The organism is Bacillus mycoides, assembly GCF_001757995.1.
Lineage (GTDB): Bacteria > Bacillota > Bacilli > Bacillales > Bacillaceae_G > Bacillus_A > Bacillus_A mycoides_B.
Window position 1 is genome coordinate 1 of record NZ_LXLV01000032.1, and the last position, 57,671, is coordinate 57,671.

Consider the following 57,671-nt stretch of genomic DNA (forward strand, 5'->3'; position numbering starts at 1 on the left):
CGTCGTTCCTGTTGCTACTCCTGTCGCTCCTGTTGCTCCTGTTGCTCCTGTTGCTCCTATTGCTCCTGTTGCTCCTGTTGCTCCTGTTGCTCCTGTTGCTCCTGTTCCTGGAGTAACACTAATTAGTGTCGTTAATAGGTCTAATAAGAGTTGTAAAGTTGATGGAGCAAAACAAGTCTTTATAGAGAAGAAGAAATCTGCAAGAGCGCTGTAAAATTGTTGTAATAGTACAGACAATTGCCCCAAGTCTGGATTAGGAGATTGTAATTCATTTAAAATACTTTGAACTAACTTTTTTAAATAATCTCCTTCTGTAGTAGGTAGTAATAAATTTAGTAAATCTAAGAGTTGGTTAAACAAGTTGATTAGTATCAATTTATTTGCAGCATTTGGAGTAGCAAAAAACGTTGGTATAGCTATTATTAAAGCATTTAGTAAACTAATCAATTCATTTAATTGTGAATTGCTAGGACAAACTACCTTCGGCTCACAACAACCACCTGTAATAATAATTGAATCACAGTGATTATTATCAGAACAATCATTATGTTTCATATTTTTCCTCCTTACTTATTTATTTTCTGAGTACCTTTCTATTCTAAGAGTTATTGAATATATAGTTATATTTTATTAGCTTTGAGTAATAATTTCCTCTTAGAAAAGAAAGCGCTACTAATAATTAAACAATAAAAAACGCTGTTTTAATTATCTTCACGACTCTCATATTAATTATATGTCCCTAAAAACTTAATGCTTAGATTATATACCTAAACTCAGTAACACATTTCAAAATTCCACGTTTCTATTTTTAATACATAATCTTATTCTCAAAAATAATCAATTCAAATGAGGCGTAATAAATACAAAAAATCATATTGGTTATATAGGTATGTAGCCGCGTCTCTTATAAAAAAAAATCATAAAATAAAACATGGGACAAGCTTCATCTTAACTAGCCCCATAAATTCAAAATAGAGGTGAAATATTACATGCCCATCATTCAACCTTTTATGGCATCAAGAAGATTCACGTCCACTTTAGGTGCTGGTACTGGTACTGGCGTAGCTTTTTCAATCGCTGCTACAGCATGCTTAAACGACTCTGGTACTACTGCAACAGCATTTCCCACTTACACATACTACAATCTTTATGTCAATGGAGTACTTCAACCTAGTGTAAACTCAACTGTCACTACGGGACCTACTGGTGCAATTACCATTCCAGGTGGAGATGCATTAGATCCTGGAATTCCAATTACAGTTGAATTTATCATCACTTAATATCTATTTTTTCAGTCAGACAGATTACTCAAATATGAGAATCTGTCTTTTTTAGTTAATAGTAATAAACTGCAAAATAATTGAAGATCCTTGTAAAGGTGGCTCAGAATCTAATAATGTCAACTGACCAGCAGAAACCTCATAAAAAGGCTGTGGCTGAAGAATCCCATTTATAAACAAATTAATATATGAAACCTCATCTGGAGAGAGAATTTGTGTTGTACCATATTCAGGTACTCCATCAGCATTTGTATAAATAAGCTTTTCTCCATCTGAAAAAGTAAAATATAGTATATTTGATGTTTGTATATTACCAATAGGACCAGTTTCTCCGGTTGCTCCTGTTGCTCCCGTTTCTCCCGTTGTTCCAGTTGTTCCGGTTATTCCGATTGCTCCGGTTGCTCCGGTTACACCTGTTGCTCCCGTTTCTCCCGTTGTTCCGGTTTCTCCCGTTGTTCCGGTTACACCTGTTGCACCGGTTGTTCCTGTTATTCCGGTTGCTCCGGTTGCTCCTGTTGGAATTCGAATAACTGGAAGTGGTGGAAATGTAGGTCCAATATTTTCAAAAATTGATGTTTCATTATATTTCTTCAATTTACCCCCCCCTTTCACTTAATAATTATTAAATGTATATTTCTTTTAAATGTTAAAAAACGCATTTTCATTTACAATTCCTGTTAATGAACGTTATTATATTTCTTATCAAATTAATATAACAACTCCATAACTTACAGGATCAACATTAATCTAAATTTGCAGGAAATTCCCCCTAGCTATTCCATCACAATACGTAAGGTAATCATTTTCCAATCCTATATGCAATACTGCTTTGACACTCAACTGTGTGTCTTTTTTATACGAAAAAAGCTATCTAATTATAGATAGCTTTTTCATAATATATTAAGAAACAGGATAATAAATTGTCATACTCACTCTTGTTAATGTTTCTCCTAAATTGTAATAAACATGTGTTCTATCCGCCTTAAATCTAATGGAATCACCACTTTTTAAATTATATTTACACCCATTTACTTCAATTGTTAATTCTCCATCAAACACTGTTATAAATTCTTCCGTTCCTTCTTTATGAGCTTCCGCGCTCAAACTTCCCTTTTCTTCAATTTCAATCATATAAATTTCAAACTGTCTATTTTCTTGGAACGAAAATGAAGGAAATACTCTATACCTCCCATTATCCTCAGACAATATTTGGATATCATTCCGTAAAACTATAGTCGTATCTGGTTGTGGATTATTTATTAAAGAAGTAAAGGAAACCTTTAGTCCATTAGCGATTTTCCAAATTGTTGTAATCGTAGGACTAGATTCCCCTCTTTCAATTTGTCCAATCATTGTTTTACTCACACCTGTTAATTGTGAAACCTTTTCCAAACTCAGTTTTTCTTTCTTACGAATAGCTTTTAAATTTTTTGCAAGGATAATTTGAATTTCCTCCATAAAAAACACTCCTATACCATATACAATATAACGACCATTATGTATAATAAAAAGCGCCCGTTATATTGTTCTTTTCGGTCATTATAACACACGAATAAGAGGGGGTTTTTGAAATGCCTATATTTTCTTTTTTATTATTTGTCTTTGTTAGTAGCTTCACACCAGGCCCTAACAATTTTTTAGCTATGACATACGCCAAGCAATATGGATTAAAAAGAAGCATTACATTTTGCCTAGGTGTGGCTTTCGGTTTTTTTATTATCACTTCATTATGTAGTTTCTTTAATATTGTACTTATAAATATTCTGCCATTAATTGAATTCCCTTTAAAAATTTTAGGTGTAGCTTATATGCTGTATTTAGCTTTTAAAATACTCACTAGTAAAGGCAATACAGATACAAATGAAAAAAGTAATAAAAACTTATTTTTAGTAGGAATTATGCTTCAATTTGTTAACCCGAAGGGAATTTTATTCGGACTGACTGTAGTATCAACTTTTATTCTCCCTTACTACCATTCATATTCTAGTTACCTTTTCTTTTCATTGTTTTTAGGCATAGTCGGTTTAATGAGTACGTTTAGTTGGTGTCTATTCGGATCGATGTTTCAAAAACTTTTATTAAAACACAACCGAATATTTAACATTATTATGGCAGTCTTATTAGTGTTTAGCGCTATTTCAATTGTTATTAATTAGTTCTAATTCTTAATTTTAGATTTCACCAAATTGGCTTTTACGGAAAGTTCATCTCCCACCTAACTTCTTCCGCTTCAGCCGGATTTTTGGGTGGGAGTCTTCTAGCAATAAGATTAGCTATCCAATTCTTATATTTTGTTTAACTGAATCAAACGCTACAGTACGTATATCTTAAGTTTTTTCTCTTATTCTCCTAAATAGAACTTTTTTCTACCTTGTACAAACATTTCTTACTTTCATTAAATACAATATATTGACAAATAAAAGATAGGAGATTAAAGAATGGCTGATTATTTTTATAAACATGGTAAAAAGTATTATAAAAACTATTCATATTCTCTCAATACAAAAGAGAACTGTTTCATTAAAACAACTAACATCCGATAATTTATGTATTTACTTATCTATCATTTCTCGTTACTTAATAAAATAACATTTTTGTTTATAAATTTTACACATTTAAACTAGACAAGCATATGTTATTATATGGAGATCCCCTCCACTTATAAGATTCTTACCTTTCTAAGAGTACGTTTATAGGCGTGCTCTTTTGATTTTTTATTCAATAACGATTTTTACATCCACACGCTTCTTACTAAGCTTCATTGCTAAATAAGGCTGGATATATTTTTTCTATTTTTGAATGTATAATCCAAAACTTATTACTAGAAACCGTACAAATACTAATAGCTCTTCAAAAAAAGAAGCAGCTGCTTCTTTGGCGAAAGACAATTCGGATAGTAATGTTTGCAAATACAAAAAAGCGGTTTCTCTTTCCACGAGAAACCGCATCACATCAATATTTCCGTTAAATTTTAAACTGACTCGTATACAAGTCAAAGTTGTAGACTTGCATTTTAAAATAGTTTAATTTTGTGCTATTTTATTGGGATATCACGTTTTTAACAAGGATATATCAGCGATATTTTATATCTATTTCGTATAGGTGTTAGCAAGTTCGTTTGCAAACTGCAGCTTTCTAATCGTCGCAAGTATCGCCATCTGACGGTTGATTTTCATGTGACTCTGGATGTTCATGTTTTTCCACCTCATATTCTTTTAGATGTTCCCACATGACCTTGTCATTGATATACGGCACTTGCAGTACGGTAAAATTTCCCTTCCTAAAATAGATGATAGATGTTCTAATCCAGACTGATCAATTACAACTTCTGATGCGGTACGAGTCGGTAAACGGAAACCAAGTTTGGCATTCGCCATCTGTTTTACTACCCTTGGTAATGTATCTCCTGTAGGATACTGCGCACAGAAGACAATACGAAACCCAAGTACCCCTCCAACACGCGCAATGTAACTAAGCATGTATTGGCACTCTTCCAACATTTTATTATGAGCCCTCGGTAACCCTTTTGCAGGTGTGAGCACAGCCCCTGCATGCCATTCCATAACCTAATATCGTTATTACGAAAATCATAATTGTTGAATCTATTTTTATATTTTCCATATTTGAGCCTTCTCTGTAATTGATTATTATTATATTAAAATATTTCAATATTGAATTATAAATAATATTATATAATCCCTAAAAAAGATATCCGACGCTGATCGTTATCAAGTGCATATTTTAATTTCCGTTCAATTTGTTTAAAACGTATCTCATGATTTTTATCGTCACCTTTCATTTTAGGAAAAAGAACGACGCCCCCCCCCGCTTAAGCCTGTTCTTCTTGATTTTTCATCCAGACGCACAATGCTTTGTAGTTTTTAAGCACCTTCACCACACGTCTTCGCATCTCCTTTTCATCGATATCTTCAAAAAATGACAATTGATTCATACGATACGGTTCCCCTCCGTTCGATCTTCTTACTTATGAATGGATTATTTTATTGGGTTTTCCTCTTCACTTGAATAAAACCCAATATTCCGTTAATACTTTAAATACTAAACTTCGGATCCCCCTTGGAGATGAGCAGTTAGCTTGCGCTAACTGCTTTTTACAAATACTCATTAATTTACCCAAGCACATTTTGAAAAATTCCGTATGATATGGTGTATTCCTTTCTTTTGAGTGAATGATCTCGTCATGAGAGCACTTTATTAAGTGCTCTTTTCGTATTTCAAATACATACAAATACATACAAAATGAAATTTTTATATTAATCTTAATTACACATTTAATTGAATATTAATTCGTCAGACACGAATCATTTCTTATAAGGACGCTCTATATTTACGCCCTTATTTAAATACTCAAATTTATTCCCCCGCATATTTTTATAAATTGTATACAGTGCCATATGGGATTGTTGAAAAAGAAATTCCGTATGGCGTAATATGATGCATTTGTTGCATTTGCTGCTGTGCTTGTAACGCTTGTTGAACAGCTTGAATTGTACTTTGTGCTCCGCTATACGTAATACCCGCCGTACCATACGGACGCATTCTATCTCGGGTATCAAAATATGAATAAAACATTATTATTCAACTCACTTCCATATAAGTTATTACAAAGTATGTTATGATTCTTGATTTCAGTGAGTGTTAAAAACTAGTCCACCAGCTTTTATTCAAATAGCGTTTTTGTTCAACTGCCTTCTTTTAATCCCCACGCCTTATCAAAATATAATCTTATATATCTTTCAACTTATTATGATGCAAGTGTCTACACTAAATTGTTAGACAAGCATAAAATAAATTGAGTCTAATAATAAAGGAGAAATAAATATGCAAAACCGTTACATGCTTACAGTCAAACTCACCTCATTTAACGGGACAACGCTGACTGGCATTACTATAGAAGGTATCACGTTGACAGCGAACGTCACGTTAAGAACAATCTACCATCAAGCAATTCTCAATCGATTCCCCCCTCAGGACCCAGTTCGTCCCCTAGTCGTGAACTATAACGCAGCCGTCAAATCTGGCAGAAGATCTGCTATCTTGAATGCAGTGACGCAGCTCGCGAATGCTGGGGCAAGCGCGCAGGTCCGTCTGGACTCCTGCAACAATACCGTGGCATCCTTCCGTCCCGTTCCCTCAATAATATAAGTCAGATACCCGTCACAATAGGGTACCGACTGTGACGGGTACGAAGCTGTTCGAGTGAATAGTCCTCAAATGTATGATTGTAAACCTAACATATGCGGTTGACTAACGCCAACTCGTATACTTATTTCTTGTTGTGATTTATTTTGCGAGTACATATCCCACACAATCATTTCTCGATCTGGTAACGTCTGCACAAAGGAATTAACCAACATTTTATCCTCAACTTCTTTTGTTTTATCCACTGAACATTCATCAACCAGCATTTGTTCTATAGTTAAATCATCATCGCCATTCCCTGATGAATGAGCCACCTCATTTAATGATTTTGTTATTTGTTGATACTGCAAAGCCTCTTCAACTGCTTGTATGGATACATCTAGCTTCTTACTAATTTCTTCTAGTTTCTCTTCCGTAAGTCCCTGTCTCATGATTTTCCCTTTTAAGTAATACACATCACGTGGCACCTTTACCTTTTGAGCGTCCCTAATGTTCACTGCAATTATGCCGAATATCTTTGAAATAGCATAGGTAGAAAATTCACATCCATACGTAAGATCAAAACCCTTTCTCGCTTTCAGTAAACCGATCATGCCGTATTGAATTAAATCATCTAGTTCTAATCCCGTGTTACTTTTTATCACTTCCGCATTTGAACTGTATTTTCCCCAAACGAAATTATAAAATAGATTTTTGTATTTCTTCACAAACTCATCATCCGACATCCCTTTCACATCAACAACCTCAGGCATTCTCCCCACTCCTTTTGATTTCTCTCATATCAGTCGGACCCGTCCATTCCCCTTCTTTTTCCCACTTCTTCTTGAGCTTCCCGACATACGTAAAGCTACGATCATACATAATACTGATATCCTTATCTGGAATTCCTTGTTGATTCAAATTCCTGAAGGTTTCAGGTGTTAACTCAATCGGTCATTTCACTCTTGGTCCACCGTTCCTTTCGGGTTGTGTATCAAGGTATCTACCCAACTGGCGTAATTCTTGACCAGTCGGGCAGTTTTTACAAACACTAATAGTAAAACAAGCATTATCTGAACGATTGTAATAACAACGTCTGCATTTCTATTCGATGATATCGCCAATTTCGTATGTGATTTGGATGCGTTCTACTTTCGTTTCACTCATTAACCGAATTATTTCACATACACTATTCACTATCGATTCCATTCTCCTCTTCACCCCTTGAATAATTTTTTAAAATCAATACATACTACTTCCAAGCCGCTTAATCCACGGCTAGTACTTCTTTCTTTTGTTACAGTAATAAGCAGGTAGGTTCTTCACCTATCTGCTTTCTCTGTATATTTTTTAAGATATCGAAAACACTACCTACAAGCTGTTTGAACTAGCAGCTTCACTCTTCTTGTAATGGGACAGCGATTTATCACAATTAGCTAACTCATTCGACTCACTGGCAGACAACCGAAATTATTGTCTGCTTTTTGTATGAGAATTTTCATTTTACATATACTACTTTTGAGCCTGTTTACCAATGCAAGCCATTTTGGTGTTTTGAATTCCGACTAAGCTTCCTTGTTGCATGGATTATTACATCTTTGACAACATTGGATATAAGCGCGTTTTCTGGCTATTCGTAGTTCTAATCCAGAATAATTTTCCTCCTATAAAGGACAGCAGGTACGACTGCTTGTCCTTTTTTACTTATATTGCATATTTTCCTTTTTGGTAACCTCGAACATTGTTGTTCACACTACACCCCTTTTCCAATTCCGCAAACCTTTGTAACCAAGCTTCCCAACGCTCTGCATACGAAGCTTCTTGCTGTTTAGCCACCTCACAATGTCTATTAGTCAAACTTTAAACCCGGATAATATATTGATACTAGATACAAAAACTTCTAGCTCTAGACGATTAATCTCAATTGATGAAAAGACAATTGAAGCATTACAAAAACATAAAGTAAAAATAAACACTGATAAATTAAGACTTGGTCAAGCATATATAGATTGCGATATAGTTGTTAGTACCAAGCAACGCTTCTTTTAAAACAAGGAGTACATCCAAATATTGTAAGTGAACGATTGGGCCATAAGGACATTTTCATAACTTTAAATCGCTATTCACATGTTTTACCGGGAATGCAAGAGGATACTGTTAAAACATTTAGTGAAAGATTATTCAGATAGCAATGTTTGCAAAATGTTTGCAAATACAAAAAATACGGTTTCTCTTCCCACGAGAAACCGTATTACATCAATATTTCCGTTAAATTTTAAACTGACTCGTATACAGATCAAAGTAAAACCCTCTATCTTCCATGAGAGTTTCATGATTTCCTCTCTCTAAAATACTTCCATCTTTTATTACAAGTATTTGATCTGCTTTTTCAATCGTTTTCAGCCGATGAGCAATTACAAAGCTCGTTCGCCCTCTCATTAAATTGTTTAATCCGGCTTGAATTTGTAATTCTGTTCTCGTATCAATATTAGATGTAGCTTCATCGAGAATTAATATATCTGCATCTGCTAAAATTGCTCGTGCAATCGCAAGAAGTTGTTTTTGTCCCTGACTTAAATTCGAACCTTCTGAAGCGATTTCTGTTTCATATTGATTCGGTAAATGCTTAATAAAAGAATGTGCTGATGCAGCTTTAGCAGCGGCCATTACTTCTTCATCACTTGCATCCAAACGCCCATACCGAATATTATCCATAATCGTCCCAGCAAATAAATACGTATCCTGTAAAACAACCCCTATTTTACTCCGTAAAGAATTAATATCATAATCCTTTATATCTTTTTCATCAATGTTAATTTGCCCTTTTTGAATGTCATAAAAGCGAGTTAACAAATTAATAATTGTTGTTTTTCCTGATCCAGTTGGACCGACTAAAGCGATGGTCTCCCCAGGATTTGCCTCGAGACTCACATCTTTTAAAATCATGTTGTCCTGTGCGTATCCAAATGAAACTTTCTCAAGCCTAACATGTCCTTGTAAATTTTGTACAAGTACTGCATCTTTTTTATTTTGAATTTCTGGTACTTCATCCATAATTTCAAAAACACGTTCTCCTCCAGCAACTGCCGCTTGAATCGTATTCATTAAAGTTGCAAATTGACTAAGTGGTCTTGAAAATTGTCGAGAATAATTAATAAAAGCTGCAATGACACCTACCGTTGTCATTCCGTTTAATACCATTACCGATCCAGTTCCAATTACAAGCCCCATTCCTAAGTTATTAATAAAGTTCATACTTGGAAAAATAAATGCTGAAAACGTTTCAGCCTTCGTTGCTGAAATTCTTAGCTGTTCGTTAATTTCATTAAAGTTATGTACGGTTTCTTTTTCTTTTCCGTATAACGTAGTTACGTCTGCACCTGTAATAGCTTCCTCGATAAATCCATTTAATTCCCCTAAATCCTTTTGACGCTTCGCAAAGTTTTTACCACTATAAGCAACTAGTTTTTTTGTAACGAAAAACATAATAGGTACTGTAATTAAAGTTACAATCGCTAAAATCCAATCTAATGAAAACATCGCAATTGTTACACCTATAAATGTTAACGCTGAGGAAATAATTTGTACAACACTTTGTGTCAAAGCTTGATTTAAGTTATCAATATCATTTGTCACACGGCTCATTAAATCACCTTGAGAACGTACATCAAAGAATCTTAGAGAAAGTGTTTGGATTTTCTCAAAAATATCTTGTCTTATTTTTTGTATAGTCTTTAATGCAACATTAATCATTACAAATGTTTGTAACCATGTTAACAATACGGTTATCCCATATATTGCAATGAGCAGCATGCACATTCTCGCTGTCCCGCTTAAATCCTTCGGTACAATGTATTCATCAATGATGACCCCCATATAATATGGCCCAAGTAAACCTAGTAATGTCGTAATAAATACAAGAATAATAACAAACATAAGAGATGCTTTTTGATACCCCATGTAGTTCCATACTCGCATTATAGTTCCTTTAGTATTCTTTGTTTTTCCCGTTTTCGGATCGTTACGTCCACCCTTATTTCCAAATTGTCCTTGAAAATTACGCACGCTCTTCCCCTCCTTCTTGCTGCAGGCTACCACCTTGGGAAAGATAAATTTCCTGATACACTTCACAAGTTGCCAATAAAGCCTCATGCGTACCATTTCCAACTAATTCACCGTTATTCAAAACGAGGATTTTATCAGCATCTATAATAGAAGATATTTTTGATGCAATTAAAAATGTCGTTGTGCCACTATATCTCGCCCTTAACGCTTCTTGTATTACAGCTTCTGACTTCGCATCAACTGCCGATGTAGAATCGTCTAATATAAGAATAGATGGCTTTCTCACTAGGGCTCTTGCAATAGATATACGTTGTTTTTGGCCGCCAGATAGATTCGTTGCACCTTGTGTTAAGTTATATTGATAAGAGTCGTCCAGCTTATTGATAAACTCAGTCGCACAAGCAGATGAAGATGCTAATTCCAATTCATCATAAGTGGCATCTTCTTTGCCATAACGTAAATTCTCTTCTATACTGCCTGAAAAGAGAAGTGCCTTTTGTGGAACGAAGCCAATTGAGGCACGAAGTTTTTGCAAATCGTATGCTTTCACATTAACATCATCTATACATATTTCACCTTGATCAACATCGTAAAGTCGTGGCAATAGTTTCGCCAATGTAGATTTACCACTTCCAGTAGATCCAATAATTCCTATTTTTTCACCTTTACGTACTGTAAATGAAATATCTTTTAAAACATATTCATTATTTTTCGTATAACTATAGCTAACATTTTTAAACTCTACATTACCACCAACTTGTTTTGGTTCATATACGTCGCCTTTAGTTGTAATATCAACTTCAGTATGTAAGACTTGTTGTACACGATTAGCTGATGGAAAAGCACGGGCAATTTGAATAAATACCATACTAATAGACATAAGTGACATTAAAATGATATTTAAATAGTTAATAAAAGCTAAAATGGCCCCTACTTGGAGTGTACCGTTAAAAACTTTCTCGCCACCAATCCATAAAGTTGCTACAATCCCGCCATTTACAACTAGCATAATAATTGGCATCATCAATGAAATAATTTGTATTGCACGAATATTTATTTCAGTTAAACTTGTATTAACTTTCTCAAACTGTGCGATTTCATATTTTTGTCTTACATATGCTTTTATAACACGTACACCGGATAAATTTTCTTGTAGCTTTGTGTTTACTTTATCTAATGCTTCTTGTACTCGTTTAAATGAACCGCTCGCTTGACCTGCAATCCATACAATTGCAACTAATAAAACGGGTACGACAACAAGTAAAATTGGAAATAGGTCTCTCGCTGTTACAAAGACTATAATGATACTTCCAATAAATAATAACGGTCCACGGACAAGTACACGTAACGTCATCGTCATTGCCGATTGAATAGATGAAATATCATTTGTAACGATTGTTAATAATTTACCTGTTCCAAATGAATCACGATTTTTGCTAGAAAATGTTTCTATTTTCGCAAACACATCTTTTCGTATGTCTGTAGCGAAATTAACAGCAGCTTTTGTAGAATACATCATACAACCAAGTCCTCCAACTAAACCGATCGCTGCTGCCCCTATCATAAGAAACCCCATTTTCATTACATAATTCAAATCCCGATTTGCAATTCCAACATCAATAATATGTTGCATTATTGTCGGTTGAATTAAGTCCATCGCAACCTCAAGTACCATAAATAGCGGCCCAATAATAGCGAAGAACATGTATGGTTTTAAATACTGTAACAACTTGCGAAATGATTTCATACATAATCTCCTTTTTTTATGAAATTACCATTGAATAATTCATATCCCTCCTTACTTAAGCGATTTAGTCTAGAATTTCTTCATTACTTCTAATATATTATGTAAATTAATATTTAACATTATTAAATGATAAGCATTAATGACTTTCCGGTCAATAAATGTGCTTTATCTTACGTAAATACAAAAACCGCATTCTTAATAGAAAGAATACGGTTTTTCATCTATATTTGTTCAGTTGTAAAATTCAGTCTCGAATCCATTATTTCCAGATGGGTTTCACATGTAAAAATCTATTTTAATAAGACTTTTACCTATATCCTCCATCAAAAGCGTCTATTTGAACATTTAAAACTCCGTTAATACCGGGAATTTATAACCTTTAAAATCTATCTCTTTATTACTTCGAACCATTAAATACTTATTAGACTGTAATTCTGTAAACTGTACATCCTCAATCCCTAATTGATCTGGAGAAAAATAAAATTCAATTTCTGTAAAGCTTTCCGTGATTTCCGCACATATTTCATCTAACACTGGAAGTACCGGTGCAAATACTCCAAATACTTTCAACTTTTCATTGTCCACTTCATAAACGATCAGAGCATCTAGTTTCTCTGAATAATACAGTTTCTCATTCCATTCCGTGTCATACATATTTAAATAAAATGAAGACTGGAAGTTTAATGTTGAAAATTTATTTGATAGCCTTTGGCTACTATCGATCGTTTCATGTATTATCTGTCTATTTTCTTCATTATAGTAATCTAATTTTCTAAGTAGAGAATCTTTATTATTATTTTTATCGTATGGTATAGTCATCAAATATTCCTGCACAATTTTAAATCCAAATGATGTATATAGTTCAGGAGTTTCAGTAAACAATAACGTACATTCACACTGCTTATCGATTTCTTCTATCATTTTACTCGTTAATTGAGTCATGAGTCCTTGTCTACGAAAATTAGGATGTGTCATTACTGATTGAATACCCACTGCATTAATTTTTTCACCATTGATTAGCAATGGTAGTGAAAATGCTGCAACATTTGCAATCACTTTATCTTCTTGTAAAAATGATAAAGCTTTATATGTATAATCCCAATATCCTTTCTCCGAAAAATCTTTCAATGTTTGACTTGTAATCCCAAACACTTCTTCAAATAAAGGAAATAACTGCTCTCTTTTCGGTTCTTCTATTAGAAAATTTACAATTTTTTCAACATTCCCCATGTTGTCCCTCCATACGTCAATTCCATTAAATTAGATATACTTATATGACCTACTCTTAAAATAATAGGCCTTACAAATCAATATACTATCATAAAACTTAAAAGAATAGTCTAATTTATTTTATGTTTTGACTTTCAGAAAATAAGTCAAATAAACTAATATTAGAATTTCTGAATATTAATAAGTTTATTATATAAAAATAGTGCTTTCTAATTAGCTTTTACTAATAGAAATGCACCATTTATAAAAAAAAATTTTATTCTTTCGTTCCTTCAAGCCTCTCCTTCGTATTAATTTCTTCTCCGCTCATACGCTTTCCAAATGTCTTTCTCCAACTAGTAGAAAGTGCATTTACTTCTAAAATTCTTTTTAACCCTTCAATATTTAGTTTTTCCTTATGCATGATACGATTAGCAAACGCTACTGTAACACCTTTCGAATCAGGCTCCAGCCGTTTTAACGTATCGACTGGTGATACCCACCCTTCTTTTAATACACGAAAATAAAACCCTGTATATCCTGTTTCTTGAAAATATAGTGGTAACTTGGGAATATTGTATTTCTTAGCTAGTTTAAAACAAGGCTGTCTTGGCTGCGTCACTTGTACTATCGCTTCTCCAAGTTGAAACGTATCACCAATACAAACATCCTCTTCGTGCATACCGCTAACTGTTATATTTTCTCCGAAGGCTCCATATACAAGGTCTTGACTCAATTCTTTCTCCCAATATCCATAATGTTCTCCCGAATACACACAAACTGCTTTATCCACTCCACCATGATGAACTAAATCCGCTTGGCCATCACCTTTAAATTTTGCAAACGTTAAATATATAGGCTCCTTTGTTTCAACTTTATTTATGCCTGTTTGAATTAACTTTCCTCCATATATAACCTCTTTTGGCAATCCTATGTTTAGAGATAGTATCTCATATTCTTTATTCATCCTTATCGCTCCTCTTGCTTATTTTACATATAAAGGCGTTAAATGATATATTCCTATCGGTAAACCGCCTCATACCTTTTTTGAAGTACTTGTGAATAATTTCCTTTTAATACGTTCGATTTCAACAATTCTGCTTCACCTCATCTAATTTTTATAATCAATCTATTTCTGATAAAGTGATTATAAATCTCATAAAACCATTGTTCAATTCAATTATTTATATAATAATGATAGGTATATCCTATGATTGAATTTGAGGTGATTCCAATCGAATTACGACAACTAGAATATTTTTTAGCTGTTTCGAAAGAGTTACATTTTACAAAAGCAGCTGAGAAATTAAACATTTCACAACCTTCACTAAGTCAACAAATACGTGCATTAGAACATGAAGTAGGAATGCCGCTTTTCGATCGAATTGGTAAAAAAATATCTTTAACTAAAGCAGGAAGAATTTTATTATCACACGGTAAAACAATTTTTCATGAAGTCGAACAAGCTCGTTCTGCCATTCAAGATTTAAACGGACTACAGCACGGCTCCTTAACAATAGGATCTTTGTTAACCGTAATAAATTATTTACTACCACCAGCTATATTAGATTTCAATAAGCAATATCCAAATATCGAACTTTCTGTGTTGGGACTTCGTACAGGAGAAATTCTTGAAAAATTATTACAAAACGAACTAGATATTGGCATTACATTTCTCCCGGTGCAAGATAAAGAGATTATTTCTACCCCTCTATACAAAAGTGAACTTACATTAGTCGTGCCAACCGGTCATCGATTAACTGAACGTGATCATGTATCTATTGCTGAATTACAGAACTACCCTTTAATTCTTTCACCTAAAAATTTCTTTTTAACCGAACTAATTACATCTCATTGTCAAAAATTCAACTTTACACCAAAACCAATTTTAGAAATTAGTACGATGGAATCTTTAATTCAAATGGTCGCACAAGGTATGGGGATTACCGTGTTACCAAAACCGTATATAGAATTTTTGCAAAGTGAGCACATACAAGCTATTAAAATTGAAAACCCCACTCCAACAATAGATATAGGACTTATTTATAGAAAAGATAAGTATATGTGCGCTGCTACCCGGAAATTTATTGAGCAACTAAAAATAACAGTACATTCTTTACAAAACTAAATGAACAAAAGAGATTGTCCTATGAAGTCATATCACAACGACCTAGTAGAATAATCTCTTTTCATAATGAAATAAAACATTACATTTTGTGGTTTTTTTATAATATATAAGTGCTTAATTATTATCGTTTTATCAAGCGACATATCAGCGATAATTTATGTCTATCTCTGCACTTATCGCATCTATATATCTTTTTTGTTCTAAAGACTTAAGATTTTTTTGTCCTAATTCTTCTGTAATTTTAAGACTTTTTTTGAGTTATGATATGTGATAGCGCCAGTTATTCCTACACCAATGATTCATCAGTTTTATTATAAACATATTTGACTTCTCCAAAAAGATCACCAGTATCCCATTCGCAATCATAATGGGCACATCCTAAAGGATCGCCTTCGTCTCGACCTCTTGAAGGTTTACCTTTATCTATATCTGGGTGTTCTTTTTTAATGTATGTATCCAATTTAATAGCTATTGCACTGAGTTTTTCTATTTTTCATTTTTCTTTTAATCGTATTAGTTATTGATTTTAATTGAGGAATGTTAACCTTTCTTTCGATTATTTTCATAAATGCTTCTTGAAATTCATGGGCCTCATCAATGATGATAACTCCTATATCAGTCTTTAATGTTGACTCATGTGCTGTATCGGAGTCTAAGTCATTTAATAGGGATTGAATTAGTTGTCTATGATTAGTTATTACTAATTGGACGAACATGAGGTTTGATATAAATAATTGGATCATTCACTTTATATTTACTATTTCTATTAAAATACAAATCTATTATCATTGCTCTTATCTACGGATACGTATCGATTAATAAATTAAAAGCACCTAAAAAATTTTCCTTTGCAATATGAGCCATCGAAAAAAATTACCATCGGAAAAGATTCCCTACGGTAATTTTTTAATTTATTATAAGGGATTAGAGCTCTATAGCCCATTATCATTTCAAATTCGTCCTTTTATAAACAGCTTTTTCCAAATCTATAGATGTGCCTCCTGCCAAATCCAAATTGCAGTTCTATATTTGATATATTTATTTCACTCTTCCTTTATTGCAATCAGAAGTATCACATCCTAACTCTTCTAATGATACAAGGAAGATTTATCCTCTATAAACCTAATTCTTCTCCCCAAATTGAAACTTTTTCTAGATGATATGTTAATAATTCGCAACCAGAACGGTTATTGAATATTCTTCGTAACTGAGTATGCAGTCCCTTTTCTAATGTTCTCTGTAAATACGCCATTTTATAAAGATCAATTGGAGCTGTTTTAAATTCAATCCCATACTTCTGCATTTGCTTTGTATATAAATTCACACAATGTGTGCGAATCTCTTCTGCATTGCTCTGCCAATCTTTTCTAAAGCCTATTAATATTTCAACTAAAACAACCATATCAAACCAGACGGGTCCGTATTTAATAGACTCCCAATCGATAAACTGAATATTCCATGGAGCATCTAGTGTCACATTATTACTACATATATTTTGCATATGAAGGTCTCCATGTGTTATAGATGAACCGTTTTCAAATAGTTCTGGAAAAAAATCCGGTCCCTTCTGACACAGTTTTATTAGCGATTTATGATAGGGTTTAATGGTCTCACTTAACCTATCGTCTTTCACCGCATCATCGAGGAAAGTAATCGTTCTTCCAATGTATTTAGATCGACCACTTCTCATTTTGCTTGATTCATAAATGGGGAGCCATTCATTCCAAATATTTTTATATTTTTTCAAATTGTCTTCAAATGTGTGTGCGTGAAGTTTGGCAACAGTGGGGATAATATGTTCTAAATGTTTTGGGGAGAAAGTAATCTGGCCGCGTACTTGCTGGACAAACTCCATGAATATCCAGGTCTCAGTTCCTTTTTTTTCAACATAATATATTTGAGGAAGAAACTCTTTCAATATAGGATACGCTCTTTGATATACTTGAATCTCTACTTCATTTCTGTAGCTTGTTGAATTATATACTTTTAAAATAATGGGATATTTTTTCATTTTTCTTTGAAGAAATAATTTGTAGATACTAGTTCTTGTTGTTGATTTCAGGCATTCAATGTTAGCAAAATCTATTGATACCCTTTGACCCATTGAATAAGAGATTTTCTCTGAAATTCTAGACTTCTTTAAATAATAGGATAATTCTTTTGCTTCATACAATGATTTCATTCCTTTCATTTTCGTTTCCATGCATTCCTCAAATGAGACCATGCGCTTCTAATAAATGGCATCGGATCGTCCCACGCAAAAAGAGCGAACTCTTTTTTTCCTCGCAAGCCTTCATAAAAATCTTGCCATGTCATTTCAGCTCTTTTTTTCTTGTCACGGAACGTTAAATAATACCGCACAAGATAAATCCATTTGATACCGTCTCTTTGTTTAAGTCTTGGCGCTGGGTTTTGCTTGGTTAAATATAAATAATACATATAAACAAAATCGATGCCTGCAGATTCTGTTAAGCTATGGGTTAACCAAAAACGGGGGTTGATTTCAATAAACTTATAAACATTATCTCGCGGGTCCTTTTTAAACTCTGCCATGCCAATACCTTTAAGTTGTATTTTTTTAAAAAGAGGTAAACATACATCCACTAGTTCTGGAATCTGTTTACTAACAATATGAGCTCCTGTTCCAAAGTCAGCTGGAAATTGATGGTTCTTTTGCAAAGAAAATAATGCTAATAGCTCCATATTGTCGTCATAAAAAGTAGCCACTTTATAAAAATGCTGATTGTCTCCAGGAATGATTTCCTGAGCGATGAGCTTTCCATGCTGTCGGTACAATTCATACTCATTTCTTAGTTGATCTGGATTTTTTATAAATATAGCCTTTTTATTTATTTTTTTTCGAAACTTATGGCCCAAAGTCGGCTTTAATATACATGGAAAACCGAGGTTCAAAATTGCTTCTTCTAACTGTCCTTTATGTTCAATCACATATGTTTTCGGGCATGGAATATTATGCTTCACAGCCAGTTCATACATTTTATGTTTATCTAGTATTGTTTCAATTAATGAATGCTCAGGAAACAAAAATAAATAGTAGTTAGACAGCTCCGCTCGATATTTTGAAATAAATACCACATAATCATCCGCACCTGTATACAAAACTGGTTTCAATTTTAATTCTTTAGCCAAGTGGATTAAAAAAGTTAATAATTCCTTTTCTTCCGATAAAGGACTTGGACATACTCCGCATGAAGCAAGGCGTGATCTCCCTATCTTATAAGGCCCCTCTACATCAAACGCATAAACTTTAATTCCTTTTCTCGCTAAACTTCTAATAATTCCAACTCCATTGGCACTTAAGTCCAGTACAACTGCACTGTGTTCATGATACATAGAATCCTTCCTCACTTAAATATCTTTGTAGATTTTTTCGATATGAGCTACCATTGTCTCTCTAGTTAAATATTTTTTAGCGAAGTTTCTTGCATTTTCACCTAACTGCTCCCGATATTGCTGGTTTTCAATAACAAGCTTTAATGCGTGTTTTAGTTTATTTACATCTCCTACATCTACTAGAATACCTGTTTCCTCGTGATGCACTAATTCAGGTATTCCTCCCGATGTTGTCGAAATGACACAAGCTCCACTATGCATGGCCTCAATAATAGAAATAGGCAGACTATCATTTAGAGTTGGAAGTACAAAAATATCGGTTTTACTTAAAATGTTTGGTACATCATCTCTTTCCCCTAAAAACTCCACCATGGAAAGATTCAAAGAAGCAACTTGCTTTTCTAACGCATCTCTCATCTCGCCATCTCCGGCAATAAGCACCTTAATGTTTTCAGTATATTTCCTTTCCATCTGTGAAAGTGCATCAAATAATAATTTATGACCTTTTCTTGGTCCTAATCTTGCTACACATGTAATAACGATTTTTTTCTGTGCCAATGTATTTTTTACATCATACTTCTCAGGATAATCAATACCCGTAAGCACAGTTGTCATTTTCTCTTGCTTTGCCCCCAGTTGCATTAACGGTTGACGAAATGAATCACTGAGAATAATAAGATGATCGGCACATTCAATAGCTTTACTTTCTATTGTTTTATAATAGGCTTCTTCTAGTGAATCTTTTTCAAATATACCAAATTTCACCCGGTTAAAAGTAAACATCCCATGGGGTGTAAATAGCAAAGGTTTCCTATAAAGTCGATTGATTCTTCCCAATATATTGGCTGTAAACAAATCTTGCGCATGAAAAACATCATATTTTTTTAATTTGATATTTTTAAGCAGCATCATTTCGTAGATATACATATGTCTGCAATTTCTCACAATCGTGGTATTATAGCTTCCATAACGTGCATAAAAGAAATTTCTCAATTCTGGAACAACCTTTTTACGCATGTTTTTTACTTCGCTCGTAAGAAATTGATTAGGAGATATAATATCGACTTTATGGCCCAATTTTTTTAAACCTTCACTAAGTGCTGTAATATAATTAGATAACCCCCCCGTATGAGGATAATCCCAAAACGTAGCAATTAATATAGAAAGTCTTCTTTTCTTTGAAGTCACCTTTGGCTTTGCACTTACATATCGTTCTCTCGTTTCATTTTTGTTTTTGGATGATGAAGGTGAATGCATTCCAAAATATTTATCTATCGCTTCGATTAAATAGGAATACGGAAACATACTCTCCTTTCTCATTGCCAAATCCTCCTTATCACTTCGAACGCTTCAGCGTATGGTACGCCAATCGTCATGCCCCTAACCCTTCCTAAATGCTGAACGCCTTCATACGAACGAGGATGAGGAAAATCTCTCATTTCTACATCATAATGTTTGAGCGCCGCAATCTTTGAATCCATTTGATCTGTAATATTAACAAAATAATTAGGTTTGAAAACTTTATCATTTGTATAGACATTCCACTCACTAGAGGAAACCGTTTCAAACGTAATTAATTCTATCGGTTTTCGTTTAGGTAGAGGTCGCGTTGCGGTCAAAACCGCTTGAAAGGTAATTAGATGATCAATGTTGACATCTCCATAATGGTGGGTGAAAATTTTACTTGGTTTATAGTTCTGTATTAATTTTTCTAATTCTTTCGTTAATTGATGCAACGGAATTAATTCCAATTCTAAATTAGCATGATTGAGGAATATCACTTCTTCAATACCAATTTCGTTATTTGCTTGCCTGCTTAGTTGATGTATCCGATCCGCTTCCTCCTTTCTTCCTGAAGCAATAATTATTGAAATAACTCGATGGCCATTTTCCACTAATCTTTTTAAAGTCCCTCCAGATCCTAATAACTCATCATCGGGGTGAGCACCAATAACTAAAACACACTCTCTCATAACTCTTATCCCTCCCTATACGAACTAATGTATGAATGGTGCGACAAAAAGAAACTGGCATTAGCGGATATACCGCTTCATTGTTTGCCATCTTTTCATACCCTTGCCAGTCTATCTCCGCCCTAACTTCTTTACTCCCCCAACACTTTTATGATATAAGGGGTACTACCCCATGCCCATCAAGCTAACCGAGTAAATTACTAGATATGAAACGATCCTTGTTTTAACACTAGTAATTGATAGAAAAGTAGGCATGCTAAAGAAGCCTATTAAAACGTGATTTTTTCGCTAGGCAGCTTGTCTATGCTTCACCGTCGTTTTGGACACAATCCCTAGAATATCAAAGACGGTCATCTTCTTATACCGATGACATTTACGACCATTCTTTTTGAGCAGCAGATAAAGACGATGCAGAATTTTTAAAAGTTCTTCTGTGCCAGCGGCTATCGCTTGAAACAGTAAAGGAAAGTAATCTTTAATCATATAAATCGCTTTGTATTCACTCAGTTCCTGCTTTTTCTTTTCAAGCAGAAACTGTCGCATTTGAAACATCGTAGAAGAACAGAGGAAAATGCCGATGAGTTGTCCATATAAATGCCACTCTAGGCGTTCTCTTTTAATATTTTTACATTCATCAATTTCAAAAAATGACTTCCACGTTTTAAACAAAATTTCAATCTTCTATTCTTATTTTTCTACTTTACTTATGTAATGGTTTAGACTAATGAATAGTTTTTATTTAGAAAAAGCAAATGTACCTACTGTTAAAATAAAGAGGAGAAAACTTAATAAACCGTAGCGTTCATGTAATCTCTAGGAGTGTAAACCATGAAGTTTTTCAAAAAAATAATCATTTTTCTTAATAAACTAAAGAACAAATGGAAAGAAGATGATTATGAAGGCATATCTGATTATGAGAGGGAACTTATAGAAAAAATTCCAACCCAAAATCCATATGGACTAATAGGGATGGTTATGGGTGGAGTTTCATTTATATTCGGTTACGCATTTGTAATCATCCCCATATTCACAATTATTTTTTGTATAGTAACTTTCTTTACTTTTGACAAGGAAAAAGAAGATAATCCTATGACTTTCGTTGTGGGTATTATGTTGTCACTGTTGAGTATATGTATGTATGTATATTCAGGGAGACTCTCACCAAATAGAACCATAAATAGCTGATAACAATGAATATATTAATGTGTCCCTTCAGAAGTACCGGAGGGGCTTTTCAGTTTATATGTGCCAATCTATTGAAAATGTTATCAAAAATGTAAGCGAAAAGTTATAAAATCCGACTAATGGCTATTCCTAAAATAAGAAACCACTTATACAATTTAAATCCCTTTCACTTTACGTAAAATTCGCTCAACTACTCGGGATATACCAAATGAATTTTGTAAATAATAAGATTGTTAAACAAGAAATTGAGGAGGACTTGTATGCTGAATCATAACAAAGCTAAAGAAAATTCGGGTTCTATTTTGAAACCTGATTTTGTTGGAACTGATGCAAACAAAGTAAAACAAGAAATTCAAAAAGATGTAAGTGAAGGACAAGGGGCAATGACTTCCCGAGAGGCAGGAGCAATGCGAGATTAAGAAAACACCTTGAGTGGTTCTTTTATTCTTCTGCTTCAAAATTTCAATTTGTAATTAAGTTTAAGACAAAAAGGAATTGAGTGGTTCAGACTCAATTCCTTTAGTAAAGCCTTTTGTAAACGAATACATTTGTAAGAGAATCCGGCTTTGTGTAGGGTTCTTTTACTTTGCTTGCAACATGAAATATAGAACCTTATATGCCATTTTCCTTGTTTTGGGAGTATTTGCCTTTATTAGCTTGATGACGATAGGGGTACTGCCCGCAAAAAGAGAGAGAAAATAAGCTTGTATTAAGATTTACATGTATATTTATTCATTTTTATAATGAATTTTAGAAGGGAATAATTAAGAAGCCAAATGAAAGTTTCAATATAAAAACGTTATACACAGGATAATCTGTTTTTTATCGATGTTCCGCCCATCTATTATAAACAGAAGAACGTATATTTTTCACATAGTTCAGAAAATCTTGTGATAGTCCAAATTTCTTAAACCCTTTTAACAACTTCGTAGGAACCTCACTATTTGAAGTAAAAGCTCTTTTATGGTCAATGACTTTTAACTGGCCTTCTTCATTTATTAACACATGTCTTACTTCCGTGTCCCACCTAGTAAATCCAATCTTTTTTAATTCATCCAACATTATTAATATCCTTTCAGTTAGTTCTTCTGTAATTTGTTTTTCTTTTTTCAAGTGACGTGCAAGTGAAATTCCTTGTATATACTCCATGATAATATAATTTTCTCCATATCCATAAAGTCTTGGAATAATAGGTGATGATTGCCCAATTACTAGAGCTCTCAACTCTTTTTTTTGAGTTTCTTCCAGGAAAAATATTTTTACGCATTTATCATGGCTTAATTGGTATACTTCTCCATCTTTTCCGTCTCCAATGAGCTTATATTCCACTAAATCTCTTCTACTTATTTTTCTTTTATTAAAGTATTTGTTCATTTTATAGCTCCTTCATAAGTTTTTCTTGATTTTGCAGTAGTCTCATCTCACATTCTATGATTCATCACTTACATATGTAACCTAGACCAGTATGTATTTTTATTTGAATAACTATTTTTGTAATGTTTTTTGTATCGAGATTTTTAAAAACAATTTCATATCAAGATGTTACTTTCTCTTTAAAGATAATATTTTGCTTTTGATTTCAGACCACTAGGATTTCTTTTATATTTTTTAAATTTTATCTGAACCCCTTCGCTAATCTCATGTTTCGAAAAACTATAATTATTACCTTTCTGTATAATGTGAACTCGTCACTTTCACTATGATTAGGTATAGGGTGTGATCTCAATTGATATTCATTTTCGTATTTTAATATAATGAATTAGAGATTTTTAATAAAATGCTCATTCATTGGAAACGTACATATAATAATCATAGTCACCTCAGTATTAGTTGTTGAGTACCTTTTAAAGTACTCTTTATTTTTTCAAAGGTACTCAACATTTTCATAAAACAAACATATATTTACAGAGACAAGGCATAGGTTTTATATAGACATGTACAATTTTTGTACATTTTTTTTCATTTCAATATTAAATAAGGATTTTGTTGGTCAGCCTCTCCATTACCAATATTTACATGAATACATCCTTATAGTTTTTTGATATTTTACAAATAAATCCTTAGTATAGCTGTTGTACCAACTCCCTAAATCTATAAAGTTAGAGAGTATGATATTTGCTTCATAATTATTTTTTCTTCTTACCCTTCATATGAAAGTACATATATTAACATGAGCTGAATACATGTGTTCCTTCTATTTATTAATAAATAACGATTTTATTGATTTCCTTGAACTTTTAAACGCGACAAGCATATAATGTTCTATCACGCTTATAGATTTCCTTTTTCAAGAGTACATATTAAATATGTACTCTTTTTCTTTTGTTATTGGGACAAAGCTATTCCATGCATTTATTAGCTAAAAAATCCTTCTTTGAATGATTAACTGTAAAATTTCCCATTCACATAACCCTAAAATTGGAAATCGTACTATGATAACAAAAGAGGAATTCTATGTTTTGAAGTACATTTACAAGGAGGAATATTACATGACTGTAATCACTAAACTTAAACAAACTATTGCTGGATTAAAGAGTGCTCAAGCATGCCTAGAAGGATTTGTTCTTGATACTGATAACAAGCAAGCAAAACAATTATATATAGGTGCAGCACAACAAACTCAAGAAATTATTGAATCTTTAAATCCTCGACTTCAGCAAATTGAACAGGAAGAGCCTCAGTATAAGTAAAAACATAATACCTTTCACATAAAATATCGTTCACATGGAAGAGTGCTGAGATTAGATAACAATTATCAAAATGATGATTATAATTAATAGGCCTCACCACATCACTATTAAGATAAGAGAAATAAGTGTCCCAAAACGAAAAAATGCTTAAGTTGATAGATGTGGTGTACAAACACATCGCTATCAACTTAAGCTCATACAATGTCAATTATAGTAGAGATTGTTTCTTTTTTTAAAGGCTATGTGTAGAGAAATTAAAGATTTGTATGTGAAATAAAACATTACATATAAACTCGTATAAATTTTAGTGTACCTTTTTGGATATTGGAAAATATTTTGTAAAATATGCCCCAACTAGCAATAATACGATTGAAAATAGCCAAGTAATAATACCGCCAAAATGAAGCCAATATGCAAACAAATTTAAGGTTGCAATTAAAAAACAACAAATAGAAGTTAATGAACTTTTCAATCCTTTTATCCCTGCTCTTTTTCTCTTTTTATAAGTAACATAAATTGAGATAACCAGAGCAAGAATAATAACAATTGGTAATATAACTTCAAACAATGACATCCCCTCCAATATATTTCCACTCCACTTTATGTTACCATCTTATTCCTACGTACCTTTTTACCTTTTAGGAATCAAATCATTTTTCTCTTCTCTCCAAAAGTTAGTATAAGTTTTATTTTTAAAGTCCACATTCATCTCAGAAAACGGAAGACTTTCTCCAACTTTCAATGAATACCAATCGTTTAAAAGTGGCGATCCAAAACAAATATTCATTGTACAATCATGTAAATCAAATAATACAGAATGCAAAGTCCCAAACCATTCTTCATAATTATGTACTGTCAGCCCTGCAGGATATTCTTCTTCTACTAATCCTTTTAAAGACTCCATACTCACCTTTTCATTTCGATTTAAATGCTCATGTAAAATGTGATATCTCTTAGTTGATTGTTCTAGTCTTCTATTATTTAATTTTTGAATGGATGAACTAACCGCATGATTAGTTGATACAATAAAAGCGTGACTGTCATCTTCCATTATTGTTATTGATTTATGCCCATCAAATATTTCAATATGCGTTGCGTTTAAAGAATCAGCTACAATTATATTAATATTACTTGCAATTGGCATTTCTTCTATTAATGACTTAGCCTCTTGCACATTTTTACATTTCTCCAACACTACTCGAATTACCGCAAAACATTGAAAACCACTCACCATTGGTTTTCTTAAACCTGCAATATTTCCTACTGGTTGGCCACATGCTGAAAATGTAACAGATAATCCATGCTCGTTAACTCCTTCTGTTCGGCCAAAATATTGAGTAGAAAAACCGCTATGTGCATACGCACCTTCAACATGCGTCGAGCAAAAACGCATATCATCAATTTTTGGTGATAAATCATAATTTCTTAATACATATGTATGCTCTGAATCGGTCTTTTTAGGTAATACTGCACAATGACTACAACCTGCTTTTAATAATGTTTGATAATAATACATCATTTTTTTAGAAGGGATTTTTAATACTTCACAAAACCCTTCAATTTCTTCATTTATTCCTGGACAATATTTATTTAGTACATTTCTAGATTCTGTCCATTGGTTATCCGATATTAAATTTTCTTCCTGTATAAATTGTGGGATGAGATACGGATGTTGTTTCACGAATTCCCCTTGTTGTTTTCCAATTTCATAATGGCTTCCTCTTAACGATGAAAAATACCCCTTTACTTGATACATTATAATTCCCCCTCACGCTGAATATATCCATATCATACCAAATGAACTTTATTCATTCTTGATGTTTTTCACTATCTTCCCTTCACGTCATCCCTTTTCAAAAATCTCAACTAATAATGATTTGCTGACTAACTAAAGTCTTGTTAAGATTACCGTAATAACAGAGTTTCATAATAAATTAGTTTGATATCAAATGAGCAAAACACTACATTGAACCTACTTATACGCAATTATCTAATTCATGAAATTAAGAAAATTATTTTGAAGTAAGTGATAAATAGTCACATCGTTTCATTAAAGAGAAATAGTTTATTTATCAGAACAAAAGGAGAATATATTTATGAGTAATTGCAAACCAATTGATGAATTAACTATTGAGGACCTAAAACAAAACCCAATATGGGAATGGGCAATAGATGAAGAAAAAAACGAAGAGCATGATGAAACATGGGTGAAACCTACTACAATCACTAATTTTACAGAAGAGTTACACGGTTCAATAGTACTAGGCGAATTACTCTTAAATAATGGCGAGAAATTCCCTATGATGTGTGAAATTGATATTGAAACTGACGAGGTATTAATTAGTTCTGTTGTTTATTATAACGTAACAGAAGATGAGTATATTGCTATAGAAGATGTTGTGAAAAAGGTCAAAATACCGTTATCAATTATTATTAACCTTACAGTTAATGAAGAATCCAAAATCTTACGCTTTACTGCACATAAAGTGGATATTTATAAAAATTCAATAAAGACTAATTTAAATTAAAGTTGGTTGAAATAAATAAAGAAAATAATCATTAAGTAAAAACTGGGAAATCATAAACGGTTCCCCAGTTTTTTAACCTATACTAAATAATTCCCTTTTCCACCAATGTCTCTGCGATTTGAACGGAGTTCCAAGCAGCACCTTTTAATAAATTATCAGAAACGATCCAAAGATGGAATCCTTTTGATGTATCAGGATCTTTACGTATTCTACCTACAAATGTATCTCTTTTACCCTCTGCATATAATGGCGTTGGATAAATTTGTTCACTAGGATTATCTTGTAAAATAACACCTGGTGCATTCAGTAGTACTTCTTTAATTTCTGCAACGGTCGCTTCTTTTTCAAGCTCAATATAAACCGATTCAGAATGCCCCGATACAACTGGAACTCTGACGCAAGTAGCTGCCATTTTCAGATTTGAATCTTCTAAAATTTTCTTCGTCTCTTGAATCATCTTTACTTCTTCGAATGTGAAATCATTGTCTGTAAATATATCCACTTGCGGCAATACATTAAATGCAATTGGATAATGTTTTTTATCTTTTTTCGCAGGTAATATAGTACTCTTCACTTCTTCACCTGTAAGCATTGACTTAGCCTGTTCTTTTAATTCATGAATCGCATGAATTCCTGAGCCTGATACGGCTTGATACGTTGAAACAATAATTCGTTCTAAACCAAATGATTTTCGAATTGGCTGAAGAGCTGTTACCATCTGTAGTGCTGAGCAATTCGGAACTGCAATGATCCCTTTATGTTCCCTTAAAGTATGTGCATTTACTTCTGGAACGACGAGTGGTACATCGTGTGCCATTCGGTATTCACTTGTGTTGTCAATTACGATTGCACCACTAGAAACTGCATGATTTACATATTGTCTAGAAACTTCTCCTCCAGCACTAAAAAAGGCAATGTCTACACCTTCAAAACTAGTTGATTTTGCCTCTTGTATTTTAATCTCTCGTCCTTTAAATTGTACTATCTTACCAGCAGATCGTTTTGACGAGAGTAATGTAATTTCTTCTATATTAAATTTAGTTTCTCTCTCTAACAATGCAATGATTTTTTGTCCTACTGCACCTGTAGCCCCAACTACAGCTACATGATAGCTTTTTTCACTCATTTTTTCTCCTCCAATATCGCTTGAATGAATTTCTCCACAACTTAATTTTAAAAGAAATTTAATGATTTGAAAAATTGAAATACATGATATAATCGTTCACAAATCATGATAATAAAAGAGGTATCATTTATGGAAATGAGACATGTTAAAACATTTTGCGCCATTGTTAAATATGGTGGCTTTTCCAAAGCTGCTCATGCGTTAGGTTATGCGCAATCTACTGTTACAGGGCATATTAAAGCATTAGAGAACGATTTAAACATTCCTCTTTTCGATCGATTAGGCAAAAAAGTACTTCTTACAAAAGCAGGTCATCAATTTCATCCGTACGCATTAGAATTACTTGCTATTTATGAAAAAGCTCAAGAAATCCCTCAAAATAGTGACCATTTAGAAGGAACATTGACTATTACATCTAACGAATCATTGGCAGTGTATCGGTTACCACAATTATTACGTACTTACAAACAGGAAAATCCGAAAGTAAATATCGTACTTGAGACAAATACCAATGAGCAAGCATTGAAAAAACTACATGAAGGAGAAACCGATGTTATCTTCATAATTGGAGAAAGTATAGAGCATAATGATTTTATTACGTGCAATTTATGTAATGAAACATTTGGATGGATTTTCCCTGCTCATTTCCCTTCAAACACTGATCCACTCCTTTTATTACAAGATACTCAATTTATATTTACAGAACAAAGCTGTGGCTATAGACCAATGGTAGATCGTTTTTTACGTCAAAGCGGAAGAAATCCTAATAAAACATTTGAGACTTCCAATGTTGAAGTCATTAAACAATCCGTTATGTGTGAGTTAGGAATTTCTATTCTCCCTTACATCGTTGTACAAGAAAGTTATCAAAAAGAACAACTCTGTTTTCAGCCCATCGAAACTCCAGCCGTCATTCAAAGCCACGTAATCTATCATAAATCTAGATGGATATCACCAGTTTTACAATCGTTTCTTACATTATTAGAGAGAATAAAATAGAAAAGTAAGCGAGTAATAACAAAAATGAGTAACTGCTCTAAAAAGCAATTACTCATTTTTGTTAAAACATTTGTGTTCATAACAGTAAAGGTGTTTCAAAATCAATATGTATATTATTTATTAGCTTGTACCTCACCTGCAATTAATTTACTACCCGAATATGTACCTTTTTGTATAAAAACTTGATTAATTAATTCTTTTTGCTCCTTTTCTGACATTACTCCTTTCCCTTCTCCTAAATTCCCACTTTGCAATTTCCAAATCTTGTTGTGGTCCACATCAACCTTTTCATATTTTCCTTGTTTCCATCGTTCTAAAATATCCACATATGTACTTTTTTGTGCAACATCATTACTATTTATAATTTCAAGTAAACTTTCAATACGTTCTTGTGTAATAAAAATATAACCCCATTTTTGATCAGCTTTCGTTTTTTGATGTGCCATTTCATGTAATGCTGTCTGTATGTTCTCATCTGTCCATTTGAAATTTTTATTAAAACCACTATTCGGCAATGAGTGATTTCCATTTTCTAACAACTTTGCATCTTCGGCTTTTACATTACTATCAGCTAGCACTTCTACTGCCGGAGCGGCTGGTGATGCCTTTTTCGCAGCTGGTTTACTATTATTCAGATAATACAGCATACCATACGTTACACCTACCCCGATTACCGCCATACCAGCTATAATTCCTATTATTTTAAATAATGTTTTCATCTCGCCTGTTTCCTCCCACATAGCCCTTTTCATAATTTCTATCTATTAAAAACAGATGTAGCTTCTCTTTTTTCGCAACTTACTGCAATTCATTTTTTCATACTAATTAACATAAATATAACTATTACTTTCCAGAAATGTAGCAACTCCATCCTCATCATTACTTTTGGCAATAAATTTAGCGACGGATTTTAATTCTTCAACAGCATTGCTCATCGCTACGCCAATCCCACACTTCTCTATCATTTCCATATCATTGTAGTCATCTCCAAACGCAATTACTTCAGATACATCTCGATTTAAGTGCTGTAGAACATGCTGAATGCTATTCCATTTTGAAACATTCGTATGCATAATTTGACACAATGTTCCGTTATCTGTAATGACTGCCTTGCACTCATCAGGCAATTCCTTAGTGAACTCCTTATTTATTGAGCCATTAGTACAAACAATTACTTTAGAGGCTTTTTCAAAGTTTAATTCTCTTATATCCATGACTTCACACGGCACATTACCAAAATAATCAGTAACATCAAAATTTGAGTACAGCTTATCATTTATTTCAAGACAAATCTGATGAAGATTATACTTTTTTGCTATTTCTATGATTTCTAAAATATCATTTTTAGAAATCTTCATTTCATATAAAATATCATTACCTTTAAGAACTAGAGCTCCGTTATAACAAATGATAATCTCATTCTTTAACACGTTGGGAATATACTGATTTATAGCTCTTGGAGGCCTTGCCGTAGCAAAAATCAATTCGTCTCCATTATTTTTACATTCCCTCAAAATATTAATAGATTTCTCTGAAATTGTTTTATCACTTCTTAATAAAGTCCCATCAAGATCTGAAATAATAATCTTTTTCATGCTTATATTTATTCCTCCTTCACAAGTTATAACTCGAAGCATCGATTATTTGTTGAACCAATCGAGCTTTTACGGGTAGTTGACCTCCGCTGAATTTTGAGTCTAATTTCCTGCAAATAGCGGAATTCATTTTCGTTTATTGCATATTTTCTATTTCCTGAATCATATATGCATTTCCTTATATTGTATTTCTTTTCTTTGTAAATTGAAAGATTATTCCGTCAAAAAACACAGTCTTTTTCAAATGCTAATTCCACTCTAAGCATTTCGTTTTAAATTTATAAAAATATATGCTAGCCTAAAATTTAAAGGAGATGAATAAATATGAGTTTATTGTATGGCGGTTTAACATTTTTAAACTTTGATGAAACTATCTACACTTTTAAAATGTATTCATTCTCTCATTATGAATAATTCTGTTTATGGTATCGATGTTTGTGGTGAACTACCAGTTTATCCTTCTCAACTCTTTCTACCTAAATATACAAATGCTATTAAGAAAAATGAAAAATCAAACTTACAAATATTAAAATCAATATATAAACTCACATATTCAATATGCATAAAAAACAACGAGTACCTTATAAGGCACTCGTTGTTTTTTATGCACGGTTCTCTTTTAACCACTTCGTAATGGCATTTAACCTCGAAACCTCAAAACGTCTTTCTTCACACACGTTCAAGCTGTTTAAACTTTTCACAATTTCTAATTCATTCGACTTTACACTTTTCGCTTCAATCAATTTACAGTACCCGTCCGTTATGGTATTTAAATTTTCATAATAACGCTGAAACGATTTTGATATATGTAAATGCTTTTCAAAGTTTCTTCTTCTTTTCGTCTCATCAGATTCTTTCCTTTTTCGAAGTTCTTCATCATTCGTGTACAAATAAAAATATTGATCCGGAAAACCAATTTCCCTATTTATCATCTTTTCTTTATAAAAGTTTTCTATTAAAGATAACGGTTGATTAAATATATCAAAATGAAAGCACCAATTATAACTAAGTGGCTGATATATGTCCCCATCAAGTATTACTAAATTATATTGCTGTGATTTCTGCATCGCTATATTCCAGCGCTCTACTTGTTTTTCAAAATACCATGTATTATGTTCATTTTTTGGTCTTTCAAATAAAAAATTCACTTCAGGTATAATGTATGCACCATAATTTTTTTCTAGTTCACGACATGTGCTACTCTTACCAACAGCACTCGCTCCCTCAAACGCTATAATCCCCATAGTTTCTCCCACTTTCATTAACTAAAATCTCGTTGTTTCGCTCTTCTCCCCCATAACTGTCTCCATAAAACAATTGAAGCGATAGAAAGCATTATTGTTGTAATAATACTACCTTCAATCCCAAATGAGCCTCCATGAAGGACTTCATTGCCATTTGTTACAGGTTTAAAAAGTGGTGTAGAATATATCGTCATGCCACTAACTGCAAAACCAAAGACGTTATATTGTGCCCAATTCCAAACGGAATGCCATGCGCAAATCCCCCAAAGACTACTGTCCTTTAATACGTAAAAAGCTGCAAATACACCAACTAATATTATATTCGATATCGAAAGAATTGTAATACCTGGATTAAGTAAATGAAGAAAACCAAATAAAAAAGACGTCACAACAATCCCAATCCATATACGGCTTCTAACAGAGAGAACTGGGAATAACCAACCTCGTACAACAATTTCTTCAGTTGCACCTTGTATTAAAAATGCAACTAAAGATCCTACAATACCCAATATAGCGGTTTCCGTAATTTCTTGCATTTGTAATTTCACATTACCTGTTAATAAGAGCAAAATTACTGGTATTGAGATGAAAACAAACCCTATTAAAGCACCTCTCAAATATTTTCTAATCCATTGATCTTTCCAAAAACCAATTGATGAAAATGATCTTTTCTCTACAAATCTAATCCATAAAAAAACAAAAAATATAGCTCCGCCAAACGTTAATATCATCTCAATATTGCTATAAATTGCCTTCATAAAGGTTGTTTCTGTTTTCGGTAAAAACAGCATAAATAACATAAATAATTCACCTAAAGTCAAAAATACAATAGCAAGTATAACAGCGAAAACAGGATGAACTTTTCTTCTCCCTTCTTTTGCTGCTTCAATTATTTTAAATTGTTTATTTAGCAATATTCTATCCTCCTTATTATTGTGATCATCTGTATTCTTAAAATATATATACCGTTTCCCTTAAACATACTTTTTAATATAAATGATTTCTGTTTGGAATAAATTCAGATTAGGAATAATATATAAATAAAAGAGATGTCTTTGTGTCTTTTACCATTATCGCCCAAATCATTCACTGGTATTACCAGCACTTGCTATTTCCCACCATTTGTTGTAAGATAGTAATTAAGGTCAATTTAACAATATATTTTCTTTGCATATTATCAAGTATCAATCAGGAATGTTTTGTACTCCTTATGGATTTTTGATAATATGTGAACTTTTATTTTCAATCGAATAAGGCCGATCATATTGTAATCTTTTTAAATTTTAGGAGGCATTACCATGACATTAACAGGTAAAGTAAAATGGTTTAACAGCGAAAAAGGTTTCGGTTTCATCGAAGTTGCAGACGGTAGCGACGTATTCGTTCACTTCTCAGCTATCACTGGCGACGGCTTCAAATCTCTTGACGAAGGTCAAGAAGTTAGCTTCGAAGTTGAAGACGGTAACCGCGGACCTCAAGCTAAAAACGTTGTAAAGCTATAATTCAAACAATAAAAAGGTTGTTACCAGCTCGGTTAACAACCTTTTTAATATATAACTAAAATTTTTTACATAAAAGGAGTGGTTACATGTATCGCAATCGAAAGAACGATGTAGCAGAAGTACCACCAGAACAAACCCCTGTTTGGGAATGTGAATCAGAGGATTGTTTAGGATGGATGAGAAAGAACTTTTCATTTGAAGAAGAGCCTAAATGCCCTTTATGTAAAAGTAGTATGAAAAGCGGAGAACGTTTATTACCTAAAATAGGTTGATTTTTACAAGCCCCTCTTATTTAAAATAAGAGGGGCTTTTTATTAATAATGAATACCCTCTACATCTGTTCGTACAATAGAATACATTAATGCATCATGTTGTTTATTTCCTTGATGAATGTATCCACGTAACAGCCCTTCTTGTTGAAAACCTAATTTAGATAACATATTACACGAAGTTATATTTTCAGGATATGTAATAGCTCCAATTCTAAATAAACCTAAATCTCGAAATCCATAAGTAATAATTTCTCGAGCAGCTTCAGAAGCATAACCATTCCCCCAATAACGAGGATGCAAATCATATCCAATCTCTGAGCGTTTACTCCAAAGTTGTAAATTATTTAATCCAATTGTTCCTACTAAAGTATTTGTGTCTTTTAATACAATCCCCCAACGCATTGCCTTTTTCTCAAAGTAATTTTTCGAAAAAGATTCAATCATACGTGAAGCTTGTCCAAACTCAGTAAAAGAATTCATACCGTAATAACACGTTACCTCATCCAATGAGAATATTTCATATATTTTTTGACAATAAGATTGTTCTATTTCAACTAAGCGCAAGCGTTCCGTTTCTAATATAGGAAATGCCATAACCATAGGATCACTCCTTTCTCTCTACTAATTTATTATAGCAGAAAAAGTATTTATAATTAGGAAAGTCCTCAATGTCCCACAAATCAAACATTTCTAGCGACGCTTTTCCTCATTTTCTATTTATATGCAACTAACGCCCAATCGTCAAATAATTTTTGTGTCGCCTCAAAGGTACGTAACACTCCTAATCCATCCAGTTATCCCTTTCTACTCTTCACTATGAAAATAGATTGTTTATTCATCATCTACATCACTCCACTCGACATATCATTCTATATAATTTCGGTGTATTTTTAATATCCCCTCTAAAAAACACTCCTGATTCATACATTCATGTTAAAATATAGAAATAGAAAATTCCTTTTCTCTTGGAGGTGCTTAAACTTTATGTATATTTTCATTGGCTTATCCCTCTTGCTCATTTTACTCATTTTTTTATTCGCAAAAAAATTCACGCCAAACTCATTTATGATGACTAGTTTTAAAGGAAATAGCTTTAAGACATTTTCAGTTAGTATATTAATCGCTGCCACACTCTCTCTTTCATACGGAATGTATCACGCAGCAACATATCAACCTAGGTATTTAGATATTAAATTGCAAAATCAAAATTTTACTGTTTTCGGTAATGTTGGTGAGTTTGGTTATTTCTCAAAAGAATTACTAAAAAAAGATGCAGAAGTTGAACTGTATTTTGTCTCTTGGGAAACAATACAATTAAATAATCCAGAAATAATAGTAGACTATCCTTCAGGCAAACAGGAAACATGGAAGCCTAATATAACAATAATACCTACAAATAAATTACAAGAAGAACATAATATTAAAGAACTTTATCAACTCTCACCATACTCCTTTGAAGAATCCGGAAAAATAACATTAACTATTAAAGAGAATAAAGCCAATCATAAAAAGCTTTCAATTAATGTGAAATAATTACAAATAAAATGTCCCTCCAACATAATGGAGGGACATTTTATTTACATATGTATTCAATATTATTATTTTGACTGTTCATTCAATGTCGCAATTATTTCATTGGCAGTATTCTTTCCGTTTCCAATACAAGCACCAATTCCTACACCGTAATATGAAGCTCCAGCTAAGTATATATTAGGATGCAGAACGGCCAATTTTTCTTGTAATGATTGAACAGCTTGATTATGTTCCAAATGATATTTCGGCATTAAATCTTTCCAATTTGTAACTTCAATTACTTCTGGTTCACCTTGAATTCCAAGACTCTTTTCAATATCATATAAAGCTACTCGTACTAATTCCTCTTCACTATAACTTTTGATCGTTTCATATACTGGATTAGTGCTCTTATAAAACATTCTTACTAATAGCTTTTGTTTACCCGATGTATGTTTCCACTTCCTGCTTGTCCATGTGCAGGCATCACAATGTAAATCACTGTTTTCCGTTACGATAAAACCTGTGCCGTCAGCCGGTAGTTGTTCATCTAGTATGTCAAAACCTAAGTAAATACTTATAAGTGATGAATTTTTAAATGTATTAAAATGCTCATTTAACTCATTAGACTGTAATAAAGTTTGTGCGATATCATGCGGAGCTGCTAAAACGACAGAATCAGCTTGTATTGTCTCATGATTTGCAAAAGAAATCTCATATCGATCACCTTTTTTACTTACAGCTGTCGTTACAACACCTTTTTTAATGACAGTCTCAGTCAGCACTTCTTCTAGGCGATTAATAATCGTAGATAATCCACTTTTAAATGATACAAACTTTTTATTTCCTGCTGATTGAAATTGTTTTTTATTCTCTTCAAAACCTTTAATAATACTTCCGTATTTATTTTTATACTCAAGTAAATACGGTAATGTAGATGCCATAGTAAGCTCGTTCAATTTACCAGAATATACACCTGAAAGTACAGGCGCAATTTGTCTTTCCACTAACTCTTTCCCTAAAAAGCTTTCTAAAAATACAGCAAGTGATGTATCCTTTGTAAACTCTTTATTTTTCGTAATAAAATCTTTTAAAGCAACGATTTTCCCTTTTTTTGAGACTAGCGTACTGCTAAATAATGATTCAACACTCATAGGAATCCCAAATATAGTGTCAGCAGGAATTGGATGTAATATATTATCAGCGTATATGTAAGAAATACCTGTCTCGTTATATACCATTTCATTTTCTAAATTTAAATCTTTTACAAGCGGCAAAACATGTTCATTACGAGCTACGATTGAATCTGCTCCTGATTCCAGGATAAAATCCTTTTCTTCCACACTGTGGATTTTACCACCTAAATACTCTTCTTTCTCAATAAGAATTAAATTTAAATCTATATTATAATCCTTCTTTAATTTTTCTAAGTAAAACATAGTAGAAAGTCCAGTAATACCTCCACCGATGACAACGACTGTTTTCATATTTGCTGCGCTCCTAACCGATACAATTAATAAATCCTATTATATTATACCCAAAATTCCTCATATTCGACTAGCAGCTTGCGCATTCTGTAAGAAATTAGACAATATATATGAATATATTTTGGGTTGATCATTATGTACTAAATGACCTGCAAACGGAATAACAGCAATATGTATATTGTTGTTTAATTGTTTAAACGTTGTAGCGGCTGTAACTTCATCTTCTGAATCTCCCCCAACAATACACAGTGTAGGTACTTGAAGATTAGCTACATCACCCGTTTCATGAAATGGGTACCAATCCTTAACTTGCCACGATTTCAGCAACCCTTTCCAATCACTTTTCACATGAATTTGATTCATATAAGTTACAACTTCTTCATTTCCCATCAACTGTTGATGACACTTTACTTCATACTCCTGAGACTCTTCCCAATTATCTCGCTCAATAGGAAAGATACTTGAAAAAGTTAATGTCCTCACTTTATCTGGATATTTTTTTGCAAATAATAAAGCGGCTATCCCCCCTAGTGAAACACCCACTATATGACAACTATTAATATGCAAATGTTCTAGTGTATCATTCAAATCATCAGCAGAGCAAAGAAAATAATTATCTAATGTACCTCCTGATTCTCCATGTCCCCTCAAATCAGGACGAATTACTTAATATTGTTTTTCTGTAAAAAATTCCACCTGTTCGTCAAACTCTACTAAACCTGTCATACCACCAGAATGTAAAAGCACAATTGGTTGCCCTTCACCTGAAATATACGTATGTAATATCATATATCTCCCTCTTTTAAAAATGCAATATTCTGTTTATTGATAGTATATCGAATATACTTTTGAATTTCCAAATAAAAAAGAACTACAACATATTCAAACCACGTCATAGTTCATTCTATCTTAAAAACATAAACCAGTTTATTAATTTGTCAATTTCTTGGCTGAGTTCTATTACTTTTTCATGTTGAAGTCCATAATTTGAGACTAGATTCAATAATTCTTCTTTTTTCAATTCAATTATTTTTTCTAACTTTACTAACTCCATGTCGTCTTTATTCGCTCCAATTTCAAAATGTATGTATTTTAGTATAGCCTACTTACATAATAAGTAAAAGTCTCATGCTAATGTAAAATCTTACATATTAAAAAAAAAAAAAATATACTACTAACAAAAAAAGAGACTTAAACTAAGCCTATTATTACAGGTCATTATAATTTCCTACCATATTTATTATGTAACACGTCCTTACAATCATCCCACTTTGGAATCGTATCACTTTCCCAATTTGTAAATTCTAATTCATTCGCTATCTTTTTTGCTATTTTCATGGCTTTTAAATGGCTTCCATTACTACGATACTTTTTCATACATTCCTTATTCTCCCAAACCGTTAACGTCCAAAACGTATGCCATCCTTCTTTTGCAAATGAAGAATGTATTAAGCCATTCGCTTTATTTGCCTGTAGTCCAGCTCTCGTTGTATATATAAAAAAGAACGGTAACATCCTTTTTCCTTTTAGACGCATTCTAGTAACAGAAATAAACATATTCTACATCCTCTCACGTAAAATATAATAAGTTATTACAAAAAACTTTCATATTTTTATAAATATGTTAGTTTATGAATGTGTGCCATTTACTATTAATTTAAAGTTAGGCACTTTTACTCATTAATAATACAACAGAATTTCTCAAATGTTTTATCTTTATATTCTGGAACCCTTGTTAAGTGATCAAAATAACTATATGAAAATTTAAATATGTGCCCAAAATCCCAATTAAATTCGCTGTAGTCTTTAAGCCAGAATGCATTATCTAGCGGCAGTGTATCAACTTGTTTTGCTTTTGTGAGAGGTAAACGATCTACAGGAGAATTCAAGATTATTTGGGCATTCGGCATTAAATTGCGACTTTTTCTAAGTACATAAACTAGCTTTAATAGTGGTTTTATTCCTCGTTGAAATAATTCTATATGCCCTAAGTCATATAATATATTAGTCGCATGTGAGAAGGTAAGCATATGACCAATTAAATCGTGATGGGATTCCGCCTTATATATAACATTAAATTTAGATAATTCATTTAAAATAAATTTAGATAATTGCTTTGGGTTTTTAATTTCACTTTGAATCTCATCATTACATATGCTTAATTGCTTTACTTCTTTAGTTGTAAAACCAATCCAAGACCTACCGGGAATTGTTTTTTGAAACGATAATATAAGGTTTGCTATATTATTAATATCTTGCTCACCCCCCCAATGGCCTAACTCCTTAATGGCTAATAAACTTAATGAAGAGTAAATTACATTATGACCAACCCAACGGAGTTCATCAATCGTTTGTTCCAAAGATTTGATTATCACTTCTTCAGCGCTTTGAAAATCGATACCTTGTTTATTATCAATTGTTTCGCCTAACCTTTGCCTATGGAGCATCATTTTCGCTTGAGAATAAATGTTACATGTTGTTTCTTCATCAATACTATTATCTTTTGTAAAAAAATAACTAGCAATTGCAGCTGCTCCGAAATGCGCATGCCAAATATCATTTGTTTCTTTTTTACATTGAGAGATAATTGAAAGTCCATCTTTTAAAACACTTATATTTTCCATCATTACTATCTCTCCTCTAAATCCCAATAAAAAGAGCTTTTCGACCTCTACAAAGTCGCCAAAAACCCAGGTAAAAACTCTTGAAACGATTCATTTCGATTTATTTCACTTCTGCCAAAGCCTTAAAAATTTTCACTCTTTGTTCATCTGAATTATTTTGTTTGATAGTCATGGAACTATCTTATTTTTGTTTTTTTCTTTTGTGAAATCTCTCATCTTCTCCAATTTGGATATTCTTATTATTTCATTTTCAAATTGACGAAAGTGCAAATCAAATGTGTATGTATTTACAGAAAGCAATTTAGCTTAACGAAGGTGTTAACACAAATAAGATGTGATTCATTTCATCACTCTTATTCAAAAATCTATGCTTCACGTTCGGTGGAATACGCACAACATCACCTTCTTCTAAAAAATATTCATGCCCTTCTAATTCCACATACACTTCCCCTTTCATTACAACTGCAATTTCTTCCTTATCTTCGTGGGAATAGTGACTTTCTGTTGTATTTGCATATCCATTTAAATCCATCATTAACATTTCAATACGAGCTTTCATAAAATCTGGTGTTAATACATCGTAAACAATATGATCATTATTTTCTCGATATACTTTTTTCCGATCTTTCTTCTTAGAAATAAGCGAGTCTGTATCAATATCATTAATAAAAAGAGTAAATAGCGGTACATTTAATGCTTTCGCTATTAATTCCAATACATTTAAAGAAGGATTGGCATGTCCTCTTTCAATTTGACTAATAAGTGAAGTACTGATTCCTGCATAATCAGCAAATTCACGAATTGTCATATTATTTTTCTTACGATAACTTAAAACAGTTTGACCTAGTCGATAATGAATCATTTTTAAAACTTCCTTTCGTCCATCATAATACATCTTTCGTCCCTTTTGTGCTGACATACTAAACAGTGGCAATTAATCCTTCCTTATTTCATCTTAGGCTTATATACTAACTTTTGTACATTATATTATATATAGTTCATTATAATAAACAATCAAACGGAGGGACAATCTTTGAAATCACCTATTCTTTCATATTTCATCTTATTTTTCGGCGTGTTCGCCTTATCAACTTCAGCAATCTTCGTAAAAATAGCAGATGCCCCTGTAGCAATCACTGCTTTTTATCGATTATTGTTTGCTACGGTAATTCTTTTACCGTTTCTAATATTTAATACAAACAATCGAAGCGAACTTCGCTCATTATCAAAAAAGCAATGGGGATTTGGACTCTTATCTGGATTATTTCTAGCAGCTCATTATGTACTATGGTTTGAATCATTACAGTATACTTCTGTAGCAAGTTCTACAGTTATTGTAACGTTGCAACCTTTATTTTCAATGGTCGGTGGTTATTTTTTATTTAAGGAACGGTTTACGAAAGGTGCAATTATAGGCTGCCTTATTGCAATTTCAGGAAGTATCGTGATTGGGTGGCAAGATTTTCAAATTAGTGGCGAGGCTTTATACGGCGATATTTTAGCTTTTATTGCTGCTGGCGTCATAACAGCTTACTTTTTCATTAGTCAACATGTTCGTAAAGACCTATCCCTAATACCGTACTCGGTAATTAGTTATGGCAGTAGTTCACTTTTTCTCGGTATATTTGCTTACACACAGCAGTCATCCTTCTTCAATTACACTGCACAAACATGGTGGTCCTTTATAGGTCTGGCATTCATTGCAACGATTTTAGGACAAACAATTTTCAATTGGTTATTAAAATGGATTAGCGCTACTGTTATCTCGATGAGTATTTTAGGAGAAACAATTGGAACTTGTATTCTAGCCTACTTCATTTTAGATGAAACAATTTCTTTACAGCAAGGACTAGGAATTCTACTTATTTTCATTGGATTAGCATTATTTTTATTACAACCGAAACAATTAAATCACAATTTATAAAGTGAAACTTTAATCAGTGGGGGTTTTGTTCATCCCCCGCTGATTATCAGCCCTCACCAATCGGGCGTTTACGGGCAGTTTATCTCCCACCTAACTTCTTTACTCCAGCCGAATTTTGAGGTAGGAGTTTTACTGCCCACAAATAGCGGGATAAACAAGAAAAGCATGACAAACTAATGTCATGCTTTTCTTGTTTATTTATTATTGCGGAGATTGTTCCACCTGCTTTTGCTTTAGCCTTTGCTCCAATACATGAATCATGAAGAGGAAATGCTCTGCCTCTCTTGTAACATGATCAGCAAGCAATGGATTTATGACATTTCGGATTTGACATGTTTGAATTAACTCTAATCCTGCTTTTTTGAAATTCCTTAACTCAACAGTGGCGTTTTCACTATCTTTATTCATTTTTCCTATAATTGGATATGTCGGCTCTTTTTGATATAACATTGATTCAACATCTCTAGCTTGGTTAAGCAAAATTTCGAAATCATCACCGAATTTCAACGCTGTATGAACAAGATTTCTTTCCGATTGATCCAGTAATGATCCAATAAAACGTGAGTGTTCCATCATAATACGTAGCCAGAAAACATTCTCACTAATAATCGCATCTTGAATAGGATCCATTTTCCCTTCGTTAAACTTTTGAAGTGTCCGCATAAAATATTCTGCTTCTCGTGCAACATGATCCACTAAAAGTGGGAAATTAAACCCTTTCACTTTACAATTGATGATTAAAATTAGTAAATTTCTTTTATAATTACGAAAAGCATACACTAACTGAATGCTCTCTTCATTTAATTGCCTCACCGCTTGAACAGTTTGTGGAATAGTAAATGCTTTTTGCAGCTGCCTATCAAACTGATTATAAAATTGCTCTACCTGCTGAATTAAATTTTTATCGTTACGATTAAACCCCTCACCAAGAAACAAAGCATGCTCTTTCATTATCCGTAACCAAAATCTATTTTCAGTTATAGATCGTTCAATAAATAATTGTTCTGTTAATGATTCAGGTGGAGCTGCTTTCAATTCCGGTGGCAACAGCATAGCCCGCTGTGGGTCCATAATAAAATGTCCAGGAATAGGTACATTACAATCACTCCTTATCCCTTGAATACGCTATTATGCTATGTATGAAAATAAATAAAATATAAATAAATTGTTATGATCATTTTTTCAAGGTTTTTGAAATTTTCACATATGCTTTTCCCTATCTCATACTTTTTATTTGTTGCCTGGCGCAGGTTGATCTACACCTTTAATAAGTTTTGTTCATTCCCCTTGCACATAGAAATAGATTCTATTAAGTCATATGCTTTCCAGGTCAAGATGATTCCTAATGCTTCACCTGCTAAAACATCCGTTAAATAAAAATTCCTCTTGACTTTTTATAAACTAAAAAAAGCATGGCGTCCTTTTGCCATACTTTTCTCAAAACAAATCGATATTTCCGTTCAATTTACACCTCTATTTATTATGTAAAATCAAACCATTTGGCCTAAAACGACTCATCATGATTTCGTTAACAAATTTCCCATGAGCCTTCAAATTCCCAACCTTTACACCCTCTTCGATAAATCCAAATTTTTCATATAATACTTTGGCTCTAGGATTCGTTTCTAATACACCAAGTTCCACTCGTTCTAACATTAGCCAATTATCAGCTAAATCCAGCATTTTTGTAAGAAGTGCTTTTCCAATTCCCTTATTGTGATATTCACTATCTACTCCGATGAATAAATCACCCGAGTGAGATCTTCGTCCTGGGCTTTGGGTTAAACCGACAAATCCAACAACTTCTCCATCATATTCTGCTACAAATTCAAATTGATTCTGTGCTAAATTTCGAATTCTATTCTCCATTGCATATACGATGAATTGCTCTAGCATCTTGTATTTCTACTGCTCTAACGTTAATCTCCATCTTTCTCTCCTCCATTCAAATAATCATATAGATATTCTAATATGCAATATGAAAATCCTTCCTAAACTTAATTAATCATGTCATTTTTATATAATTATTTCAGTATAATAACATTTTTCAAACCCAACCTCTTCACTCTACCACTTAGAAAAATCCACGCGACCTTATTTTAACTATTCACCCGATTATACAATTCAAGTAGTTCCTCTACAGGAATATTATTTATTTTCATACCTGTTATATCACTATTTTGTATTTCAACATTTTTAAGATTACAATTAATTACTTTACTACCTTCAAGATTGCATCTTTCAAAAGAAATAGACTCCTTACCTTCTTCAAGGCTTGTATCTTTAAATTGAACTCCACCTAAAGTCACCAAATTAAATTTACTGCCTGAAAGATTTAAATCTGCATATGAGGAGTTCCTTAGATTAATATTTTTAAACTTTGATTGACTTAAATTACAATTACTCATGTTCATATGCATTACATTACTATTAACAAATGAACTACCCTTTAAATTCACCTGATAATACTCTGTATTTGCCAAATTACAGTTTTCGTATTGCCCACTTTTCATATCTTTATTTTTAACTAAGTTCTCTTCGCTTGAAACTGTCTTTATTCTTTTTACATAGCAATATTCATCTTCCGTTTCAAAAATTGTCTCAAAGCCCATTTTTTTATAGAAATGATGATTATTAACTTGTCTACTAGACGTCTCAAGATCCCAAATCCTTACGCTTGGAAACTCTTCTTCTATAAACTTGATAGCCTGTGATCCAATCCCTATCCCCTGATGAATAGTATCCACAAATATACGATCAATTCTACCGTAAGACTTACCAGAAATCGTAACTATAATTCCACCGACAATTTCTTCATCCATTCTAACTTTAAAATAATCCAATTCTTCAATTGAATATATAGTCATCTCAACTGAAGAGTATCCTGGTGGCTGAATGTTATAATCAATTACACCATCTTGATCACACAACCATTGTTTTGCTTCTTCATCAAATGTTCTTCTCATTATTTCTGTTAACTTTTCAGCATCTAAAATTGTAGCTTTTTCAATAGATATTATCGTCATTTCATTTTCCCCTTAATTTTCATAAACAAATAACTTATGTGAACAAATTAGTTACTAGTTTACTTTCGCTTTTATAAATTTTCCCATTATTACATATGGAACATCATCTTTACTTGGATGAAATGGCTCCAATACATTTACCCAATCTAATTTTTCATATAAAGAACGCGCTTTTTCATTGTTTATTTGTGTTGTTAAAACGCTCGTTCTATTTGGAATGCCTTCTAATAATCCATTATGTAATTTCTTCCCAAGACCCTCATTTCGATATTCTGTGTGAACTGCTAACTCTACAAATTCAAAACAATCTTCTAACCACTGGTCTATTTGTTCCAAGTTCAATGCTTCTCTCATTAATTGATTATAGTACTGGCCTTCCAATGAACGATAACCATAAGTAAAACCAATAACTTCATTTTCATCATTTATTGCTACTATACCTTTAAAATCCGTATATCCGATATGTCTTTTAATCCGTTCGACCATGTCAGAAAAATTTGTTTTATCAAATACTTTACAATATAGTTTTGCCATATTAATAATTAGGGCTTCATCTTTTCTTATAGGTATTATTGTCATTTCCCCACTCCTATTATTAGTGATTGTATTTACCAGTACTTGTGAATTATTATAAAATAAAGAATTTTGCATTTATTTTTATATTAACCTATTATTCATTATAAGTGTTTAATTATTATCATTTTATCAAGTAACATATCAGCGATATTTTATGTCTATTTCATATAGGTGTTAGCAAGTTCGTTTGCAAACTTGTTAGCACTTTTTTATAAAAATTGTATATTGCTTCACACAGTAGGAATCCGTTTTGATCAATCTTTTTTCAAAATGGATTCCTTTTGTCTCTTATCAAATAAGGGGTTGTAAAACATTTCTGATTAAACTTTATCCAAATGTTACAGTAGTACCAGTAGTATCAGTAGTACCATTAAAACCATCAAAACAATTAGAGCAACCACCGCAACCACCACAACCACCACAACCACCACAACTAAAGCAACCGAAGCAACCAAAACAACGGAATCCACCACAACGAAATCCACCACCACCACAACGACCACAACCGCCACAACGACCACAACCGCCACAGCGACGAGCATCACCTTCAATATAGTAATATGGATATTGGTTTTGCTGGTCCCAATACACAACATTTCCAGACTGATAACAATTAAGGCTTAACGCTTGTAGTTCTTGTTGAAACTTATTCATTTTCATGACCTCCGTTTATAAACTAAAACCCCATCGATGCTTTCCTATATTTCTGTTCGTTAAATCTAAGTAGTAAATAGCGCTAAAAACTAAGTTCAATACGTACACCAACAAAATATGACCTATCACTAGATGATGCACCTTGTTCATATGCCTATTTTTAGGTTGTTTTTACTATGGGCTCATTTTTATAAATGGAAATTATAAAATATGAATTTAAACAATAACATTTAGATTTAGCAGTGAAACAACGTATCATATACCAAAATCCTGTTGCCCTTGCTGAAATACCTAAATCAGAAAAAACCTCTATCCAAACATGGACAGAGGACGAAGTAAAAAAAATTTTGTTACATTCACAAAACTCACGATATCATACTGGCTTTGTTCTAGCAATAACTACAGGAATGAGGCTAGGTGAAGTCTTAGGTTTACGTTGGCAAGGTGTTGATTTCGATAATCATACAGTTACAATTAATCAAACATTAGGTCATGATAATAAAATTAAAACCAGCACAAAAACATACTCTTCGAAGCGTACAATCCCTATTCCTTTAGAGGCAATTGAAGAATTAAAAAAACGTAGACTTCAAGTAAATAAAGAGAAATTACGACTAGGTACAGCATATTTATTAAAATGTTCATGCTTCAGAGCTATTGTAACTTTCATGTTGTTCATTAAGCGCCTTCTGTACCATAATCTTCAATTGTTAGCTTTACATTATATTTGATTGGTGTCTTACTAAACACTTTATCCCAATCCTTTTCAACTTTCTTCCATACTTTTGGATACTCGATTTTCAAACTAGTATTAAAGCCAGCAACGTCAGTTTTATATTCCTTTTGAATTTTTTGCAATGTATGTTTCACTAATCGCCTCACTTCTTGTTGGGCAGATTGCTCCACTCTTTTGAGAAATGCATTTTTAAAAGCTTCCTCTGACTCAGACCAATTTTCAGATAACCGGCCCACAGACTGAACATTGACATCGAACGAGAGCTTATCCCCTTTAACATGGGGCGTAATTTTACTTTTCATAGATTTCACTTCATACATAACTAATTTTCCCGTCTTTTTATCATAACTTTTCACCAGGCCACTTTTTCCTTTTGCAGTTATCCACATTAAGCCTTCTAATTCATTCTCGTTCAAAAAGCCACGGAGTTTTTTGGTACTTCCTTTCATAACAGCAGCACCTACATATTTCACTTCTCCATTTATAGAAATCACATTTGGTAAAAGAAAACTCGCCCCAGATTTCACCTTTCCTGGTAGTTTTGCAAGTGGCATCGGTGGTAAAATTCGTGAGGATCTATATTGATTATCTTCAATTTCAATCAAGCGAAATGCTGGAATTTCCCCTGATTCTTTTGATTTTAACGCATCACTAGCTAGCCCTTTACTAACCATAATAAAGCAACTAGGTCTCATCTCATTATCACGAACATAGATATCCAATAACTGTGTTAAATTATATGTTCGGGCAATACTTTCACTAACAACTATTACTTTCGTATGATGAAAAATGATAGGCCTTTGCCTTCTTAATGCAACTTCACGTATTGATTGATGAAGAGAATCTCCTGTTTCAGCAACATTCATGTAAGCTTTTTGTTGTGATACTCCACCTTTTCCTCCGTCTGATGATGATTGTACTTTAACGAATTGATAAGTGGTTGTTATTAAATTCTTCTTTTTATATCCGCCGCCCTTTTCTTCAATTTCTTTCTCAATCTTTGTTTTTTTTTCTTTATCTATTGCTAAACCTACGGCGAAACCTAACTCCTCAATTTCATGACTACTCCAGCATCCTGTAAGTAATAAGAGAAAAACTAATGACGTTATTCTTATAATAATTTTTCTACCTTTAACATTTTGGTTCATGCCTTTTTTTCCTTCCCTTCGAAATCATAAGGAGAAGAAACGGAAGCATACCAAATAAAATTATTGCTGCGTTACTAATCATATTTCCAAATTCAAATAACTCATTTATGTTTTTTGGAATTGCAGCAACGATATATATTACTGGAAGTAATCCATACAAGAAGGAATGAATATTTTTATTAAAAATCTGCGCTAACCCTAAAGCAGCTGCATAATAACAGATTGTATACGTTGCAAAAATTTGCATAATCCATATTACTAATAACAAAGATTCGAACCGTTCAAAAATTAAACCTTGAATTTCAAAACTTCTCATTAGATCTATTGTAGGCCAGGTTCTTACCAATACTCCATCTATAGAAAACGCACCAATAACCATTACAACTGTAATGACATAAAAAAGTAAAGGAATCATAGTGCCAATTATTACAACCCTTACACCTTGAGATGGCTTCTTCATAAAGGCTAAAAGTAACAACATAATTTCAGCACCCGAATATGCCATAGTTGTTGTTTTTAGGCCTTTTAATGCCGGACCAATCCCTAATCCTAATACAGGACGAAGATTATCGAGTTCAAATATTCCTATACTCATAAAAGATGTCACTAAGAAAATAAAAACTGTAATTGGAAAAATAATTTCAAATAAACGTGCTATCGCATTTATTCCACCTAAATTCAGATATAGACATATCCACATAAATGGCATAATAATAGCCCAGTCAGGTGTACCTTCTAGTAGAAAGAAGCTTGTTATACATTCCAACGATCTAAGTTCAAATGACGAAAGTGTTAAAAAGTAACCGATAATCAATAAACTAATTAACACCCCAAGCCATTTCCCTACAAGTTCTTGGCTATATTGATAAAATGTTTTTTCAGGAAATTGTTGACTTAACTTCACGATAATTATGCCTGCAACTATCGCAATTAATCCTCCTAAAATAACCGTTATCCAAACATCAGGTGTATGCACTTTCTCAGCTGCTGTTCTAGGTAAAGTGAGAATTCCGATAGCAAGTATATAATTGATAAGAATAACCGCTGCTTGGGAAGTTGGAATTTTGTCCTTTGAGTTAGTAATCATTCCTCTTCACTTCCTTTCCGTACATAGTCTTTTAAATTCAACATTTTTGGACGTCGCTTCATCATCTGTATTGGCATACGAACGATAAAGTCCTTCCAATCAGTAAATTGATATAAGACAGCCGGGCTAGCATACGGTACACCAAAACTTTTAAGCCTTGCAATATGACTGCATATAAATAGGAAAAATAGAATAACTCCATATAATCCGAATATGGCAGCGAAAAACATCGCTACAAAGCGAAGAATACGTAATGGGATTGCTGTACTATAATGAGAAAGTGCAAAAGAAGAAATAGCTGTGGCCGCCACAACAATCACCATGATTGGACTCACGATTCCAGCTGATACAGCAGCTTGCCCAATGATTAATCCACCTACAATTCCCATCGCTGAACCAATCGGTTTAGGTAGTCGTAACCCTGCTTCTCGTAAAATTTCAATCGCAATTTCCATAAATAATCCTTCTATAATTGCAGGAAAGGGAACGCCTTCCCGCCCTCCTATAATTGAAATGGCTAACTTAGTTGGAATCAATCCAGGATGGAATGGAATGAAATAAATGAAATGTACAGAGCGGGAGCAAATAGAGAAATAATAGCTGTTCCAAAGCGCAATAAACGAATCAATGTACCTGGTATCCAACGTTCATAGTAGTCTTCAGGCGATTGCATCATCATACTAAATGTAACCGGAACAATTAATGCAAAAGGTGTTCCATCCAATAAAATTGCAACCCTTCCTTCCATTAATGCAGCGATAACTTTATCAGGACGTTCCGTACTCTGTACTTGCGGGAAGGGACTAAGATAATTATCTTCAATTAGTTGTTCTACATAACCTGACTCTGGCACATTATCAATATTAATTTTCTGAATTCGCTTCTTAACTTCTTCTACTAATTCTGGAACAGCAATCTCTTTCATAAAGGCAACAACCAACTCTTTCTTAGCCCGTTCTCCTACATGAAATTTCACTAATGATAATCCTTCATTTTCACCGTGTAACCGCAACAAAGCAGTATTGTCCGACAAAACTTCTGTGAAACCTACCCGTGGACCTCTGACCGATCCTTCTGATACTGGCTCTTCAACATTACGTGTTTTTCCTTTTTTTGTATTAAGTTATGAAAACATCTGATAATCCATCAATTAATAATGCCGTTGAACCCATTAACACTTTTGACATCATTTTTTGCACAGATTGTACTTCCTCCACTCCACTAATAGGAAGAACTCGGTTTTTAATAAACTCTTTTGAAACACTATCTTTCATATTAGATGATTCATCTTTATACTCATCAGGAAAATTACACATTAATGATTTCATAATTTGCATATCAATAAGATCTTTATCTGACAGCCCTTCTACAAAAACAAGAACTGCCCGGATGCTAGTCCCGCCGATATTAAACTCTCGACAATAAACATCCGAATTATCAAGAGCTTCTTTTTTTATAACCTCTAAATCTAAGTTGAAATCACCTGTAAAGTAGTCTTCAGAAACTTGGATCGCGTTATTCTCATATGTATTGCCTTGTTCTTGGCTTTGATTAACTATTGAATCCTGCGCTTTCACCTTCATCACTCTTTCTCAAAAAAACTTCCTATACTACTCTTCTTTACATATCAATATTTGTTTTCACTTGAATGTAGTTCGTTATATTATTCTTTTTCTAATGTGCGAATCCAACTAAAAAATCTTGAAATTATATATGGAATGAAAAGTACGATAAAGGCTTGTATAAAAACTTTCCACTCAGGTACATACAAAACAATCGTGTCCCACATTTTTATCATCCTATAACAATACATAATTTTAGAAATTCCTCACTCAATTGGAATTTCTTACGAATTATTATGTCTGATAAGAAAAATTTTAATGCACTTAAAACTTCATCATACATTTCATCTATATTTTTCGTTGTATATTCAAAATGATCATTCTATATCAGACCAACAAAAAAGAAGGTGGCCTAAAAATCAGTTTTACTGACTTTATCGGCAACCTTCTTTTATAAAGTATCTTCTTTTTGTAATTGCTTTTCTTCTTTCCAAAGCTTTCCTGGCCAAAAAGCGAAGCGTCCTAAAACGACTGTAATCGCAGGCACAAGCAGCGGTCTTACAATAAATGTATCTAGCAATACACCGATTGCTGTCACAATACCGAATTGAACAAGAACTTGAATTGGCAATGTACCTAATACTGCAAATGTTCCTGCTAAAATTAAACCTGCGGATGTAATTACACTACCTGTTTGTATAACACCATTTTTTACTGCATCCAAGTGATTTTGTTTCTTTCTGTTTTTCCATATTTCTGAAACCATAAAGATATTATAATCTTCACCTAAAGCAACTAAAAATACGAATGCATATAACGGGATTGCCCCTTGTATCGCCGGAGCTCCCATACCGAAATGAAGTAATATCCACCCCGCTCCTAATGCAGAGAAGAATGATAAAACGACAGTTACAATTAAGTAAATCATCGCAACGATAGAACGTAAGTAAACGAGTAAAAGTAAAGCTATGATACCAATCATAACAGGAATAATAACCGATTCATCACGTTCAGTAATTTGTTTTGTATCATATAAGGAAGCTGTTTCTCCCCCAATCCACAATTGATCCTCAGCATTACGGATTCCTTCGTCTTTTAATACTTTTTCTACATTACTTTTCAATTTAGGAATTTGATCTAATGCTTCAATTGAGTACGGATTTTCTGCTAAAGAAACTTCATACATTTGTAATTGGTTATTTTCTTTTCCCCTCATTGGTTCTTTCACTTTTTTAACAAAAGATAATTTCTCTATTTCTTGTTTAATAGGTAAATCTTTTCCTTTTGAATCAACTACAATCTTTACTGGTGCTAATTCTCCAGCTGAAAAATGATCCGTAATTAATGTAAATCCTTCGCGTGATGGCATATCTTTCGGGAATGATTCTAATAAATCGTACGTGTATTGAATACGCGGTACAAATGAAGCCAATCCTCCTAATAAAAATACGGTTAGCATAATAATTGTCCACGGTTTACGTACAACAAGATCACCAAGCTTTTTACTAAAGGCCCCATCTGTAGTTTTTACTTTTAAAACTTTCTTTTTCGAAAACTCTTCATTCATTGCAGTTGTTCTCGGTATGAATGGGAAGAATGCAATTCTACCGAAAATTAATAATAATGCCGGAAGAATTGTTAATGCAGCGATTCCCATTATGAAAACAGCAACACTGAATGGTACTGCAAATCGATGAAAGGCACCATATTGAGCAAGTAATAATGTTCCTAATCCTAATACTACAGTTAGTGCACTCATTATAATTGCACCACCTGAAGCTTTTATCGCAAGTTGCAGTGCTTTATATTTACTTTCTTCTTCTAACAGATACTCCCTATATCTTGAAATTAAAAATAGACAGTAATCCGTTCCTGCTCCAAACAGTAAGACAGTCATAATCGATATAGCCTGTGCATCTACTTTAATCCATCCATTGTCTGCTAAAAAGCCCAGGGTCGGACTGATAATTCCATATGCAAAGCCAACAACAAGTAAAGGTAAAATTGCTAAAATTGGAGAGCGATACAATAAAATTAATAAAACTAATACAAGTAATACAGTAGCAACTAATAATTTCACATCAGCTTGACTAAATAAACTTACCGCATCCGTTTGAATACCTACAGGTCCAGATAATCGAACATGTAAACCAGAGTCGGTAATTTTTTGTTTGAACGGATCTTCATCCACTTTACTACTCACTATTTTTCGTAACTCTTCTAAATTACCTTTTAATATATCCGTTCCAGCAGATTTATTAAAAAATATTGGTGTGACAAATGATGTACCATCTTTTGATGCACTTTTTGATAATACTTGCTCTGGAATTGTATCAAATGGTGGTAATGTTGATTGTTCTTTTAAAGGACTGGCCTTTAACTCTTTATAAACGTCTTGTATGAGTTTATAATCCTTTGACTGTAATCCACCATCTCGATGCCATACTACTAACAACGGATTTCCTGCATTATTAGGAAATTCTTTTTTCATAAGTGCTTCAGCTTGCTGTGACATAGATGTTTCAGGTAAATTTTTCGGATTCGGTTCTTTCATACTGTTTACTTGTGGTAACGTAAATGAAAGTACCAGTGTAATAAGAATCCAAACCGATAAAGTTATCCATTGCGTATTCTTCCCTGCTACAAGCTTCCCTAACATATTTAACGGGTGCTTTTTCATAAAAACCCACCTTCCTTTTCCCCACCAATATTAATTATATATACTGGTTGGTTAATTAATCAAGAATGATTAAAAAATTATGTTATAATTATCTCAATAATAAATGTCAGGAGCGAATGTATTTGGATCAAAAACAACGTCCTCTCGGAAGGCCTCGTCAAAATAAAAATACAAAATCTACAAAAGCAATCATTTTAGAAGTTGCAACTAGGTTATTTCTCACTCAAAATTATCAAGTTGTTTCGATGGATGAGGTCGCGAAAGAATGTGGTGTTACAAAAGCAACCGTCTACTATTACTATTCAACAAAAGCGGATTTATTTGCCGCTACTATGATTCAAATGATGGTGCGAATAAGAGAAAATATGGATCAAATCCTCTCTACAAATAAGACTTTGGAAGAAAGATTATTGGACTTTGCTACAGTATACTTACACGCAACGATGGATATTGATATGAAGAACTTCATGAAAGATGCAAAACTATCCTTATCTGAAGAGCAATTGAAGGAATTAAAAAATGCCGAGGATAACATGTATGAAGTATTGGAAAAAGCACTCGATAATGCGACGGCCCTTGGCGAAATACCTAAAGGAGATCCTAAATTTGCTGCCCATGCTTTCGTAGCTTTATTATCAATCGGGAATTTTAAAGATGAGAATCACAATCCTACTCTTGCAAATATAGATGAATTAGCAAAACAAATCGTTTCGTTTTATTGGAATGGGTTAAGTCATCAAAATTAAATTGATTATATTTAATAAAGAGCACGTTTGAAATCCCTTCAAACATGCTCTTTATTAATTTAAGGGTTTTATTTATATACTAGCAATTAGATTATACTTTAGCACCGATTAACAAAAAATTCTTATCTACAGCTTTTGAATTTGTGCATTTATATTCCCCTTACTTAATCCACCATGGTAACAAACTACCGAATCAATTTCTAAATTTAAATACTTCTTCAAAGAATTTTGCGCTTCCTTTACGTCCAAAGTAGTTGGGGCATGAATTCCCCCTAAAATTCCGTTTACGCTATACATTGAATCCCCAGCGATAAGAGTTTTACTTTGTCTCAAATATAAACTAATATGACCAGGAGTGTGCCCTGGGGTATGAATAATAAGAATACCACCGCAATATGGAAGTTCTTGACCGTCAATCAAAGTATCACTCACTTTTCCTTTCGGAGGATTCTGTACTTGTGCATCCTTCAATAAAGGTAACTCCCCCTCGATATATGGCTTATCTAGTTCGTGAGCATAAACTTTTATATTACTTCCACAGTTTTGTAATAGTTCAGGAAGACTACCTATATGATCTATATCTTGATGCGTCAAAATCACGGCTTTTAGTTTATCAAACGATACTCCAACCTTACCCATTTCTACTCGTATATCTTCAATTTGTCCAGGAAATCCAGTATCTATTAAAACTGCCATTTCATTATCCCATAAAAGAATTGGATGAATAATAAACCCTTGAAATTCAATATGTAACATCTCTACTCCCTTAGCAATCTCCATTACTTTAGTCTCCTTTATTATTAGGTTTTTAAAATCTAAAAATAGATTTGACTACATAAAAAACTAAATAAATAAAGCCCTGCTAGCGTTTAATACGTTTCGTCATACCAATCGAAAATTCCTCAAATCCAATTGATTCATAGTAAGGTTTTAAATCTTCAACGCACATAAGTTGTGGAATAACTCGTTTTTGTTCGCAGTGCCGGATTAATCGTTCCACTATTTCCTTTCCAATGCCTTTGGACTGATATTCCGGTAATACACACACTCCGCAAATAATGCCCGTAATTACACCATCTGATATAATCCGTCCCATCCCTACTAACTTTTGGTCATCAAAAACATAAATTGCATACCAACTTTGCTTACACATGCGTTCTAACTCGTAAACCGATAATTTAAGAGAATTCCATCCTAAAGATTCATACATAGTTAATAATTCATTGAAATCTTTAGGGGGTTCAATTGTGTAATTTAAAATAGTTTTCATGTAAATACTCCCTATTATCCTTTTTATTTTTATTCCAAAAAATTTTTGGCCGTCGTTAAACTGACTAGAACAATACTTCAATAAGAAAAAATGAAACTCCTCCTCTTTAAGAACATAAGGAACTTAATAAGATTGGTACCATATATATTTCTCTATTTAATATTTGTTTAGTATATCAACTAATGGTGAGTATAAAATATATACATTTCAACCATCACCAAATACTGTATCTAATTTACAATTATAAGAAAAAGAAGGTATCTCATCTTTGTGAGATACCTTCTTTTATATCAATCTATCATTATATTATCAACCAAAAATCATACAGCTACATACGATAAGAACAAACAAAACTAATAAACTATTTGAGAAATAACCCATAGAATACTACCCCTTTATTTAATTATGTAAAAGATTTTACCATAAAATTATTAATAGTATAATGACTGAAAATGACATTGGCTTCATTAGTTTTTTATGTATAAAGTAATATTTTTAATCTTTACATTCCCCTCTCACAAAAAACTTTCACTTTTCTTCTACTGTATTTCTCACGATTTAAATAATCTCATATTAGTAAATAAATAATTACTAATATGAATGTAATCATTTGATTTTAAGTGAAAATAGTAATAAAATAATTACTAAATTGATAAAGGACACGAAAAATAATGACTAATAAAGAATTAACAAACGAATACATGAATTTATTATTAAATATGTCAGGTACTTTCAAATTATTATCAGAGAAATCCACTGAATTTACACATTTAGAGCAACACATAGTTGAGTATATTGCCCAGCAAAAAGTCGCTGTAAATTTAAAAATGATTGCTAGTTATTTAAACATACCTAAACAACAATTAAGTGTAACCGTTCGTAATTTAGAGCAAAACGGATACATTGTAAAAAAACAAGATACAGTGGATAAACGAGCTGTTTTAATTTCCTTAACAGATAAAGCTGAAAAAGCACATTATGAAAGATGGAAACAAATTTATAATAATTTCACTAGTAATCTTGAAAAACTCAGTGAAGAAGATCAACGTGATTTAACTTACGGACTGTATAAAACAAATAAAATGCTATCAAAAATGCTAAATAACGACTAATCATATATATATAATATTTTTTATTATTAAACGGGGGACGTTTCATGGTTAAAGAAATAGATTTACAATCAGTTCAAGGTACTATGCTTATTCCACTATGGGGACGAGCATATGGTAGTGAGAAAAACAAGGATATTTTAGATGATACGGAAGCTATTCGGATTATTAAAGAATGCGACTTTGATTTCTCTAAAATAGCAGATACATTTGGCGAATATGGATGTATCACTTACATTACCCGTGCAAGAAAAATAGACGATACTATTAAACAATTTATTAGAAAACATCCGAATGCTACTATAGTAAATATCGGTTCTGGACTAGACACTACTTTTTCAAGAATTGATAACGGTACTATACAGTGGTATAACCTTGATTTGCCTGATGCGATCGCTTTCCGCAAAACATTAATTGAAGATACACCACGAAATATAAGCATTGCCAAATCATTTTTTGACACTTCTTGGTTCAACGATATAAAATATGATCCAAAAGACGGTATTCTTTTTATATCAGCAGGTGTGTTTTATTACTTTAAAGAAGAAGAACTGAAGGAGATATTTGTCGCTATGGCAAAACGTTTTCCTGGAGGAGAGTTATATTTTGATGCTGAATCAAAGTTCGCACTGACACTTTCGAATGCTACTGTAAAAAAATCTGGTAATAACGGCGCTATGATGTATTTTTACGTAAATAATCCAAAGACAATAGAAAAGTGGTCTTCTAACATAAAAATATTAAGCTGCTCCCCTTTCTTTAAACATATACCTACAAATAAAGATTGGGATGGAAGTACACGAATTATGATGCGGATTGTAAATTTAATAAAGATGTTGAAGTTTGTTCATCTACGGTTTGAAAAACGATAAATCTATAGCTTATACAAAAAAGACCTCAATTTTAAGAGGTCTTTTTGTTCCTATTTTTTAAATAGGCTACTTGCTAACTCACGTTTGTATCGAATAGATGTGAAATCTTTGTCTACAGGAAGCCCATATGAAGGTCTTTCATCTTGATATATAAAGCCAACTGCTTCATAAAACGGAATTCCCATAAAATTATCTTTTGCAACTGAAACCCATTGTTCCTTTGCACCACGTTCAATTTGATTATTTGTAATAATAGAAAGTAATTCTGTACCGATACCCTCTCTTTTTCTATTTGGATTTAAATATATTACAAATAACTCTGCTGTTTCTTTACCAGTGAAACCACCTCCACCAGCACCGAGTATTTCTCCATTATCACTTGCAACAAACCAACCATTCCACTCTTGGTTAATATTTAATATTTCACTTCTCACCCTGTCATCATTGTAAAATTCCTTAATCGTACTTTCTATGTATTGCTGAGGCAACAAACCTGGATATGTATTTCTATAACCGTCTGAACACACTTTAATAATCCCTTGTAAATCTTCTACTCTTGCTTTTCTATATTCAATCATATTGCATCCTCCCGTTCTTTAAATAAACAATTCACACCTTA

Annotated in this window: 53 protein-coding genes and 9 pseudogenes; 18 read left to right on the forward strand and 44 right to left on the reverse strand. The window is 32.8% G+C overall.

The window, feature by feature from the left end:
• On the reverse strand, window positions 1–555 hold a 555-nt coding region (locus BWGOE10_RS12380), incomplete at its 3' end, for a collagen-like repeat preface domain-containing protein (RefSeq protein WP_131798964.1).
• Between the two features lie 434 nt (window positions 556–989).
• Here BWGOE10_RS12380 and BWGOE10_RS12385 point away from each other — a divergent pair.
• The gene (locus BWGOE10_RS12385; protein WP_070142693.1) at window positions 990–1,280 is read left to right on the forward strand and encodes a DUF4183 domain-containing protein; all 291 of its coding nucleotides are present in this window, start codon (window positions 990–992) and stop codon (window positions 1,278–1,280) included.
• 51 nt (window positions 1,281–1,331) lie between these two features.
• On the opposite strand, the gene BWGOE10_RS12390 is transcribed toward BWGOE10_RS12385, so the two are convergent.
• Window positions 1,332–1,874 (reverse strand): DUF4183 domain-containing protein, encoded by a 543-nt coding sequence (locus BWGOE10_RS12390; protein WP_070142690.1) that lies wholly within the window; start codon window positions 1,872–1,874, stop codon window positions 1,332–1,334.
• Window positions 1,875–2,180: 306 nt separating this feature from the next.
• Window positions 2,181–2,738 (reverse strand): helix-turn-helix domain-containing protein, encoded by a 558-nt coding sequence (locus BWGOE10_RS12395; RefSeq protein WP_070142688.1) that lies wholly within the window; start codon window positions 2,736–2,738, stop codon window positions 2,181–2,183.
• A gap of 113 nt (window positions 2,739–2,851) precedes the next feature.
• Here BWGOE10_RS12395 and BWGOE10_RS12400 point away from each other — a divergent pair, with 113 nt between their 5' ends.
• Complete coding sequence (locus BWGOE10_RS12400; protein ID WP_070142686.1) at window positions 2,852–3,436, forward strand: LysE family translocator; 585 nt, start codon at window positions 2,852–2,854, stop codon at window positions 3,434–3,436.
• Between the two features lie 282 nt (window positions 3,437–3,718).
• Window positions 3,719–3,817: pseudogene (locus tag BWGOE10_RS34015) on the forward strand (exosporium protein D); the annotation flags it as partial.
• 598 nt (window positions 3,818–4,415) lie between these two features.
• On the opposite strand, the pseudogene BWGOE10_RS33390 reads toward BWGOE10_RS34015, so the two are convergent.
• From BWGOE10_RS33390 to BWGOE10_RS12445, 9 genes and pseudogenes are all read right to left on the reverse strand, one after another.
• Window positions 4,416–4,828: pseudogene (locus tag BWGOE10_RS33390) on the reverse strand (cell division protein FtsK); the annotation flags it as partial.
• Between the two features lie 281 nt (window positions 4,829–5,109).
• Window positions 5,110–5,232, reverse strand: coding sequence for a hypothetical protein (locus tag BWGOE10_RS33710; RefSeq protein ID WP_257209089.1), 123 nt, complete (start codon window positions 5,230–5,232; stop codon window positions 5,110–5,112).
• A gap of 440 nt (window positions 5,233–5,672) precedes the next feature.
• Window positions 5,673–5,873 (reverse strand): DUF3947 family protein, encoded by a 201-nt coding sequence (locus tag BWGOE10_RS12410; RefSeq protein ID WP_070142684.1) that lies wholly within the window; start codon window positions 5,871–5,873, stop codon window positions 5,673–5,675.
• Between the two features lie 638 nt (window positions 5,874–6,511).
• Window positions 6,512–7,195, reverse strand: coding sequence for a sigma-70 family RNA polymerase sigma factor (locus BWGOE10_RS12420; protein ID WP_070142681.1), 684 nt, complete (start codon window positions 7,193–7,195; stop codon window positions 6,512–6,514).
• Window positions 7,188–7,589 (reverse strand): annotated as a pseudogene (locus BWGOE10_RS33395) (hypothetical protein). The gene BWGOE10_RS12420 and the pseudogene BWGOE10_RS33395 overlap by 8 nt, the downstream one beginning before the upstream one ends.
• 1,101 nt (window positions 7,590–8,690) lie before the next feature.
• The gene (locus tag BWGOE10_RS12430) at window positions 8,691–10,487 is read right to left on the reverse strand and encodes an ABC transporter ATP-binding protein (protein ID WP_070142679.1); all 1,797 of its coding nucleotides are present in this window, start codon (window positions 10,485–10,487) and stop codon (window positions 8,691–8,693) included.
• Entirely contained in the window at window positions 10,480–12,234 is a 1,755-nt protein-coding gene (locus BWGOE10_RS12435; RefSeq protein WP_070142677.1) for an ABC transporter ATP-binding protein, read from the reverse strand. The genes BWGOE10_RS12430 and BWGOE10_RS12435 overlap by 8 nt, the downstream gene beginning before the upstream one ends.
• A 345-nt stretch (window positions 12,235–12,579) precedes the next feature.
• Entirely contained in the window at window positions 12,580–13,464 is an 885-nt protein-coding gene (locus BWGOE10_RS12440; RefSeq protein ID WP_070142675.1) for a GNAT family N-acetyltransferase, read from the reverse strand.
• Window positions 13,465–13,720: 256 nt separating this feature from the next.
• Complete coding sequence (locus tag BWGOE10_RS12445) at window positions 13,721–14,410, reverse strand: MOSC domain-containing protein (RefSeq protein WP_070142674.1); 690 nt, start codon at window positions 14,408–14,410, stop codon at window positions 13,721–13,723.
• Between the two features lie 258 nt (window positions 14,411–14,668).
• On the opposite strand from BWGOE10_RS12445, the gene BWGOE10_RS12450 reads away from it, so the two are divergent.
• The gene (locus BWGOE10_RS12450; protein WP_098786667.1) at window positions 14,669–15,571 is read left to right on the forward strand and encodes a LysR family transcriptional regulator; all 903 of its coding nucleotides are present in this window, start codon (window positions 14,669–14,671) and stop codon (window positions 15,569–15,571) included.
• Between the two features lie 1,114 nt (window positions 15,572–16,685).
• Here BWGOE10_RS12450 and BWGOE10_RS12465 read toward each other — a convergent pair.
• The 5 genes and pseudogenes from BWGOE10_RS12465 to BWGOE10_RS12485 form a co-directional block, all read right to left on the reverse strand.
• The gene (locus tag BWGOE10_RS12465) at window positions 16,686–17,753 is read right to left on the reverse strand and encodes a phosphotransferase (RefSeq protein WP_070142885.1); all 1,068 of its coding nucleotides are present in this window, start codon (window positions 17,751–17,753) and stop codon (window positions 16,686–16,688) included.
• A gap of 5 nt (window positions 17,754–17,758) precedes the next feature.
• Window positions 17,759–18,925: a carbamoyl-phosphate synthase gene (locus BWGOE10_RS12470; RefSeq protein ID WP_070142666.1), complete on the reverse strand. Its 1,167-nt coding sequence runs from the start codon at window positions 18,923–18,925 to the stop codon at window positions 17,759–17,761.
• 15 nt (window positions 18,926–18,940) lie between these two features.
• Window positions 18,941–20,245 (reverse strand): glycosyltransferase family 4 protein, encoded by a 1,305-nt coding sequence (locus BWGOE10_RS12475; RefSeq protein WP_070142664.1) that lies wholly within the window; start codon window positions 20,243–20,245, stop codon window positions 18,941–18,943.
• The gene (locus BWGOE10_RS12480) at window positions 20,242–20,898 is read right to left on the reverse strand and encodes a PIG-L deacetylase family protein (RefSeq protein WP_070142662.1); all 657 of its coding nucleotides are present in this window, start codon (window positions 20,896–20,898) and stop codon (window positions 20,242–20,244) included. Before BWGOE10_RS12480 ends, BWGOE10_RS12475 begins: the two co-directional genes overlap by 4 nt.
• Window positions 20,899–21,186: 288 nt before the next feature.
• Window positions 21,187–21,579, reverse strand: a pseudogene (locus tag BWGOE10_RS12485) (IS4 family transposase); the annotation flags it as partial.
• 147 nt (window positions 21,580–21,726) lie between these two features.
• Here BWGOE10_RS12485 and BWGOE10_RS12490 point away from each other — a divergent pair.
• Window positions 21,727–22,083: a DNA translocase FtsK 4TM domain-containing protein gene (locus tag BWGOE10_RS12490; protein WP_100246333.1), complete on the forward strand. Its 357-nt coding sequence runs from the start codon at window positions 21,727–21,729 to the stop codon at window positions 22,081–22,083.
• A 260-nt stretch (window positions 22,084–22,343) separates the two neighbouring features.
• Window positions 22,344–22,502, forward strand: coding sequence for a hypothetical protein (locus tag BWGOE10_RS32865; RefSeq protein ID WP_002158183.1), 159 nt, complete (start codon window positions 22,344–22,346; stop codon window positions 22,500–22,502).
• 403 nt (window positions 22,503–22,905) lie between these two features.
• Here the strand turns inward: BWGOE10_RS32865 and BWGOE10_RS12495 are convergent, their stop codons facing one another.
• Window positions 22,906–23,457, reverse strand: coding sequence for an AarF/UbiB family protein (locus BWGOE10_RS12495; RefSeq protein WP_070142658.1), 552 nt, complete (start codon window positions 23,455–23,457; stop codon window positions 22,906–22,908).
• A 1,115-nt stretch (window positions 23,458–24,572) separates the two neighbouring features.
• On the opposite strand from BWGOE10_RS12495, the gene BWGOE10_RS12500 reads away from it, so the two are divergent.
• A complete protein-coding gene (locus tag BWGOE10_RS12500) occupies window positions 24,573–24,773 on the forward strand; it encodes a DUF1657 domain-containing protein (RefSeq protein ID WP_070142656.1) in 201 nt (66 codons plus the stop codon).
• Window positions 24,774–25,077: 304 nt separating this feature from the next.
• Here BWGOE10_RS12500 and BWGOE10_RS12505 read toward each other — a convergent pair whose 3' ends face one another.
• Together BWGOE10_RS12505 and BWGOE10_RS12510 are read right to left on the reverse strand one after the other, a co-directional pair.
• Window positions 25,078–25,347: a hypothetical protein gene (locus BWGOE10_RS12505; protein ID WP_410254630.1), complete on the reverse strand. Its 270-nt coding sequence runs from the start codon at window positions 25,345–25,347 to the stop codon at window positions 25,078–25,080.
• Between the two features lie 57 nt (window positions 25,348–25,404).
• Complete coding sequence (locus tag BWGOE10_RS12510; RefSeq protein ID WP_070142651.1) at window positions 25,405–26,529, reverse strand: C45 family autoproteolytic acyltransferase/hydolase; 1,125 nt, start codon at window positions 26,527–26,529, stop codon at window positions 25,405–25,407.
• Between the two features lie 340 nt (window positions 26,530–26,869).
• Here BWGOE10_RS12510 and BWGOE10_RS12515 point away from each other — a divergent pair, with 340 nt between their 5' ends.
• Entirely contained in the window at window positions 26,870–27,301 is a 432-nt protein-coding gene (locus BWGOE10_RS12515) for a hypothetical protein (RefSeq protein WP_070142649.1), read from the forward strand.
• 82 nt (window positions 27,302–27,383) lie between these two features.
• Here BWGOE10_RS12515 and BWGOE10_RS12520 read toward each other — a convergent pair whose 3' ends face one another.
• Entirely contained in the window at window positions 27,384–28,427 is a 1,044-nt protein-coding gene (locus tag BWGOE10_RS12520) for an aspartate-semialdehyde dehydrogenase (protein WP_070142646.1), read from the reverse strand.
• Window positions 28,428–28,556: 129 nt separating this feature from the next.
• Between BWGOE10_RS12520 and BWGOE10_RS12525 the strand changes: the two genes are divergently transcribed.
• Complete coding sequence (locus BWGOE10_RS12525; RefSeq protein ID WP_070142644.1) at window positions 28,557–29,426, forward strand: LysR family transcriptional regulator; 870 nt, start codon at window positions 28,557–28,559, stop codon at window positions 29,424–29,426.
• Window positions 29,427–29,539: 113 nt separating this feature from the next.
• Here the strand turns inward: BWGOE10_RS12525 and BWGOE10_RS12530 are convergent, their stop codons facing one another.
• Both BWGOE10_RS12530 and BWGOE10_RS12535 read right to left on the reverse strand, forming a co-directional pair.
• Window positions 29,540–30,145, reverse strand: coding sequence for a PRK06770 family protein (locus tag BWGOE10_RS12530; RefSeq protein ID WP_002085644.1), 606 nt, complete (start codon window positions 30,143–30,145; stop codon window positions 29,540–29,542).
• Between the two features lie 102 nt (window positions 30,146–30,247).
• Complete coding sequence (locus tag BWGOE10_RS12535) at window positions 30,248–31,021, reverse strand: Cof-type HAD-IIB family hydrolase (protein WP_070142642.1); 774 nt, start codon at window positions 31,019–31,021, stop codon at window positions 30,248–30,250.
• 364 nt (window positions 31,022–31,385) lie between these two features.
• On the opposite strand from BWGOE10_RS12535, the pseudogene BWGOE10_RS29980 reads away from it, so the two are divergent.
• Window positions 31,386–31,580: pseudogene (locus BWGOE10_RS29980) on the forward strand (arginase family protein); the annotation flags it as partial.
• Between the two features lie 43 nt (window positions 31,581–31,623).
• On the opposite strand, the gene BWGOE10_RS12540 reads toward BWGOE10_RS29980, so the two are convergent.
• Window positions 31,624–32,283: an AAA family ATPase gene (locus BWGOE10_RS12540; RefSeq protein ID WP_070142640.1), complete on the reverse strand. Its 660-nt coding sequence runs from the start codon at window positions 32,281–32,283 to the stop codon at window positions 31,624–31,626.
• Window positions 32,283–33,179, reverse strand: a complete 897-nt coding sequence (locus BWGOE10_RS12545; RefSeq protein ID WP_070142638.1) for a CPBP family intramembrane glutamic endopeptidase — start codon at window positions 33,177–33,179, stop codon at window positions 32,283–32,285. The genes BWGOE10_RS12540 and BWGOE10_RS12545 overlap by 1 nt, the downstream gene beginning before the upstream one ends.
• Window positions 33,180–33,563: 384 nt before the next feature.
• On the opposite strand from BWGOE10_RS12545, the gene cspD reads away from it, so the two are divergent.
• Both cspD and BWGOE10_RS12555 read left to right on the forward strand, forming a co-directional pair.
• The gene (gene cspD, locus BWGOE10_RS12550) at window positions 33,564–33,767 is read left to right on the forward strand and encodes a cold-shock protein CspD (protein ID WP_002012849.1); all 204 of its coding nucleotides are present in this window, start codon (window positions 33,564–33,566) and stop codon (window positions 33,765–33,767) included.
• Between the two features lie 86 nt (window positions 33,768–33,853).
• A complete protein-coding gene (locus tag BWGOE10_RS12555) occupies window positions 33,854–34,039 on the forward strand; it encodes a cold-shock protein (RefSeq protein WP_000286202.1) in 186 nt (61 codons plus the stop codon).
• Window positions 34,040–34,081: 42 nt separating this feature from the next.
• On the opposite strand, the gene BWGOE10_RS12560 is transcribed toward BWGOE10_RS12555, so the two are convergent.
• Window positions 34,082–34,633: a GNAT family N-acetyltransferase gene (locus BWGOE10_RS12560; RefSeq protein ID WP_070142883.1), complete on the reverse strand. Its 552-nt coding sequence runs from the start codon at window positions 34,631–34,633 to the stop codon at window positions 34,082–34,084.
• Window positions 34,634–35,023: 390 nt separating this feature from the next.
• Between BWGOE10_RS12560 and BWGOE10_RS12565 the strand changes: the two genes are divergently transcribed.
• Window positions 35,024–35,572, forward strand: coding sequence for a hypothetical protein (locus tag BWGOE10_RS12565; RefSeq protein WP_070142636.1), 549 nt, complete (start codon window positions 35,024–35,026; stop codon window positions 35,570–35,572).
• A 65-nt stretch (window positions 35,573–35,637) separates the two neighbouring features.
• Here the strand turns inward: BWGOE10_RS12565 and BWGOE10_RS12570 are convergent, their stop codons facing one another.
• The 6 genes and pseudogenes from BWGOE10_RS12570 to BWGOE10_RS12595 all read right to left on the reverse strand — a co-directional run bounded on the left by BWGOE10_RS12570 (window position 35,638) and on the right by BWGOE10_RS12595 (window position 40,581).
• Window positions 35,638–37,038: a protoporphyrinogen oxidase gene (locus tag BWGOE10_RS12570; RefSeq protein WP_070142634.1), complete on the reverse strand. Its 1,401-nt coding sequence runs from the start codon at window positions 37,036–37,038 to the stop codon at window positions 35,638–35,640.
• 60 nt (window positions 37,039–37,098) lie between these two features.
• Window positions 37,099–37,827 (reverse strand): annotated as a pseudogene (locus BWGOE10_RS12575) (alpha/beta fold hydrolase).
• A gap of 115 nt (window positions 37,828–37,942) precedes the next feature.
• A complete protein-coding gene (locus tag BWGOE10_RS12580) occupies window positions 37,943–38,092 on the reverse strand; it encodes an aspartyl-phosphate phosphatase Spo0E family protein (RefSeq protein ID WP_070142632.1) in 150 nt (49 codons plus the stop codon).
• A 164-nt stretch (window positions 38,093–38,256) separates the two neighbouring features.
• Window positions 38,257–38,595, reverse strand: a complete 339-nt coding sequence (locus tag BWGOE10_RS12585) for a hypothetical protein (protein WP_070142630.1) — start codon at window positions 38,593–38,595, stop codon at window positions 38,257–38,259.
• A gap of 116 nt (window positions 38,596–38,711) precedes the next feature.
• Window positions 38,712–39,662, reverse strand: coding sequence for a hypothetical protein (locus tag BWGOE10_RS12590; RefSeq protein ID WP_070142881.1), 951 nt, complete (start codon window positions 39,660–39,662; stop codon window positions 38,712–38,714).
• Between the two features lie 301 nt (window positions 39,663–39,963).
• The gene (locus BWGOE10_RS12595; protein WP_171903110.1) at window positions 39,964–40,581 is read right to left on the reverse strand and encodes a helix-turn-helix domain-containing protein; all 618 of its coding nucleotides are present in this window, start codon (window positions 40,579–40,581) and stop codon (window positions 39,964–39,966) included.
• Window positions 40,582–40,695: 114 nt separating this feature from the next.
• On the opposite strand from BWGOE10_RS12595, the gene BWGOE10_RS12600 reads away from it, so the two are divergent.
• A complete protein-coding gene (locus tag BWGOE10_RS12600) occupies window positions 40,696–41,586 on the forward strand; it encodes a DMT family transporter (RefSeq protein ID WP_070142626.1) in 891 nt (296 codons plus the stop codon).
• Window positions 41,587–41,787: 201 nt separating this feature from the next.
• Here the strand turns inward: BWGOE10_RS12600 and BWGOE10_RS12605 are convergent, their stop codons facing one another.
• From BWGOE10_RS12605 to BWGOE10_RS12625, 5 genes and pseudogenes are all read right to left on the reverse strand, one after another.
• On the reverse strand, window positions 41,788–42,657 hold the full coding sequence (locus tag BWGOE10_RS12605; protein WP_070142625.1) for a DUF2935 domain-containing protein: 870 nt from the start codon (window positions 42,655–42,657) through the stop codon (window positions 41,788–41,790).
• A 402-nt stretch (window positions 42,658–43,059) separates the two neighbouring features.
• Window positions 43,060–43,516, reverse strand: a pseudogene (locus BWGOE10_RS12610) (GNAT family N-acetyltransferase).
• A 169-nt stretch (window positions 43,517–43,685) separates the two neighbouring features.
• Window positions 43,686–44,612, reverse strand: a complete 927-nt coding sequence (locus BWGOE10_RS12615) for a GNAT family N-acetyltransferase (protein ID WP_070142623.1) — start codon at window positions 44,610–44,612, stop codon at window positions 43,686–43,688.
• A 54-nt stretch (window positions 44,613–44,666) separates the two neighbouring features.
• On the reverse strand, window positions 44,667–45,191 hold the full coding sequence (locus tag BWGOE10_RS12620) for a GNAT family N-acetyltransferase (RefSeq protein WP_070142621.1): 525 nt from the start codon (window positions 45,189–45,191) through the stop codon (window positions 44,667–44,669).
• 324 nt (window positions 45,192–45,515) lie between these two features.
• Window positions 45,516–45,842, reverse strand: coding sequence for a heterocycloanthracin/sonorensin family bacteriocin (locus BWGOE10_RS12625; RefSeq protein ID WP_070142619.1), 327 nt, complete (start codon window positions 45,840–45,842; stop codon window positions 45,516–45,518).
• Window positions 45,843–46,072: 230 nt separating this feature from the next.
• On the opposite strand from BWGOE10_RS12625, the pseudogene BWGOE10_RS12630 reads away from it, so the two are divergent.
• Window positions 46,073–46,471 (forward strand): annotated as a pseudogene (locus BWGOE10_RS12630) (site-specific integrase); the annotation flags it as partial.
• A gap of 49 nt (window positions 46,472–46,520) precedes the next feature.
• Here the strand turns inward: BWGOE10_RS12630 and BWGOE10_RS12635 are convergent.
• The 4 genes and pseudogenes from BWGOE10_RS12635 to BWGOE10_RS12650 form a co-directional block, all read right to left on the reverse strand.
• The gene (locus BWGOE10_RS12635) at window positions 46,521–47,726 is read right to left on the reverse strand and encodes a Ger(x)C family spore germination protein (protein WP_070142617.1); all 1,206 of its coding nucleotides are present in this window, start codon (window positions 47,724–47,726) and stop codon (window positions 46,521–46,523) included.
• Entirely contained in the window at window positions 47,710–48,813 is a 1,104-nt protein-coding gene (locus BWGOE10_RS12640) for a spore germination protein (RefSeq protein WP_070142614.1), read from the reverse strand. Before BWGOE10_RS12640 ends, BWGOE10_RS12635 begins: the two co-directional genes overlap by 17 nt.
• Window positions 48,810–50,396 (reverse strand): annotated as a pseudogene (locus tag BWGOE10_RS33125) (spore germination protein). Before BWGOE10_RS33125 ends, BWGOE10_RS12640 begins: the two are co-directional and overlap by 4 nt.
• A gap of 430 nt (window positions 50,397–50,826) precedes the next feature.
• Complete coding sequence (locus BWGOE10_RS12650; protein ID WP_070142612.1) at window positions 50,827–53,055, reverse strand: MMPL family transporter; 2,229 nt, start codon at window positions 53,053–53,055, stop codon at window positions 50,827–50,829.
• Window positions 53,056–53,177: 122 nt separating this feature from the next.
• On the opposite strand from BWGOE10_RS12650, the gene BWGOE10_RS12655 reads away from it, so the two are divergent.
• A complete protein-coding gene (locus BWGOE10_RS12655; protein ID WP_070142611.1) occupies window positions 53,178–53,801 on the forward strand; it encodes a TetR/AcrR family transcriptional regulator in 624 nt (207 codons plus the stop codon).
• Between the two features lie 126 nt (window positions 53,802–53,927).
• Here the strand turns inward: BWGOE10_RS12655 and BWGOE10_RS12660 are convergent, their stop codons facing one another.
• Both BWGOE10_RS12660 and BWGOE10_RS12665 read right to left on the reverse strand, forming a co-directional pair.
• Window positions 53,928–54,581 carry an MBL fold metallo-hydrolase gene (locus tag BWGOE10_RS12660; RefSeq protein WP_070142610.1) on the reverse strand — a complete coding sequence of 218 codons (654 nt, stop codon included), beginning with the start codon at window positions 54,579–54,581 and terminating at the stop codon, window positions 53,928–53,930.
• A gap of 82 nt (window positions 54,582–54,663) precedes the next feature.
• A complete protein-coding gene (locus BWGOE10_RS12665) occupies window positions 54,664–55,071 on the reverse strand; it encodes a GNAT family N-acetyltransferase (RefSeq protein ID WP_070142608.1) in 408 nt (135 codons plus the stop codon).
• Window positions 55,072–55,742: 671 nt separating this feature from the next.
• Here BWGOE10_RS12665 and BWGOE10_RS12670 point away from each other — a divergent pair.
• Window positions 55,743–56,183 (forward strand): MarR family winged helix-turn-helix transcriptional regulator, encoded by a 441-nt coding sequence (locus BWGOE10_RS12670; protein ID WP_070142606.1) that lies wholly within the window; start codon window positions 55,743–55,745, stop codon window positions 56,181–56,183.
• Window positions 56,184–56,227: 44 nt separating this feature from the next.
• Window positions 56,228–57,052: a class I SAM-dependent methyltransferase gene (locus BWGOE10_RS12675; RefSeq protein WP_070142604.1), complete on the forward strand. Its 825-nt coding sequence runs from the start codon at window positions 56,228–56,230 to the stop codon at window positions 57,050–57,052.
• A 50-nt stretch (window positions 57,053–57,102) separates the two neighbouring features.
• Here BWGOE10_RS12675 and BWGOE10_RS12680 read toward each other — a convergent pair whose 3' ends face one another.
• Window positions 57,103–57,630, reverse strand: coding sequence for a GNAT family N-acetyltransferase (locus BWGOE10_RS12680; protein WP_070142602.1), 528 nt, complete (start codon window positions 57,628–57,630; stop codon window positions 57,103–57,105).
• Between the last annotated feature and the right edge of the window lie 41 nt (window positions 57,631–57,671).

Coding starts and splice junctions, on each gene's coding strand:
- BWGOE10_RS12560 (WP_070142883.1), bottom strand. CDS start 34,633: ATGGCATTTCCTATATTAGAAACGGAACGCTTGCGCTTAGTTGAAATA.
- BWGOE10_RS12580 (WP_070142632.1), bottom strand. CDS start 38,092: ATGGAGTTAGTAAAGTTAGAAAAAATAATTGAATTGAAAAAAGAAGAA.
- BWGOE10_RS12440 (WP_070142675.1), bottom strand. CDS start 13,464: ATGGGGAATGTTGAAAAAATTGTAAATTTTCTAATAGAAGAACCGAAA.
- BWGOE10_RS12510 (WP_070142651.1), bottom strand. CDS start 26,529: ATGTATCAAGTAAAGGGGTATTTTTCATCGTTAAGAGGAAGCCATTAT.
- BWGOE10_RS12480 (WP_070142662.1), bottom strand. CDS start 20,898: ATGAGAGAGTGTGTTTTAGTTATTGGTGCTCACCCCGATGATGAGTTA.
- BWGOE10_RS12530 (WP_002085644.1), bottom strand. CDS start 30,145: ATGAAAACATTATTTAAAATAATAGGAATTATAGCTGGTATGGCGGTA.
- BWGOE10_RS12605 (WP_070142625.1), bottom strand. CDS start 42,657: ATGGACCCACAGCGGGCTATGCTGTTGCCACCGGAATTGAAAGCAGCT.
- BWGOE10_RS12525 (WP_070142644.1), top strand. CDS start 28,557: ATGGAAATGAGACATGTTAAAACATTTTGCGCCATTGTTAAATATGGT.
- BWGOE10_RS12495 (WP_070142658.1), bottom strand. CDS start 23,457: ATGAACAAATACTTTAATAAAAGAAAAATAAGTAGAAGAGATTTAGTG.
- BWGOE10_RS12410 (WP_070142684.1), bottom strand. CDS start 5,873: ATGTTTTATTCATATTTTGATACCCGAGATAGAATGCGTCCGTATGGT.
- BWGOE10_RS12555 (WP_000286202.1), top strand. CDS start 33,854: ATGTATCGCAATCGAAAGAACGATGTAGCAGAAGTACCACCAGAACAA.
- BWGOE10_RS12620 (WP_070142621.1), bottom strand. CDS start 45,191: ATGACAATAATACCTATAAGAAAAGATGAAGCCCTAATTATTAATATG.
- BWGOE10_RS12500 (WP_070142656.1), top strand. CDS start 24,573: ATGACTGTAATCACTAAACTTAAACAAACTATTGCTGGATTAAAGAGT.
- BWGOE10_RS12465 (WP_070142885.1), bottom strand. CDS start 17,753: ATGAAATCATTGTATGAAGCAAAAGAATTATCCTATTATTTAAAGAAG.
- BWGOE10_RS12660 (WP_070142610.1), bottom strand. CDS start 54,581: ATGGAGATTGCTAAGGGAGTAGAGATGTTACATATTGAATTTCAAGGG.
- BWGOE10_RS12445 (WP_070142674.1), bottom strand. CDS start 14,410: ATGAATAAAGAATATGAGATACTATCTCTAAACATAGGATTGCCAAAA.
- BWGOE10_RS33710 (WP_257209089.1), bottom strand. CDS start 5,232: ATGAATCAATTGTCATTTTTTGAAGATATCGATGAAAAGGAGATGCGA.
- BWGOE10_RS12590 (WP_070142881.1), bottom strand. CDS start 39,662: ATGGAAAATATAAGTGTTTTAAAAGATGGACTTTCAATTATCTCTCAA.
- BWGOE10_RS12570 (WP_070142634.1), bottom strand. CDS start 37,038: ATGAAAACAGTCGTTGTCATCGGTGGAGGTATTACTGGACTTTCTACT.
- BWGOE10_RS12635 (WP_070142617.1), bottom strand. CDS start 47,726: ATGAACCAAAATGTTAAAGGTAGAAAAATTATTATAAGAATAACGTCA.
- BWGOE10_RS12475 (WP_070142664.1), bottom strand. CDS start 20,245: ATGAGAAAGGAGAGTATGTTTCCGTATTCCTATTTAATCGAAGCGATA.
- BWGOE10_RS12520 (WP_070142646.1), bottom strand. CDS start 28,427: ATGAGTGAAAAAAGCTATCATGTAGCTGTAGTTGGGGCTACAGGTGCA.
- BWGOE10_RS12540 (WP_070142640.1), bottom strand. CDS start 32,283: ATGAAAGTGGGAGAAACTATGGGGATTATAGCGTTTGAGGGAGCGAGT.
- BWGOE10_RS12680 (WP_070142602.1), bottom strand. CDS start 57,630: ATGATTGAATATAGAAAAGCAAGAGTAGAAGATTTACAAGGGATTATT.
- BWGOE10_RS12420 (WP_070142681.1), bottom strand. CDS start 7,195: ATGCCTGAGGTTGTTGATGTGAAAGGGATGTCGGATGATGAGTTTGTG.
- BWGOE10_RS32865 (WP_002158183.1), top strand. CDS start 22,344: ATGCTGAATCATAACAAAGCTAAAGAAAATTCGGGTTCTATTTTGAAA.
- BWGOE10_RS12515 (WP_070142649.1), top strand. CDS start 26,870: ATGAGTAATTGCAAACCAATTGATGAATTAACTATTGAGGACCTAAAA.
- BWGOE10_RS12670 (WP_070142606.1), top strand. CDS start 55,743: ATGACTAATAAAGAATTAACAAACGAATACATGAATTTATTATTAAAT.
- BWGOE10_RS12640 (WP_070142614.1), bottom strand. CDS start 48,813: ATGATTACTAACTCAAAGGACAAAATTCCAACTTCCCAAGCAGCGGTT.
- BWGOE10_RS12675 (WP_070142604.1), top strand. CDS start 56,228: ATGGTTAAAGAAATAGATTTACAATCAGTTCAAGGTACTATGCTTATT.
- BWGOE10_RS12490 (WP_100246333.1), top strand. CDS start 21,727: ATGAAGTTTTTCAAAAAAATAATCATTTTTCTTAATAAACTAAAGAAC.
- BWGOE10_RS12470 (WP_070142666.1), bottom strand. CDS start 18,925: ATGTATCATGAACACAGTGCAGTTGTACTGGACTTAAGTGCCAATGGA.
- BWGOE10_RS12395 (WP_070142688.1), bottom strand. CDS start 2,738: ATGGAGGAAATTCAAATTATCCTTGCAAAAAATTTAAAAGCTATTCGT.
- BWGOE10_RS12615 (WP_070142623.1), bottom strand. CDS start 44,612: ATGACGATAATATCTATTGAAAAAGCTACAATTTTAGATGCTGAAAAG.
- BWGOE10_RS12435 (WP_070142677.1), bottom strand. CDS start 12,234: ATGAAATCATTTCGCAAGTTGTTACAGTATTTAAAACCATACATGTTC.
- BWGOE10_RS12385 (WP_070142693.1), top strand. CDS start 990: ATGCCCATCATTCAACCTTTTATGGCATCAAGAAGATTCACGTCCACT.
- BWGOE10_RS12625 (WP_070142619.1), bottom strand. CDS start 45,842: ATGAATAAGTTTCAACAAGAACTACAAGCGTTAAGCCTTAATTGTTAT.
- BWGOE10_RS12595 (WP_171903110.1), bottom strand. CDS start 40,581: ATGTCAGCACAAAAGGGACGAAAGATGTATTATGATGGACGAAAGGAA.
- BWGOE10_RS12650 (WP_070142612.1), bottom strand. CDS start 53,055: ATGAAAAAGCACCCGTTAAATATGTTAGGGAAGCTTGTAGCAGGGAAG.
- BWGOE10_RS12400 (WP_070142686.1), top strand. CDS start 2,852: ATGCCTATATTTTCTTTTTTATTATTTGTCTTTGTTAGTAGCTTCACA.
- BWGOE10_RS12565 (WP_070142636.1), top strand. CDS start 35,024: ATGTATATTTTCATTGGCTTATCCCTCTTGCTCATTTTACTCATTTTT.
- cspD (WP_002012849.1), top strand. CDS start 33,564: ATGACATTAACAGGTAAAGTAAAATGGTTTAACAGCGAAAAAGGTTTC.
- BWGOE10_RS12505 (WP_410254630.1), bottom strand. CDS start 25,347: ATGTCATTGTTTGAAGTTATATTACCAATTGTTATTATTCTTGCTCTG.
- BWGOE10_RS12585 (WP_070142630.1), bottom strand. CDS start 38,595: ATGTTTATTTCTGTTACTAGAATGCGTCTAAAAGGAAAAAGGATGTTA.
- BWGOE10_RS12535 (WP_070142642.1), bottom strand. CDS start 31,021: ATGAAAAAGATTATTATTTCAGATCTTGATGGGACTTTATTAAGAAGT.
- BWGOE10_RS12665 (WP_070142608.1), bottom strand. CDS start 55,071: ATGAAAACTATTTTAAATTACACAATTGAACCCCCTAAAGATTTCAAT.